Origin of the sequence: Sphingomicrobium sp. XHP0239 (assembly GCF_039555325.1) — a bacterium.
In the GTDB taxonomy this organism is placed as follows: Bacteria; Pseudomonadota; Alphaproteobacteria; order Sphingomonadales; family Sphingomonadaceae; genus Sphingomicrobium; species Sphingomicrobium maritimum.
Map to the genome: position 1 here is coordinate 1,232,040 of NZ_CP154608.1, position 57,454 is coordinate 1,289,493.

53 protein-coding genes and 1 pseudogene (2 of these 54 only partly in view) are annotated in these 57,454 nt (G+C 59.7%); 32 read left to right on the plus strand and 22 right to left on the minus strand.

Going from position 1 to position 57,454, the window contains the following annotated elements:
- On the plus strand, positions 1-2,600 hold the 3' portion of the coding sequence (locus WJT74_RS06220; RefSeq protein ID WP_343342835.1) for a PAS domain S-box protein. It extends 817 nt beyond the left edge of the window; only the last 2,600 of its 3,417 coding nucleotides appear in the window; its start codon lies beyond the left edge, outside the window; its stop codon occupies positions 2,598-2,600.
- 126 nt (positions 2,601-2,726) lie between these two features.
- On the opposite strand, the gene WJT74_RS06225 is transcribed toward WJT74_RS06220, so the two are convergent.
- The 4 genes from WJT74_RS06225 to WJT74_RS06240 all read right to left on the minus strand — a co-directional run bounded on the left by WJT74_RS06225 (position 2,727) and on the right by WJT74_RS06240 (position 6,066).
- Positions 2,727-3,323, minus strand: coding sequence for a phosphoribosyl-AMP cyclohydrolase (locus tag WJT74_RS06225; protein WP_343342836.1), 597 nt, complete (start codon positions 3,321-3,323; stop codon positions 2,727-2,729).
- Entirely contained in the window at positions 3,320-4,405 is a 1,086-nt protein-coding gene (locus WJT74_RS06230) for a TerC family protein (RefSeq protein ID WP_343342838.1), read from the minus strand. The genes WJT74_RS06225 and WJT74_RS06230 overlap by 4 nt, the downstream gene beginning before the upstream one ends.
- A gap of 175 nt (positions 4,406-4,580) precedes the next feature.
- The gene (locus WJT74_RS06235) at positions 4,581-4,760 is read right to left on the minus strand and encodes a DUF465 domain-containing protein (RefSeq protein WP_343342840.1); all 180 of its coding nucleotides are present in this window, start codon (positions 4,758-4,760) and stop codon (positions 4,581-4,583) included.
- 427 nt (positions 4,761-5,187) lie between these two features.
- Positions 5,188-6,066: a LysR family transcriptional regulator gene (locus tag WJT74_RS06240; RefSeq protein ID WP_343342842.1), complete on the minus strand. Its 879-nt coding sequence runs from the start codon at positions 6,064-6,066 to the stop codon at positions 5,188-5,190.
- Between the two features lie 210 nt (positions 6,067-6,276).
- Between WJT74_RS06240 and WJT74_RS06245 the strand changes: the two genes are divergently transcribed.
- The 9 genes from WJT74_RS06245 (at position 6,277) to ygiD (ending at position 13,435) form a co-directional block, all read left to right on the plus strand.
- Complete coding sequence (locus WJT74_RS06245; RefSeq protein WP_343342844.1) at positions 6,277-6,972, plus strand: type 1 glutamine amidotransferase domain-containing protein; 696 nt, start codon at positions 6,277-6,279, stop codon at positions 6,970-6,972.
- Between the two features lie 2 nt (positions 6,973-6,974).
- Positions 6,975-7,430, plus strand: coding sequence for a VOC family protein (locus tag WJT74_RS06250; protein ID WP_343342846.1), 456 nt, complete (start codon positions 6,975-6,977; stop codon positions 7,428-7,430).
- Positions 7,430-8,536, plus strand: coding sequence for an NADH:flavin oxidoreductase/NADH oxidase (locus tag WJT74_RS06255; protein WP_432215213.1), 1,107 nt, complete (start codon positions 7,430-7,432; stop codon positions 8,534-8,536). Before WJT74_RS06250 ends, WJT74_RS06255 begins: the two co-directional genes overlap by 1 nt.
- Positions 8,533-9,684, plus strand: coding sequence for an L-dopachrome tautomerase-related protein (locus tag WJT74_RS06260; protein ID WP_343342850.1), 1,152 nt, complete (start codon positions 8,533-8,535; stop codon positions 9,682-9,684). The genes WJT74_RS06255 and WJT74_RS06260 overlap by 4 nt, the downstream gene beginning before the upstream one ends.
- 76 nt (positions 9,685-9,760) lie before the next feature.
- A complete protein-coding gene (locus WJT74_RS06265; protein WP_343342852.1) occupies positions 9,761-10,501 on the plus strand; it encodes an SDR family oxidoreductase in 741 nt (246 codons plus the stop codon).
- 111 nt (positions 10,502-10,612) lie between these two features.
- A complete protein-coding gene (locus tag WJT74_RS06270; protein WP_343342854.1) occupies positions 10,613-10,906 on the plus strand; it encodes a putative quinol monooxygenase in 294 nt (97 codons plus the stop codon).
- Between the two features lie 102 nt (positions 10,907-11,008).
- Positions 11,009-11,428, plus strand: coding sequence for a GlcG/HbpS family heme-binding protein (locus WJT74_RS06275; RefSeq protein WP_343342856.1), 420 nt, complete (start codon positions 11,009-11,011; stop codon positions 11,426-11,428).
- Positions 11,429-11,570: 142 nt separating this feature from the next.
- Complete coding sequence (locus WJT74_RS06280) at positions 11,571-12,116, plus strand: type 1 glutamine amidotransferase domain-containing protein (RefSeq protein ID WP_343342858.1); 546 nt, start codon at positions 11,571-11,573, stop codon at positions 12,114-12,116.
- Positions 12,117-12,592: 476 nt separating this feature from the next.
- Positions 12,593-13,435 (plus strand): 4,5-DOPA dioxygenase extradiol, encoded by an 843-nt coding sequence (gene ygiD / locus WJT74_RS06285; RefSeq protein WP_343348120.1) that lies wholly within the window; start codon positions 12,593-12,595, stop codon positions 13,433-13,435.
- 339 nt (positions 13,436-13,774) lie between these two features.
- Here the strand turns inward: ygiD and WJT74_RS06290 are convergent.
- The 3 genes and pseudogenes from WJT74_RS06290 to WJT74_RS06300 form a co-directional block, all read right to left on the minus strand.
- Positions 13,775-14,910: pseudogene (locus tag WJT74_RS06290) on the minus strand (transposase); the annotation flags it as partial.
- A 621-nt stretch (positions 14,911-15,531) separates the two neighbouring features.
- Entirely contained in the window at positions 15,532-16,713 is a 1,182-nt protein-coding gene (locus WJT74_RS06295) for a zinc-dependent alcohol dehydrogenase (protein ID WP_343348122.1), read from the minus strand.
- A gap of 546 nt (positions 16,714-17,259) precedes the next feature.
- Positions 17,260-17,829, minus strand: coding sequence for an alpha/beta fold hydrolase (locus WJT74_RS06300; RefSeq protein WP_343342860.1), 570 nt, complete (start codon positions 17,827-17,829; stop codon positions 17,260-17,262).
- 170 nt (positions 17,830-17,999) lie between these two features.
- Between WJT74_RS06300 and WJT74_RS06305 the strand changes: the two genes are divergently transcribed.
- Positions 18,000-18,815, plus strand: a complete 816-nt coding sequence (locus WJT74_RS06305) for an AraC family transcriptional regulator (protein ID WP_343342862.1) — start codon at positions 18,000-18,002, stop codon at positions 18,813-18,815.
- Between the two features lie 31 nt (positions 18,816-18,846).
- Positions 18,847-19,791 carry a CPBP family intramembrane glutamic endopeptidase gene (locus WJT74_RS06310; protein ID WP_343342864.1) on the plus strand — a complete coding sequence of 315 codons (945 nt, stop codon included), beginning with the start codon at positions 18,847-18,849 and terminating at the stop codon, positions 19,789-19,791.
- Between the two features lie 1,138 nt (positions 19,792-20,929).
- Here WJT74_RS06310 and WJT74_RS06315 read toward each other — a convergent pair.
- Complete coding sequence (locus WJT74_RS06315; protein ID WP_343342866.1) at positions 20,930-22,837, minus strand: amidohydrolase family protein; 1,908 nt, start codon at positions 22,835-22,837, stop codon at positions 20,930-20,932.
- A gap of 132 nt (positions 22,838-22,969) precedes the next feature.
- Between WJT74_RS06315 and WJT74_RS06320 the strand changes: the two genes are divergently transcribed.
- On the plus strand, positions 22,970-23,884 hold the full coding sequence (locus tag WJT74_RS06320) for an AraC family transcriptional regulator (RefSeq protein ID WP_343342868.1): 915 nt from the start codon (positions 22,970-22,972) through the stop codon (positions 23,882-23,884).
- Between the two features lie 206 nt (positions 23,885-24,090).
- Here WJT74_RS06320 and WJT74_RS06325 read toward each other — a convergent pair whose 3' ends face one another.
- The 6 genes from WJT74_RS06325 to WJT74_RS06350 form a co-directional block, all read right to left on the minus strand.
- Positions 24,091-24,612 carry a hypothetical protein gene (locus tag WJT74_RS06325; protein WP_343342870.1) on the minus strand — a complete coding sequence of 174 codons (522 nt, stop codon included), beginning with the start codon at positions 24,610-24,612 and terminating at the stop codon, positions 24,091-24,093.
- Entirely contained in the window at positions 24,613-25,473 is an 861-nt protein-coding gene (locus WJT74_RS06330) for an META domain-containing protein (protein WP_343342872.1), read from the minus strand.
- A 262-nt stretch (positions 25,474-25,735) separates the two neighbouring features.
- Positions 25,736-28,924 carry an Eco57I restriction-modification methylase domain-containing protein gene (locus WJT74_RS06335; RefSeq protein ID WP_343342874.1) on the minus strand — a complete coding sequence of 1,063 codons (3,189 nt, stop codon included), beginning with the start codon at positions 28,922-28,924 and terminating at the stop codon, positions 25,736-25,738.
- A gap of 226 nt (positions 28,925-29,150) precedes the next feature.
- Complete coding sequence (locus tag WJT74_RS06340) at positions 29,151-30,605, minus strand: hypothetical protein (RefSeq protein ID WP_343342876.1); 1,455 nt, start codon at positions 30,603-30,605, stop codon at positions 29,151-29,153.
- A complete protein-coding gene (locus WJT74_RS06345; RefSeq protein ID WP_343342878.1) occupies positions 30,602-30,826 on the minus strand; it encodes a hypothetical protein in 225 nt (74 codons plus the stop codon). The genes WJT74_RS06340 and WJT74_RS06345 overlap by 4 nt, the downstream gene beginning before the upstream one ends.
- A complete protein-coding gene (locus tag WJT74_RS06350) occupies positions 30,823-31,467 on the minus strand; it encodes a hypothetical protein (RefSeq protein ID WP_343342880.1) in 645 nt (214 codons plus the stop codon). The genes WJT74_RS06345 and WJT74_RS06350 overlap by 4 nt, the downstream gene beginning before the upstream one ends.
- 219 nt (positions 31,468-31,686) lie before the next feature.
- Here WJT74_RS06350 and WJT74_RS06355 point away from each other — a divergent pair, with 219 nt between their 5' ends.
- The 11 genes from WJT74_RS06355 to WJT74_RS06405 all read left to right on the plus strand — a co-directional run bounded on the left by WJT74_RS06355 (position 31,687) and on the right by WJT74_RS06405 (position 44,065).
- On the plus strand, positions 31,687-33,915 hold the full coding sequence (locus WJT74_RS06355) for a hypothetical protein (RefSeq protein ID WP_343342881.1): 2,229 nt from the start codon (positions 31,687-31,689) through the stop codon (positions 33,913-33,915).
- Between the two features lie 102 nt (positions 33,916-34,017).
- On the plus strand, positions 34,018-34,524 hold the full coding sequence (locus tag WJT74_RS06360) for a hypothetical protein (protein ID WP_343342883.1): 507 nt from the start codon (positions 34,018-34,020) through the stop codon (positions 34,522-34,524).
- Positions 34,524-35,132, plus strand: a complete 609-nt coding sequence (locus tag WJT74_RS06365) for a hypothetical protein (protein ID WP_343342885.1) — start codon at positions 34,524-34,526, stop codon at positions 35,130-35,132. The genes WJT74_RS06360 and WJT74_RS06365 overlap by 1 nt, the downstream gene beginning before the upstream one ends.
- 273 nt (positions 35,133-35,405) lie before the next feature.
- Positions 35,406-37,046, plus strand: coding sequence for a recombinase family protein (locus tag WJT74_RS06370; RefSeq protein ID WP_343342887.1), 1,641 nt, complete (start codon positions 35,406-35,408; stop codon positions 37,044-37,046).
- Between the two features lie 134 nt (positions 37,047-37,180).
- Positions 37,181-38,338, plus strand: coding sequence for a tyrosine-type recombinase/integrase (locus WJT74_RS06375; protein WP_343342889.1), 1,158 nt, complete (start codon positions 37,181-37,183; stop codon positions 38,336-38,338).
- A gap of 1,159 nt (positions 38,339-39,497) precedes the next feature.
- A complete protein-coding gene (locus WJT74_RS06380; protein ID WP_343342891.1) occupies positions 39,498-39,740 on the plus strand; it encodes a helix-turn-helix domain-containing protein in 243 nt (80 codons plus the stop codon).
- A 1-nt stretch (position 39,741) separates the two neighbouring features.
- On the plus strand, positions 39,742-40,149 hold the full coding sequence (locus tag WJT74_RS06385; protein ID WP_343342893.1) for a hypothetical protein: 408 nt from the start codon (positions 39,742-39,744) through the stop codon (positions 40,147-40,149).
- 48 nt (positions 40,150-40,197) lie between these two features.
- Positions 40,198-40,965, plus strand: coding sequence for a hypothetical protein (locus tag WJT74_RS06390; RefSeq protein WP_343342895.1), 768 nt, complete (start codon positions 40,198-40,200; stop codon positions 40,963-40,965).
- Positions 40,962-41,636 (plus strand): hypothetical protein, encoded by a 675-nt coding sequence (locus WJT74_RS06395; RefSeq protein ID WP_343342897.1) that lies wholly within the window; start codon positions 40,962-40,964, stop codon positions 41,634-41,636. The genes WJT74_RS06390 and WJT74_RS06395 overlap by 4 nt, the downstream gene beginning before the upstream one ends.
- A 336-nt stretch (positions 41,637-41,972) precedes the next feature.
- On the plus strand, positions 41,973-42,251 hold the full coding sequence (locus WJT74_RS06400) for a hypothetical protein (protein WP_343342899.1): 279 nt from the start codon (positions 41,973-41,975) through the stop codon (positions 42,249-42,251).
- Positions 42,248-44,065 (plus strand): relaxase/mobilization nuclease domain-containing protein, encoded by a 1,818-nt coding sequence (locus tag WJT74_RS06405; RefSeq protein WP_343342901.1) that lies wholly within the window; start codon positions 42,248-42,250, stop codon positions 44,063-44,065. The genes WJT74_RS06400 and WJT74_RS06405 overlap by 4 nt, the downstream gene beginning before the upstream one ends.
- A gap of 1,058 nt (positions 44,066-45,123) precedes the next feature.
- Here WJT74_RS06405 and WJT74_RS06410 read toward each other — a convergent pair.
- The 8 genes from WJT74_RS06410 to WJT74_RS06445 form a co-directional block, all read right to left on the minus strand.
- Positions 45,124-45,795, minus strand: coding sequence for a DUF2231 domain-containing protein (locus WJT74_RS06410; protein WP_343342903.1), 672 nt, complete (start codon positions 45,793-45,795; stop codon positions 45,124-45,126).
- 230 nt (positions 45,796-46,025) lie between these two features.
- Positions 46,026-46,757: a PepSY domain-containing protein gene (locus WJT74_RS06415; protein ID WP_343342905.1), complete on the minus strand. Its 732-nt coding sequence runs from the start codon at positions 46,755-46,757 to the stop codon at positions 46,026-46,028.
- A gap of 27 nt (positions 46,758-46,784) precedes the next feature.
- Complete coding sequence (locus WJT74_RS06420; RefSeq protein WP_343342907.1) at positions 46,785-47,303, minus strand: YybH family protein; 519 nt, start codon at positions 47,301-47,303, stop codon at positions 46,785-46,787.
- A 24-nt stretch (positions 47,304-47,327) separates the two neighbouring features.
- Positions 47,328-48,641 carry a copper resistance protein B gene (locus WJT74_RS06425; RefSeq protein WP_066761575.1) on the minus strand — a complete coding sequence of 438 codons (1,314 nt, stop codon included), beginning with the start codon at positions 48,639-48,641 and terminating at the stop codon, positions 47,328-47,330.
- Positions 48,638-50,446 carry a copper resistance system multicopper oxidase gene (locus WJT74_RS06430; protein ID WP_054522842.1) on the minus strand — a complete coding sequence of 603 codons (1,809 nt, stop codon included), beginning with the start codon at positions 50,444-50,446 and terminating at the stop codon, positions 48,638-48,640. The genes WJT74_RS06425 and WJT74_RS06430 overlap by 4 nt, the downstream gene beginning before the upstream one ends.
- A gap of 55 nt (positions 50,447-50,501) precedes the next feature.
- Complete coding sequence (locus WJT74_RS06435) at positions 50,502-51,062, minus strand: RNA polymerase sigma factor (RefSeq protein WP_151884812.1); 561 nt, start codon at positions 51,060-51,062, stop codon at positions 50,502-50,504.
- Between the two features lie 6 nt (positions 51,063-51,068).
- The gene (locus WJT74_RS06440) at positions 51,069-51,503 is read right to left on the minus strand and encodes a Spy/CpxP family protein refolding chaperone (protein ID WP_009823993.1); all 435 of its coding nucleotides are present in this window, start codon (positions 51,501-51,503) and stop codon (positions 51,069-51,071) included.
- A 3-nt stretch (positions 51,504-51,506) separates the two neighbouring features.
- Positions 51,507-51,803: a hypothetical protein gene (locus WJT74_RS06445; RefSeq protein WP_009823994.1), complete on the minus strand. Its 297-nt coding sequence runs from the start codon at positions 51,801-51,803 to the stop codon at positions 51,507-51,509.
- Between the two features lie 133 nt (positions 51,804-51,936).
- Here WJT74_RS06445 and WJT74_RS06450 point away from each other — a divergent pair, with 133 nt between their 5' ends.
- From WJT74_RS06450 to WJT74_RS06485, 8 genes are all read left to right on the plus strand, one after another.
- On the plus strand, positions 51,937-52,641 hold the full coding sequence (locus tag WJT74_RS06450) for a class I SAM-dependent methyltransferase (protein ID WP_343342923.1): 705 nt from the start codon (positions 51,937-51,939) through the stop codon (positions 52,639-52,641).
- Positions 52,638-53,102: a DUF411 domain-containing protein gene (locus tag WJT74_RS06455; RefSeq protein WP_343342925.1), complete on the plus strand. Its 465-nt coding sequence runs from the start codon at positions 52,638-52,640 to the stop codon at positions 53,100-53,102. Before WJT74_RS06450 ends, WJT74_RS06455 begins: the two co-directional genes overlap by 4 nt.
- Before the next feature lie 286 nt (positions 53,103-53,388).
- Positions 53,389-54,741, plus strand: coding sequence for an APC family permease (locus WJT74_RS06460; RefSeq protein WP_009823996.1), 1,353 nt, complete (start codon positions 53,389-53,391; stop codon positions 54,739-54,741).
- A gap of 130 nt (positions 54,742-54,871) precedes the next feature.
- A complete protein-coding gene (locus WJT74_RS06465) occupies positions 54,872-55,603 on the plus strand; it encodes a glutaredoxin family protein (protein WP_343348124.1) in 732 nt (243 codons plus the stop codon).
- Complete coding sequence (locus WJT74_RS06470; protein WP_008603934.1) at positions 55,600-56,016, plus strand: potassium channel family protein; 417 nt, start codon at positions 55,600-55,602, stop codon at positions 56,014-56,016. Before WJT74_RS06465 ends, WJT74_RS06470 begins: the two co-directional genes overlap by 4 nt.
- 70 nt (positions 56,017-56,086) lie before the next feature.
- Positions 56,087-56,551: a DUF305 domain-containing protein gene (locus tag WJT74_RS06475; RefSeq protein ID WP_008603933.1), complete on the plus strand. Its 465-nt coding sequence runs from the start codon at positions 56,087-56,089 to the stop codon at positions 56,549-56,551.
- Positions 56,548-57,036, plus strand: a complete 489-nt coding sequence (locus WJT74_RS06480) for a DUF6692 family protein (RefSeq protein ID WP_343342931.1) — start codon at positions 56,548-56,550, stop codon at positions 57,034-57,036. Before WJT74_RS06475 ends, WJT74_RS06480 begins: the two co-directional genes overlap by 4 nt.
- A gap of 108 nt (positions 57,037-57,144) precedes the next feature.
- Positions 57,145-57,454, plus strand: partial view of an NAD(P)-dependent oxidoreductase gene (locus tag WJT74_RS06485; protein ID WP_343342933.1) — the 5' portion only. 395 nt of this gene lie beyond the right edge of the window; only the first 310 of its 705 coding nucleotides appear in the window; its start codon is at positions 57,145-57,147; the stop codon falls past the right edge of the window.

Sequence of the window (57,454 nt, forward strand, 5' to 3'; positions counted from 1 at the left end):
GGATCGATAAGGGATCGAACGACCGCGAGGGCACGTTCACCGGAGTCTTGCTCGACATGGAAGAGCGGCGCCGGACGGAGTTGGCGCTTCAGGAAAGCTCCCGCCGCCTCGACGCCATCCTCGACAACACGCGTGAAGCCGTCTTCCTGATGGATGAGAACCAGCAGTGCGTTTACGCCAACCGCGCTGCCGAGACGCTCACCGGCTATTCGCTGGAACAGATGGAGGGACGCCCGCTTCACGACGTCGTTCACCACACCCGCCCGGACGGCACCCCCTACCCGCTCGATGAATGTCCGATCGATCGCGCTTTCCCGACGAGGGCACAAATGCAGGGAGAAGAGCTCTTCGTGGCCCCGGACGGATCCTTTTATCCGGTCGCCTTCACGGCGAGTCCCGTACTCGACGATGACGGGTCGCCGATCGGTACGGTCATCGAAGCGAGGAACATCGCCGATGAAAAGGCCGCCGAACTGGCTTTGCGAGCGAGCGAAGAGCGCCTTCGATTCCTCAGCGGCCTCGACGAAGGGTTGCGGGATGCGCGTGACGCGGAATCGGCGATGATGACTGCCGCCGCGATCCTGGGGTCGCATCTCGGCGCTTCACGATGTGCCTACGCGACGGTCGACGACGATAATAACTCCTTCACGATCCTTGACGACTACACCGCTGCGGACGTGCCGAGCTCCGTCGGCCAATACAGCCTCGACCTCTTCGGATCGCGCGCTTCGTCGAGCATGCGGAACGGAGAGACGCTGATCGTTCGCGATGTCGGCGGCGAGATTGGCGAAGGCGACGGTGGCGGCAGTTTCGGGGAACTGGGCATTGCCGCGATCATCTGTTGCCCCCTCGTGCGAGACGGCCAGTTACGGGCGATGATGGCAGTCCATCAGGATCATCCGAGGAACTGGACTACGCAGGAAATCAGCCTCGTCGAAACGGCAGTCGAACGCTGCTGGGCTCATGTGGAGCGCGTCCATTCGCAAGCTCGGTTGCTGCAGGCCGAAGAGCGATATCGGCTGGCCGTGAAAGCGACCAACGACGCGGTGTGGGACTGGGACTTGTCCTTGGACTCCGTCCAGTGGAGCGACGCGCTACTGACCAACTTCGGCTATGGCGAGAGCGTTCTCTCCTCCACCGGCGGGTGGTGGCTCGACCGCATCCACCCGGAGGATCGTACGCGCGTGTCCGACAGCATCCATTCGGCCATCCGCGGCAATGCCAAGCACTGGCAAGCCGAGTATCGGTTCAGAAACGCCGAGGGCGAAGACGTTCACGTTATCGATCGCGGCTTCGTCATTCGCGACAGCAACGGCAAGGCCACACGCATGGTGGGGGCGTTGCAGGACCTGACCGAACGACGGCGTTCGGAACAGATGCTTCGCACGGTCAACGAAGAGCTCGAGCAACGGGTCGCTGAGGAGATGGCCGAGCGGTCAAAAGCCGAAGACGCGCTTCGCCAGGCGCAGAAAATGGAAGCGGTCGGACAGCTGACGGGCGGCATCGCCCATGATTTCAACAACCTCCTCACCATCATCACCGGCAACGTCGACATGGCGAGGCGCGCGCTTCAGGCCGACGAAAACCTCAATGAAAGAGCCGATCGCGCGCTAGGAAATGCGGCCAAGGGGGCCGAGCGCGCCGCCTCGCTCACTCAGCGTTTGCTGGCCTTTTCCCGACGCCAGCCGCTTTCGCCGCAGCTGCTTCGGGCGGATCGGCTCGTCAACGACATGTCGGATCTGGTCCGCCGCTCGATCGGTGAAACGATCGAGCTGCGCGTGGAGGCCGATCCCGATCTCTGGCAGATCAAGGCCGATCCCAACCAGCTGGAAGCTTCCATCCTCAATCTCGTAGTGAATGCGCGCGACGCCATGCCCCGGGGCGGCACCCTCACCATTGGAGCCGCAAACGCCCGGCCCGAACGCGATCACCCGGACGACCAGGACGAGCGCGGGCCGGGCGAGTATGTCGTCATTTTCATCACCGATAGCGGGGAGGGAATGGCGAAGGACGTTCTCGATCGCGCCTTCGAACCCTTTTTCACGACGAAGGAGGTCGGCAAGGGCACGGGGCTCGGTCTGTCCATGGTCTACGGTTTCACCAAACAATCGGGCGGCTACATGGAAATCGTGTCGGACGAAGGTGATGGAACCACCGTTCGCCTCTTCCTTCCGCGGGCGTTCGGTGCGGTCCGCTCGGCGAAAGACGAACCGAAGGCAGTGTCGGAAACGGCCGGCTCGAAACGATGCATCCTTGTCGTCGAGGATGACGACGACGTCCGAAACTACACTGCGGAAAGCCTGCGTGAGCTCGGATATATGGTACGCGAGGCCAATTCCGGCAGCGCAGCGGTCAAGGTCCTCGAAGCGGATGGCGACGAGGTTGATCTGGTGTTCAGCGACGTCGTCATGCCCGGGATGACTGGCCGGGAACTCGCCAGGATCGTCCAGCGCGACTTCCCCGAGATCCGCACGCTTCTGACGAGCGGATACACGCGTGATCTTGCCGGGACGGCATCGGAGGGTTCGGGGAACCGAATTCTCGCCAAGCCCTTCACGTTCGCAGAGCTCAGCCGCGAGGTTTCGGCGGTTCTGCAATGATAGCGAAAGAGCTTTTCTGATCGAATACTGACTGCCCTAACACCACGATGGGCGACACCGGGGCGCCATGAGGCTGCCCCGATGTCGAAGTTCGTTCGGTCAGCTGAAATCTCGTTTGTCCGAAGATTACTGGCCGCTGTAAGGGATGGTGGACTTGTGCACCGCCATTCGCAGGTCCCCTTCGCCGTCGCGGATGTAACCGATCGTGTATTCGACCTTCGTTTCCGCGCTGCCGTCGGCGGGCGTGAAATAGTAGTTCCCCATCGCAACGGCCATATGGCAGATGTTGTTGGTGATCCCGGCATTCTGCCAGCGGACATTGGTCCAAGGCTTGATCGCGAAGCCCTTGTCTTCAGGGTAGGATTCGTTGCCGCCCACGAAATAGGACAGCGCGCCGTCGAACGACGGCCGGAACTGCTCGACCGACGCGAGGGTCGGTTTGAACAGGACCAGGCTTTGGTCGTAGGCATAGAATTCGTTGATATGATCGGCGGCCGCCTTACGGTAGTCGCCGCCTGCCGAATAGACCTTGCCGATACTGACGATGCCCTCGCCCCAGGCTTCCTGCGCCGCGACGACTTCCTGCTCGGTGATGCAGCGAAGCTGCTGCTCGGTCGGCTGCAGGCTCTGTCCGCTGCCAATGGGAGCCGCATTCTGCGCATGAGCCGGCAGCGCTACCATCGAGGTCAGCGCAGACGCGATCAAAAACATCTTCATGGTCATTCTCCTTTATCTCCGGTGGGATGGGATTGGCGATGATCGGAAAGCGACATGCCGGAGTAACCCATGCCCCTTTCCTCGCGCGAAAGTGGTTCGTCGGGCCAGTCGGGCTCTGGCAATCCGCGGGTCTTCCACAAGGAATAGACGATCCCGGACGCGATCAGGCCGAAGGTGACGCCGAGGCTGATCGAGGCGGGAATCTTTCCGCCGTCCAACACGAAGTCGGCGATGAATATCTTGGAGCCGATAAAGACGAGAACGGCAGCCAGCGCATATTTGAGATAGTGGAAACGATGGATCATCGCTGCGAGCGCGAAATACAGCGCGCGCAAACCGAGGATCGCGAAGATGTTCGACGTGTAGACGATGAAGGTGTCGGTCGTGATCGCGAAGATCGCGGGCACGCTATCGAGCGCGAACACCAGGTCGGCAATATTGATGACGACGAGCGCAAGGAGCAGCGGTGTAGCCGCGCGGACGATCTTGCCGGTCTTCGGATCCTCGACCTTGACCAGAAACCGCTGTCCGTGAAGCTCCTTCGTCACCGGCATTTGGCTCGAGATGAACTTTACGACCGGGTTCTTGGAGATGTCGGGCGCCTCGTCGCCGGCAAAGAACATCTTGATGCCTGTGGCGATCAGGAAGGCCGCAAAGAGGTAGAGGACCCAATAGGCCTCAGCGAGCAGAGCGGCACCGCCCGCGATCATCAGGCCGCGAAGCACGATCACCGCCATGATCCCCCAGAGAAGCGCGCGATACTGGTATTTCCGCGGGATCGCGAAATAGGTGAAGATCAGGCTGATCACGAAGACATTGTCGATCGACAGCGCCTTCTCGATGAAGAAGCCGGTGAAGTATTCCATTCCGGACTGGGCCCCGCGCGCAGCCCAGACCCACGCCCCGAACAGGATGGCAACGCCGATATAGAAAGCGCTCAGCTTGAGGCTTTCGGCAATGCCGAGTTCGCGATCCTCCTTGTGAAGGACGCCGAGGTCGAAAGCAGTAAGAACGACGACGATGGCGAGAAAGGCTGCCCAGAACCAGACGGGCGTCCCGAGCCACTCGGCAAGCAAGAACTCTGGCACGAATATAATCCTCATGAGCTGGATCGGCAGCTTCGCCATCAGGCGCGAAACTGTCGGCGATGCCCGGACTTCCGTCAGGACTGACGGGCACGAGATTGCGTTCGACGTGAATTGGAGATGCGCTGAAGGCCGACTTTGTCGGGCGCTTCACGAAGCCTCCGGCACGACGATCCTCTTATCGCGACGCGCCGGATCGCCGCCAAGTCATGCGATAAAGCATGTCCTTCGCGCGCAGTTTGAGCTTCTTGAGCTTGGCGATGGCGAATTGATCGGGAAACTTGCGGCGCTGTTGCACTCGCAGTTGTGCGTCGATCTTCTGATGCAGTTCGGTCAGTCGAAATATGCGGGCCGTCATCATTCTCTCCGTAGACGAAGTTCATGGTGATCGGAGAACCGATGCGTTTCGATGCGACCTATCGAAGGGGAAACAGGGCCTCGGTTCGCATCGGTTCTTCCGATACGAACCGACATCACGTGGTTCGCTCAACCGTTGAGCGAAGCGCGCCAGAGGGGCCCGGTCCGTAGGTTTGAAACTAGCCGATCCCGTTTGGGTTCCAATATGACCCGAAGGACGTACCGAGTGGCGCGCCCGAAGTGAAAATGGTGGGCACTCTGATCATTGGATAATTTCGATTGGAAGGCCAGCGTAACGTCCGCTTTGCGCCCTACATCCCGCCGTTCGGCCTTGTCGCTGACGATCCCGAAAGCCGCCATTCGTTTCGCAAGCGCTCAACTGGTTCAGACCCGACATTGCGCTGCCGGCCCAACATGCGTGGCCAAAATTAAATTCGAAGTGCAGCAATCAGGGCGTCCCGAGCCATGGCCACGCGCGGGTGTCGCAGCGATGAGCGTGCCCAGACGAGGTAGTAAGCGTTGCGCGGCACCGTAATCGGCGCGGGTATCTCGATCAGCGTGCAGGCAGCGCGTTCGCTACGGGTGAGATAGCCGGGCAGTACCGTCCAGCCGAGGTCCGCGCACAATCCCGACCGTAGCACCCTCAGATCGGGTGCCGTCAAGGCGGGCTGGCTGGTCAGCTCGATTTGGTTTGCAAGGAGCCAGGTTCGCAGCAATGGCCGGTCGAGATCGTAGGCGAGATGGGCTGTTTGATTGAGCCCTTCGACCGACGGCAATTCGGCAATCCGCATGGCCACGGAGGGAGAGGCTACGGCGAGCAGGTGTTCCTCGCCCAGCGCATGGAAGGCCAACCGCGGATCTTCGGGTTGCGAGGCGGTGACAGCCAGATGTACTCTGTCTTCGAGGAGCATGGCATAAAGCGCCTCGCGCCCGCCGATATGCAGCCGCAGGTCCAGCCCTGCTTCCAGCAGCGGAGCCAGTCGAGGCGTGATCATTTCGCCCAGGAGGTCCGACGGCGCGGCGATGTGGACCGTGCCCGAGATGCGCGACGATCGGGCCCGCGCGCTGGCCAGTGCCGATTCCGCCGTGTCGAGGCTGCTTCCGATCGAAGCCGCGAGATCGTCGGCAATTATTGTTGGTCGAACACCCCGTGAATGGCGATCGAACAGGGGACGGCCCAATTGCGCCTCGAGCGATGCGATGTGCTGCGACGCGGCCGGTTGGGTGATGCCGATTGCCCGGGCCGCTTCGCTCAGTGAACGACGGCGGTAGACTTCGACGAAGGTGCGCAACTGCAGGAGGGACATTGCGGTTCCATATGCGGATTTATGGCCGTCCGCCATTCCCGTTGGATTTCATGATGCCGTTCTCTGCCCATCTAGGCCGCCGAAAGGAACGAGCGAGTGCAAAATCGCCGCCAACTGCTGAAAGCTTTCATCGCTGTCTTTGTGGCGGGTGTGGCTGCGCGGGTTGCGTTTGCTCGTGTCCCCAAGATCAACGGAAAAGGACAATTGACGATGAACCGTATTCTGATGGTAGCCACCTCCGCCGACCGCATGACCCCCGGCACCGAACCGACGGGTGTCTGGCTCGAGGAACTTACCACCCCGTATTATGCGTTCCGCGATGCGGGCGCCGACGTGACGCTGGCCTCGATTAAGGGTGGTGCCATCCCCGTAGACCAGCGCAGCGTCAACGCCGACGGCGAGAACGACGCTTCGGTCGAGCGTTATCTGAAGGACGACGACCTGAAGGCCGAGGTTGCCAGCACCCCTGTATTCACAAGCATCGATCCCGCCGGCTACGACGCGCTGTTCCTGCCCGGCGGTCACGGCACCATGTTCGATTACCCCGGCAGCGACGAACTGGCGCGCCTGGTCGAACGCTTCGACCGCGAAGGCAAGATCGTCGCCGCCGTCTGCCATGGACCGGCAGGGCTGGTCTCGGCGAAGAAGGCCGATGGCACGCCCTTCGTCGCCGGTCGCCGTGTCGCGGGCTTCACGGACAGCGAGGAGCGCGCGGTCGGCCTTGATCAGGCGGTGCCGTTCCTGCTCGAAACGCGTCTCAAGGAACTCGGCGGCAAGCACGAAGGCGGCCCCGATTTTGCCCCCTTCGCCTTGCGCGACGGCAATCTCGTGACCGGCCAGAACCCCGCCAGCGCTACCCGCACCGCGGAGCTCGTGATGGAAGCCCTCAAGGACAAGGTCGCCTGATCATGCGCTATCTCCACACCATGCTGCGCGTCGCCGATCCCGAGGCGGCGATCAGTTTCTTCACGCTGTTGGGTCTCAAGGAGACCCGGCGCATGGAGAACCAGGCCGGGCGTTACACGCTAATCTATCTTGCCGCCGACGAGGATTTCCGCGGCGACGGCCAGCAGGGCGAAGCCGAGGTCGAGCTGACGTACAACTGGCCGCCCGAGGACGGCAGCCCTGCCGAGACTTATACCGGGGGCCGCAACTTCGGCCATCTCGCCTACGGGGTCGACGACATCTACGAAACGTGCGCGCGGCTGCAGGCGGGCGGCGTGACGATCAATCGCCCCCCGCGTGACGGATACATGGCGTTCGTCCGCTCGCCGGACGGGATCTCGATCGAACTGCTGCAGAAGGGCGAACACAAGGCTCCTGCCGAACCCTGGGCCTCCATGTCCAACACGGGCGAATGGTGATGGCGAAATTGTTCGAACCGATTGAGGTTGGCGGGTTGCGGCTCGCCAACCGCATCGTCATCGCGCCGATGTGCCAGTATTCGGCCGAGGACGGCGCGATGACCGACTGGCACCAGATGCATCTCGGCCAGTTGGCGCTGTCGGGCGCGGGCGCGCTGACGATAGAGGCGACCGCGGTCAGCCCGGAAGGGCGCATCACCTACGGTGACGTCGGCCTGTACGATGACCGTACCGAAGCGGCGATGCGAAGCGTGCTCGAAAGTGTGCGCCGTTGGTCGGACATCCCGCTGATCATCCAGCTGGCCCATGCTGGCCGCAAGGCGAGCTGCGCCAAGCCGTGGCAAGGCGGAACGCAGATCGCCCCCGATGCGGAGAATGGCTGGCAGACCGTGGCACCCAGCGCCATTCCCTTCGCTCGGGACGACCATCCCCCTGTCGAACTGGACAAGTTAGGGCTTGCCCGCATCCGGGAGGCGTTCGCGGATGCCGCCCGGCGCGCCGGCAGGCTCGGCATCGAAGCCATCCAGATCCACGTCGCGCATGGCTATCTGCTCCACGAGTTTCTTTCGCCGATCTCCAACCGGCGCGGCGACGAATACGGCGGCAGCCTCGACAACCGGATGCGGTTCCCGCTCGAAGTGTTCGGTGCCGTGCGCGAAGCGTTTCCAGCCGACCGCCCGGTGACCGTCCGCGTTTCCGGGACCGACTGGGTCGAAGGCGGCTGGACAGCGGAGGAAACCGCATTGTTTGCACAGGAGCTGGAGCGGCGCGGTTGTTCGGCAATCCACGTCTCCGGCGGCGGCCTCGACAGGCGCCAGCAAATCCCGGTCGGCCCCGGCTATCAGGTGCCGCTGGCGAGGACGGTCAAGGACGCGGTCGCCATGCCTGTCGTGGCGGTCGGAATGATCACCGATCCGCACCAGGCGGAGCGCATCCTCGAAGACGGGCATGCCGACGCGATAGCGATAGCCCGCGCTGCGCTTTGGGATCCGCGCTGGCCCTGGCACGCCGCCGCCGCGCTTGGCGCATCGGTAAAGGCACCCCCGCAACATCTCCGGTCCGAGCCCCACGAAGCGGGCCGCATTCTCAAGGAAATGATCCCATGAAAATCTCCGTCAAACTGCTTCTTGCCGCTGGCGCTGCCCTCTCGCTTGCCGCCTGCTCGACGACCCGCGAGGGTGCATCCGCGCCCCAGATCGAACAGGTGGCGACCTTCGGTGGCGCGATGCCGACTGGCGTGACCGTCGCCCCCAACGGGCGCATTTTCGTCAACTTCCCGCAATGGGGCGACAACGCGCCGTTCACGGTTGCCGAGCTGGTCGACGGCAAGGCGGTGCCTTATCCCGACGCCGTGACCAACCAGCCCGATCCGGCCGACCCGGCTGGGCATTTTATCTCGGTGCAGAGCGTGGTGGCCGACGGCGCCAATCGCCTCTGGGTGCTCGACACGGCGGCGCCCAAATTCTCTCAACCGCAGGCCGGCGGGGCAAAGCTGGTGGCGATCGACCTTGCGACCGACCGGGTGGTGAAGACGATCGTCCTGCCGCCCAGCGTGGTGCTGCCCACGACCTACCTCAACGACGTGCGCTTCGATCTGCGTCAGGGCGCCGAGGGCGTCGCCTACATCACTGACAGCAGCAACGCGGGGATCGGCGGCATCATCGTCGTCGATATCGCCAGCGGGCGTGCGATCCGGCGCCTGTCGAACCATGTGACGACCAATCCGGAGCCCGGCTTCACCCCGGTTGTCGACGGCGCGGTGCTCATGAACCGCCCGGCCGACGGACCCGCGACGCCGCTAGCAATCGCGAGCGACGCAATCGGGCTTAGCGCCGACGGCAGCTTGCTCTACTACGGGCCACTATCCGGCCGCACGCTGCACGCGGTCCCCACGGCCATGCTGCGCGATCCTGCGGTGACCGAGGAGGAACTGGCCCGCGCGGTACGCAGCCTGGGGCGCAAAGGCGCTTCGGACGGGATTGCCGAAGACGACCGGGGCCGCGTGTTCGCCGGCGATTACGAGAACAACGCGATCCGCATGCTCGACCAGGGCCTCTGGACGACGGTGGTCAGCGACCCCCGCATCAGCTGGCCCGACACGCTGTCGATCGGCACCGACGGCTATCTCTACTTCACCGCCAACCAGCTCCATCGCCAACCAGGCTTCCACGGCGGGCGGGACTTGCGCCGCAAGCCTTACGAGCTGCTCCGCATCCGGGTGGGCGCCGGGCCCGTCCTTTTGCGCTCACAGTGATCCCATCAGGCCGGGCAGGCTCGAGCGGGACCGCGATCCGGCAAAAAATCAACAACTGACTTGAAGGAATACAGACATGACAAAAGGTATCGAAGGCAAGGTCGTTCTCATTACCGGCGGCAGCAGCGGCATCGGCGCGGAAACAGCGCGTCTTCTCGCGGAACGCGGCGCGAAGGTGGCCATCGCCGCGCGGCGCAAGGACAGGCTCGACGAGGTCGTCGCGGATATCGGCGCAAATGGCGGCACGGCACGTAGCTATGCGCTGGACGTGACCGACAAATCGGCAATCCAGTCCGTCGTTGCCGCAATCATCGCCGACTTCGGCCGCCTCGACGTGCTGATCAACAATGCCGGGCTGATGCCGATCCGTCCGATGGCCGAGGTCAACACCGACGAGTGGGACCAGATGATCGACGTCAATCTGAAGGGTACGCTCTACGGCATCGCGGCGGCCCTTCCCGGTTTTCTCGAGCAGGGCAGCGGTCACATCATCAACTTGAGCTCGGTTGCTGGCATCAAGGTCTTCGCACCGGGCGGCACGGTCTACTCCGGCACCAAGTTCGCCGTCAGCGCGATCAGTGAGGGCTTGCGCCACGAGGTGGGGGAAAAGGTCCGGGTCACGTCAATCGAGCCTGGAGCTGTCGAAAGCGATCTGAAGTTCACGACATCCGGCACGGCTGCCGAGACGGTGCTGGACTTCTACAAGCAGGCCATCCCGACGGCATCGGTGGCGCGTGCTATCGCGTTCGCTGTCGAACAACCTGATGACGTCGACATCAACGCGATCGTCATCCGGCCGACCGCACAGGAGTTCTGATTTCGACGAGGGGGCGGGGCCGCGTGTGCTCCGCCTCATGGGGAACGTGCCGGTCTGCTCGTCCGTTACTTTGCCGAATAATATCTGTCCGTTTCACTTGAGGAATAAATTATGCCCAAATTTGCCCTGTATGTACCGCTGAAGGCCAAGCCCGGAAAAGAGCGCGATGTCGCCGATTTCTTGACCTCGGCATTGCCGCTCGTTCAAGCTGAGCCGGGTACTCAGACATGGTATGCGATCGAGGAAGGTCCCGGTGAGTACGCGATCTTCGATACGTTCGACACGGAGGAGGATCGCCAGGCCCATCTTGACGGCAAGGTTGCCGCCGCCCTGATGGACAAGGCGGACGAACTGTTCTCTGAACCGCCGCAAATTCACAAGTACACCCTGCTGGCCGCCAAATAGCGGAGCGGTCGGCACCCTAGCACGTCGCTCTCGCCCGCGGGGGGACCCGCGCGCGGCGGCGTGCGCTGAACAGCTTTCCTGAACTGGCCAAGGAGACACAATATGCAGACGATCCAGTCACTCGACCTGAACGACGCGCGGACGATTATCGATGCGGGGATCGCTGAGGCCGAGCGGATCGGCAGCCCGTCGAACATCGCGGTGGTGGACGCGGGCGGCTGCCTCCTGGCGTTTGCGCGGATGGACGATGCGTGGCGCGGCAGCGTCGACATCGCGATCAGCAAGGCGTGGACAGCGCGCGCGTTCGACGTCGAGACCAAGGCGCTGGCGAAGCTCGCCCAGCCGGGTGCCGACTTCTACGGCATCCATGCCTCCAACGACGGCAAGGTGATGATCTTCGCCGGGGGCGTGCCGATCAAGGAGGGCGAGACCGTGATCGGCGCGGTGGGCGTGTCGGGCGGCACCGGCAAGCAGGATCAGAGCGTGGCCGAGGCAGCGGCGCAGGCGTTCGCGCGCGGCTGAGCCTTGGTGCGCGGCGGTGTCGGCTCACTCGGCGGCGGGCTCGGGCGCCTTCAAGCATTTCGACAGGCGTGATGCTGGTTGGACGGAGGTCGTGCTTAGGCCGGGCATCTGACCTTAATCTTGGACGGAATAGGAGATAATTATGACTTTAGAAGGCAAATCAGTCGCCATTCTGATCGCACCCCGCGGGACGGAAGAACCAGAATTCTCGAAGCCCAAGCAAGCTGTGGAGGACGCTGGTGGCAAAGTGACCGTGGTCAGTTTTGAACCGGGCAAGGCTCGCACAGTCAATGGCGATCTCGACGAGGGCGGCAGCTATACTATCGACAAGACGTTTTCCGAGGTGAAAGCCGACGATTTCGACGGACTTGTCGTGCCCGGAGGGACTGTCGGTGCCGACAAGCTGCGCGGCAGCGACGAGGCAATCGGTTTCATCCGGGCCTTCTTCGATCAGAAAAAACCTGTTGCGGCCATATGCCATGCACCCTGGACTTTGATCGAGGCGGGAGCGCTCAAGGGTCGCAACTTGACGTCCTACCCGACGCTAAAGGTCGATATCGAGAACGCCGGCGGTGCATGGACCGATGAGGAAGTCGTGGTCGACAACGGCCTTGTTACCAGCCGCGATCCCGATGATTTGCCCGCCTTCTGTGCCAAACTCGTCGAGGAAATCGCAGCAGGGAATTAAGACGGAGCGTTTCGACGAACCATGTGAAGTGCCCTCTCAATGGAGAAGGTCCGCAAAAAGCAAGCGTGGCGGATGGCCAGCGATTGGCCGTCCGCCACGCCGCGTATTAAACGAACAAAGCGCACCTGACGGGCACTCAAACCCTGAACTGCGTCAACCACGGGGATGTGCTGCCAGATTCGACCCATTCCAACATGGGGTTGAGATGCCCCTGATCGAACGTGCGTTCGATCAGATTTACGACCTTACGGCGCCGCCTTGAGATAGCGGGCGGTGAGACTACCTTCCGCTTCCGCAACGACGCCAGGGACGCCGCTGGCAACGATACGATATTATCGCTCGAAGGAACAGAACCCAAACCGGATCGGCGGTAGAAGCCGAATTTAAACTTGTTGAGCCTGCCACTGGCGCGTGAAGTATCCTTCGCAAGCCTTCGCGCAGCAAGGTGAATGACTAGGAGTCTTCTTATGGATCGGATGCCCGCACTCTTTATCGGCCACGGAAGCCCGATGAACACGCTCGAGAGCAATGGCTACACCTCGGCCTGGCGGGCATTCGGGCCTGAGTTGCCCCGCCCCAAGGCGATCCTCGTGGTTTCTGCACATTGGTATTTCGGTGCCACGGCGGTGACGGCCATGGCACGCCCTCGCACAATCCACGATTTCTACGGTTTCCCACAGGAGCTGTTCGACTTTGAATATCCGGCCAAGGGCGATCCGGACCTCGCGAAAGAGATCGTTGAGCTGGTGAAGCCAGAGTGGGTGGGTCTCGACCAGGATCAGTGGGGTCTCGATCACGGAACGTGGTCGGTGCTCGCGCACCTCTACCCTGAGGCCGACATCCCGGTGGTGCAGCTCTCGATCAACGCGCTCAAGCCGCTGAGCTATCATGTTGACCTTGGCGCAAGACTGGCAGCCTTGCAGGACCGCGGCGTCCTGGTGGTCGCTAGCGGAAATGTCGTTCACAACCTTCGAGCCGTGCGCTGGAACCAGCCCGATTTTGCGTTCGACTGGGCAGAGCGTTTCGACGAAGCAGCGGTTCGCCAACTGGCAGAAAACCCTGGCGATCTGCTGCGCCTTGTTAAGCATCCCGATTATGCCGCGGCGGTTCCAACGCCCGACCATTTCGTTCCACTGCTTTATCTTGCCGGAATGGCGGCTGCCCGCAACGAAACCCTTGATCCGCTGGTGCGCGGCTATTCGATGGGTTCAGTGTCCATGACCTGTTACGGTCTTGGCACTGAAGGTTTGGCATGCTCCGAAAAAATGGGCGCGGCAAACTTACCCAGTGATGTGCCGGCCGACCAGACAAATACATGATATCTCGACACAAGGGGGACAGGTATGATGAAGTCACGACGGAAGATGCGAAGCGTCTGAGATTGTCTTGATCCTTGAACACGGGAACATGTCGGAATTCTGGCTCTGCCCTCTCGGCTCGCGAAGTCGCGCCTAATGATCTTGCCTTCCTAAAAGGACGTGTTCGACCGAACTGACGAGGATCATGCCGCGGATTTTCTCGACCATCAGCTGTGGGCGCTGCGCACAAGCCTCGACCAAGACGCAGTAATCGTCCCCCTCTTTGTCGATGACGGCACGATAAACAGGTGCACCCTGTAGCGACATGAGGTCGAGCACACGCAAAGGCATGTCGAGCGAGACCGAGGGCATGATCTTGCGTGCCGCCAGCTTCGGTGTGCAGCGCTGCTTGAGCGGGCAGGCGCCGCAGTCCTTCTCGCGCGCCCGGTAGCGGATGAAGCCATCGGCGTTGTCGCGCGGAAGCGGGGTCCTGAAGTTGCGGTTCGATGGGCGCAGGCGATTGGCGCAGGTGCAGATGTAGCTGTCGTCGTCATGATCGAAGGTGAAGGCCGACCGCTCGAAGGTATCGTCGCGGCGGGCGGACTTGTCGAACACCGGGATATGCGGTTCGATGCCCTTGTCCTCGACCAGCCAGGCGAGGTTCGGCGCGAAGCCATAGGCGGTATCTGTCACCAGCTCCTCGGGCCACAGGCCGAAGCGTTCCTGCGTGCGCTCGATCATCCGGCGCTGCGCGAGCACCTCAGCCTGGCGGATCGCGGTCGTGGCTTCGACATCGACGATGACCCCATGGTCGAGGTCGATCAAGTAGTTGGTGGAGTAGGCATAGAAAGCCGATCCGCGCGCCGCCGCGGTCCAGCGCGCTGCGGGATCGGTGAGAGGTTGATGCGCTTGTATGTCACCGGCGTCGATCCGCCGAACGCAGCATCGTCCAAGACCTCGAGATACTCGGCAACGGCACGACCGCAGGCCTCGGACGGGAGACCTTCTTCTCCCGGCACTAAACGCTGGCGGTGGCCATCGCCACGGATTAGGCTGGCATCTACCGCGAAGCCCTCGGCACCAACCAACCCCTCAGCCATGCAGTGTTCCACGGTAAGCTCGAACAGCTTGCGTAGGAGGTCGCTGTCGCGGAAGCGACCGTGCCGGTTCTTCGACAAGGTCGAGTGATCGGGCACCGCGCCATCCAGATCGAGCCGGCAGAACCAGCGATAGGCGAGGTTGAGATGGACCTCGTCACACAGCCGCCGTTTCGACCGGATACCCATGCAATAGCACACGATCAGCATCCGGATCATCAACTCGGGATCGATCGAGGGTCGCCCCATCGCGCTGTAGAACGGCTTCAGGTGCTCGCGGATGCCGGACAGATCGACGAACCGGTCGATCGACCGCAGCAGGTGATCACCCGGCACATGATCCTCAATGCGGAAGCTGTAGAACAGCGCTTCCTGCATTACCGTCCGCTCGCCCATCATCGCCTGATCTTCGCTTGCCTGCGAAGACTGAATCAGGACTTCACGCCCATCCCAAGCGGGAGTTTTTCAACAGAATACGACCTCATTCCGGCCGTAGCGAACATCCTCATCGCAACCTAAACGCTGACGTTGAGTTCTTGGAGATTGAGTGCTGTCGCGTTCTTTTGATGGCCAACCCTCGGTATGGGAGAAATGCCACGGGCTACCCTCAACATGAGCAAGCGATTCAAGGTCGACAGCTTTTGAGGATTGAGCTTCGAGCACCGCCGCTGCTTGGTACCCGATTCATCCTTTTTCGATGCCGAAGGACCAAAGGACGCTAACGGCCGTATCTGGTTCGACCACCCAGATGGCGACGTACTCGTATGCGCCGGTAGCTAGCGCGACAGCGACGAATGGGGCGTAGCTATTCGATCACCATGACCGACGCTTTGAAAGAGGGCCTCACGCTGCCACAGCCAGAAGCCGATCATTCTCATACCCGCCGATCGCTGGCTTGATCACAACCGCACCGAGGCCGTGGCGGCCGCCGACCTAATTGAGACGAACTCATGATAGGTCGGACGTCCGCTTCTTGGCGCGAGGGTTAGCTCATTCAGTTTCAGATATCCGATAACTGAATCACAGTTCCTCCGGCTTCATCACGCATTTGATGCAGCCATCGTCCTTGTCGCGAAAGGTCTTGTAGAAATCGGGCCCGTCCTTGAGGTCGCCCCGATGGGTGATGATGCCCGAAAGGTCGATCTCACCAGCCTCCACCCGTTCGAGCAGCGGCGCAAGATAGCGCTGCATGTGTGTCTGTCCCGATTTCATGGTGAGCCCCTTGTTCATGAAAGGCCCGATCGGGAACGTTATCTTATCCGCATAGACGCCGGGGACGGACAGCGTCCCGCCCTTGCGCACCGACACGATCATTTCCTGCAGCGCAAACGGCTGATCTGACATGCCGGTGGTGTGCAGCTCGACTTTGTCCTTGATATCGCCGAGCACGCCGTGCCCGTGAGCTTCGGCGCCGACCGCGTCGATGCATGCATCCGGTCCCCGGCCACCAGTCATTTCGTCGAGCGCCTCCTTAACGTCGGTCTGGCTGTAATCGATGGTTTCGGCCTTGCCGTAGCTCGCGGCGAGTTCAAGCCGTTCAGGCACTCGGTCGATCACGATGACCCGCTTGGCACCCATCATCCACGCGCTGCGCACGGCAAACTGGCCTACCGGGCCCGCGCCCCACACGGCGACGGTCTTGCCCTTCTCGTCGCCGATCGCGTTTTCCGCCGCCATCCACCCTGTGGGGAAGATGTCCGACAGGAACAGCACCTTGTCGTCGGCGAGATCGTTGTTGACCTTGATCGGCCCGACATCAGCGTGCGGGACCCTGACATATTCGGCCTGCCCCCCCGAATAGCCGCCGGTGAGATGCGAGTAGCCGAACAGGCCGGCGGGCGCGTGGCCCATAGCTTGGCGGGCGTTTTCCGCGGTGCGGTTGGTGGTGTCGCAAAGTGAATAGAGCTCACGCTGGCAGAACCAGCACTCACCGCACGAGATCGTGAACGGGACGACCACGCGGTCGCCGACCTTGAGACGTTTGACATCTGCACCCACCTCGACGACCTCGCCCATGAACTCGTGGCCCAAGATGTCGCCTTCCTTCATCTTGGGGATCACGCCGTCCATCAGGTGAAGGTCCGAGCCGCAAATGGCCGTGGAGCTGACCTTGAGTATGCAGTCCTTCGGGTCCTCGATGCTGGGATCGTCGACCGTTTCGCAGCGGATGTCGTTCGTTCCGTTCCAGACTAATGCGCGCATATTTGGACCCTTTTCGATGATTTCGGTCATTCCTTCAAGCCTTTCAAACTCCAGAAGTTCCCAGTCTGACAGGTGTTAGACGGCCATTGGGTTGGGATCGACCGAGGCGTTTTTTTACGCTTTGCTTGATGCCATCGATCGAGTTGCCGAAATGGGAATGACAGCACCATCGCAATTGACTGTCCTCTCAGCCTGCAATGACACTAGTAGCTTGTTATCGCTTGCAAGTGCTTAGGCCGGTGCCAGGATGCTTCAATGGTAGCGTGCTTGACACACCTCGTGGCATCGGAAGAGATGGCCGACGCGGATCGCTTCCTCTGGCCGATCCCACATAGGGAAGTGTCCGCTGCGCTCGAACCAGCGCATTGTCGCTTGCGGGAAGGCAGCCTTCGCGCGCATGGCCTGTTGCGGCAGGCACAGGCGATCCTTCTGACCCCGGCCGATGACCATCTGGGCCGACCGGGGCGCAGGGCCTTCCCGCATCGGGCCAGTGGCAAGGTCCTTCACCAAGGAGTCGAACGTAGGCGTATCGGCAAACGACTGCAGTTAATTCAAGACGAAAGCGGGATCGAGCGCCCACGGTCTTTCGGAAAGCTGCAGCATGAATGCAGTCCGGCCGGTGACATTTCGAGTGAGGGCGGGAAGCGCTGGTCGCAAAGCCCTTACTAGAGCAGTCGATGTCGTTATGGTGGCCTGGAAGAACGTCCGCTCCCGCTCCCACCCTTGCCAGAAGCCGCCCGGGTCCAGGGCGACGACTGAGCCAGCGCGACTGCGCCGCGCCATCTCGAATACAAGAAGAGCGCCCAAGGAGCTGCCGACTATGTCGATCCCTGTAAGGTTCTCTTTGACGAGCGAATCGTCTAGGCTCCGCGCAAGCCCTTGGAACGTACCGCTGTCGTTCTGTGCGGGAGCCTGCCCGTGGCCAGGCAGTTCCAGGATAATCAACTCTCTCGCTTGGAAGAGGGCAGGCGAGATCGTATCCCAGGACCGACGGCTTCCCCCCCAAAGCCGTGGGCGCGGAGGATGGGTTTTCCGCAGCCTAGTCGCGGGTGGAGTATGCTCATGCAAAGGTAAGGGGTCGCAAGGACTTAGGCCCCCCGCCCCGAATGTCCACATCGCCAGTAAAGTCGCTAATAACGGACAGTCCGCTCTCGTGTCGGTAGCCGATCGGCTGCTTTGCCGAATTTCGACCCTATCAGCAGACAGTCTGGAAACGGCCCACAATTCGACACTGGCGCAACGTCGAGGCACTTGCGAACCCCCGGTTCCGGGGCAATGTCGCTTGGATGCAGTCCAAATCGGAAAATCAAGATGTCGGCCTGCATGGTTCCAGAGTTGAGCTGATTGACGCGCAGCTTCGCGTGGGTGCGTTTTCGCCGCACCGCCATGATACCTATACAATCGCGGTGACCACGTCTGGCGTCCAGTCGTTCAATTACCGCGGTAAGCGTTGGCAGTCGCTGCCCGGGCAAGTAGTGATCCTGCATCCTGACGAAGTGCACGACGGGTACTGCTGCAACCAGACGGGCTTTTCCTATCGGGCGGCCTATCTGAGGCATGCCCATGTCCAGACCGTGATCGGGGGCGCGGCGCTTCCATTTCTGGCCGAAGGGGTTTCAACCGACGCCGATCTGGTCGGCTCGGCGCTTCGCCTGATCGCGATGTGCTCTGCCGGGAATGAACTGTTCGGCTATCAGGACGCTCTCCACCAGTTCGTGTCTGCGATGCAGCGGTGCGAAGACGGCCCGCCGGCCAGGCGGAGTGTCAATCGCGAAGCCGTGATGCGGGTGCGAGAATTCCTCGACAGCGTTCCGGGCCCCGGGACGAACCTCGATCAACTCGAAGAACTCGCCGGCTATGACCGCTGGCAACTTTCGCGCGACTTCCGTGCGCTGCTTGGGACCAGTCCCTATCGCTATCTGCAATGCCGCAGACTTGAGCTAGCTGGACAGCTTCTGCGCAGCGGGCTTGGCATGGCCGCAGCTGCTCACGAGGCCGGGTTCGCGGATCAGAGCCACTTTGGCCGGGTCTTCAAGCGCACTTTCGGGACCACGCCATTGGCCTGGCACCGGCCCGGGCAGCCGCGCACAATCATTCTATAAGCCTGACCAGCCCCCGGGCTAAAAAGCCGGAATGATACCTACAATCTTTTCGCCCGAACCGCATCGCGGCTGGCTGCCCTGGGCCTGGATTTCGCCAGTGGTCTGCATCCTGATTGTCGCCTTCTCCAGTGTCCCGATCGATATTGGCCTTGAATGGATCGGCGTGGTCGATGCCGAGGGAAAGCCAGGGTCTGCATTCGAGTTTTGCGTGTTCCTGCTGTTGCCATTCGCGGCGATGGGCGCTGCTGTCTGGGCCTGGTCGCGGTTTGTCGAGCGCCGCAGCCTTGCGACCTTGGGCCTCACCGGCGGGCAAAGGCTGCGCAAGTATCTGGCCGGATTAGCGATAGGAGTCGGCATGATCGTCCTGGCGGTCGGCTCGATCTGGCTCGCCGGTGGCTATGTCAGCGGAGATATCCTTCCCGCCCTTTCCTCGCCAGCATCGCTGTTGTGGATTGCGATCCTGCTGCCCTGCTTCGCCTTCCAGTCAGGCGTGGAGGAGTTCATCTTTCGCGGCTGGCTGCTATCGGCGGCCACGCGCCGCTTGAACCTGGCAGCCGGGTTCATCGCCAGTTCGATTGCTTTTACATTTCTTCACTTTTCACCGCACCAGCAGCCGGTCCGTGAAATTGTCATGACGTTCACCTTCGGGATGTTTGCCTGCGCCTGGGCATGGCGTGCCGGCAGCATCTGGGGCGTGATGGGCTGGCATGCGGGCTGGAACTGGTTCACCGGCGTCGGCTTCGCCGTGCCGATCACCGAGCTCGATCTGCAGTTGCCGGCCTTGCTTGTGCAACTGACGCCTTCCGGCCCGGACGTCCTGACCGGCGGGCCCGCCGGGCCGGAGAGCAGTGTGCTGACGATCGGCCTGCTGGCTGCGGCCACGCTGCTCCTGTTGTTATGGCCCAGAGACTCCATGGCCGCTGCGCAGGGTACACCACCTGGAGGCAGCGACACGACAACACGGGAATCCACATGAAGCCTCCAGTGAATGACGGCTTTGTCGGCGGTACCGACTAACGCAACCAACCGACCATACGGCAGCCGAGCCCGTCGTCACGCCTCACGCCCGGAAGCGGGCGGTCCGCTTCCGGCCCAATGACAGTCAGCTAAGATCGACGCTTATCGAACACATCCGCCAACCGCTGCGGTTTTGAACTTCTCGTGTGAGCTGATCGACCTGAATTTCTCAATGACCGCCACCATGTCTTTCTGCTGCAGTGCCGTCTCGGCTGCCCTTCTGTAAAGCTGCGCCGTCGTCGACGATAGCGGAAGATCGAGGTTCAGCTCGTGGGTGGCGGCGAGGATGAGGTTTGCTCGCGCGCGAAACGGACGACGAATGCCGCCCTAGCCATCGTTGCCCTACGGCGTCCGGTCATAAAGCCGGCGACAGGCTCGTCGCGCTGCTTGGCGCTCCTCGCGGCCGCCTACCCGTGGTTCGGGCGCCGACGATGTCGTGCCGATCGACTGGTTCGGTGGGCGGCAATCGTACGGGCGCGTGGTGAATTACCAGCGAGGGAGTGGACCTATCGTACGCGATGGTCGCGCCTAGCGCGGCATTGCGCCGGTCGCGGCATTGAGGGGATCATCACTGTCGTTAGATTGGGCGATAAGACATCCTATGCCGAACCGCATCGCAACACTGCTTCGGATCAGCTATCTAATCTACTCGTGCGCTGTCGCATCAGCCAGACCAGCCCTCCGATCCAGACGATAAGAATAGCGCTTCTCTCTGCCGTCCCGTTGGGTTCAAGCGGACCGTGGCGAACGACGATCGTAAGGACGATGCACACGGTGACTGCCGCGAAAAGTTGTTTCAGCATAACTTCCTCCTGCAGAAGTGATGGTCCCATCCGGCGCGAATGGCATGAGTGCGGGGTGATAATTTGATGATTGCACGAAAAAGCCCGACCCCTGGAGTAGGGCCGGGCTTACGCTATACGCGGTCTCGAATGCGGCGCGTATCGACAAAGTTCCAAGCGGTTGCTCTTCCGCTCCACGAATTAGGCCCGACCTCCACCGCAAGACATACCGGGTGACTTCGAGGTGCAGCAAATCGAGCCGGCCAGATTAGTTTCGCGAACGGTCAGAGAGAGCACTTCTGACGGAATTTGAATTTATGGTGATGCAATCGCCGGCTCCAAACTTACTCGCTCGATACCACCGGGCGAGATCGAGAAGACGACCCCATATTTCGCCAGCTCGTCGACCTGTGTGTCGGGGACGCCAACCATGCGAGCCAATTGTGGCGCGGTATTGGAATGGGCGACGATCAAGGCCGGAACGCCGTCGCCCATGACCGCTTGGAGCAGTGCATCTGGGCGGCCCGGGTCATAGGTGATGAGAGTTAGCCCCAGGGCTTCGGCGAGCGGCGCTGCCGACTGCCGGGCCCTCGCCGTGTCGGTCACGTAGATCGCGGCGACGTTGCGGGTACCCAACACTTCGGCGAGACGACGGGCCTGCGCCCGCCCCACGGCCGTCAGTGGGTGCTCTCCATTTTCCTCGGCTTCGAAATGACGCGTGAGAAAGATCGCTGCGCCGACCTTGGGCGCCTGTGCAGTCAAATTCTTAGCGGCTCGCGATGCCTCGTCGAGAAGCACGTCTAGCGCCGCCCGATCGTAGAAGCGCCCGTCCGCCATCACCGCCAGCGGTCGTTGCAGCGCCGATAGATCGGAAAGGGGGTTGGCAGAAAGGAGCAAAAGATCGGCCCGCGTGCCCACTGCGATTGTACCGAAGTCCGCTTGCTGTCCCGTCGCCGACCCCTGATCCGGTAGCGACCTGAAATAGGCTGCCGGCAGGACTGTCGCAGCACGGAGCGCTTTCTCGGCCCCGACGACGGCTGCGAGGGTCTCGATCTCCTCGTGCAGTGCCAGACCCCACACATGGAACGCCTGCGCGGTGTCCGAGCCAGCCATCAAGGCAACGCCCCGGGCATCCAGCTGCCGCACGATCTCGCGACGCAATTGTATGAGATCGGCCCCATGCTCGGGGGAAATCTGCGCTACCAGCTGGGCACGCTGCTCCGACCATTGCTCGATCGCCGCATCGGGGACATACCGCATGGCGGTACTAGCTCGTAGATCCGAAATACTCCGCTCCGTATCGAGAAGCTTTTCGAATAGAGAGAGCGTGGGCACCTGATAGGACTGCGCGCGCGCTGCCAAATCGAACACCGCGCTATCGGCGAGGCGCGCGCGGTCCACTTTCGAAAGAACTGGTGAAGGAGGGATCTGGCCGAATTCGACGGCCCGCTCCGGAGCGTCGGTCGGTAATAGTGCCTGGATGAAGCCGTCGAGATGCTCGATCTGCTGGTTCCCGGCAATTGCCCGTTCGAGCCCAACCGCGTTGGAAACATGACCCGCCGTACCAAGGCTGTGTCGGTCCGCTTCCGTCTTTACCGCTTGCCAGACCTGCGGATCGGAAATCAAATGCGACTTGATGAAATCGTAACCGGCAGCGTCGATTTCGCGCACGGCTTCCTCTGCCGCTTTGACCGTCGTGAGCTTCTGATCTGACAGCGCGGGGGACCCGGCATAGATCCGAGGACCGACAATCGCGCCAGAGGCAAGACGCTCCCGCAGTGTGAGGTGTTCGGGAGCACCAGCCATGCTGCGGGCGGTTGTCACACCATACGCTAGCATCACCGCTGCGGCTCGCTGCGCGGGGTCTCCGGGTTCGCCCTCCGCAGGTGCAAAATGAACATGCATGTCGACGAGGCCGGGCATTAGAAATTGTCCGCGCGCATCGATCACTCGGCCCGCGCGTGAGAGATCGTCAGGCACGAAAGGTCGCACCTCGAGGATCCGGTTTCCAGCGACCACAACCGTCTGGCGCTGAGCGATTGCCTCCCCGGTCATGGGCAAGACGTCCGCGCCAGCGAAGATCGTCGCTCCTGCCGACACCGCGTCCGAAACGGACTGGGTCTCATCCACCGCCGCACAGGCGCCCAGGGCGAGATGCAGTCCGAATAAAATAAGGGGGAGTCGGGTGAGGCGCTGTGCGCGCCATGCGATAAGTCGGATCATGTCTTGCTTCTAGCAACATCAGCGTCCGCGGGAATTGACCGCTCTTGCGAATTTCACGTCGGATTGCCGAAGCGAATGGATCGTTCGTCGATCCTTCGATCTGCATCAGCAGCCGGCGCTTAGGCTTTGGCCATGACCGTTACTCCCAGGCAGAATGCAGATTGCGCGACATCGCGACCGACCGCGCGCTTCGCCAGGATCGAGGGAACGCTCGCACCGGAGCGGCTCGGCGTTCCGTCGGGCGACGGTAAGCTGATCCTTTCGCAAATTCGCAAAGGGGTGGTCGCAAGCCCGCCGCGCCGTTCGATCGGCCTGAAATATGTTGCATCCGGCACCGAATATTATTGCTTGGACAATCGGTCCTACGTTGTGGAAGGCGGCAATTTTCTGTTCGTACCCGAAGGATTTCATGGCGAAGCCGGGCGAGCGACTGTCGGGGAAACCGCGTTCGGTCTTTGCGTACATCTGCGCGACCGCGACGCTGTATCTCTCGCAGCCGAGCGTCTCGAAGAGCCGATCATTTTCCCCGTATTATGTTCGCCCCTTGGCCGCATGTTGGAGCGAACTCATCGTTCTCTGCATGCGCGGCCCGAGCGCGGTGCCGCACTAGCCGGTCCGATGTTGGATAGGATCGACGCGGGAATTGAGACCTTTTTGGGGGATGCGCTGCGCGGCATTGACTCTATGACGGCGGTAAAGCGTGCGACACGATACGAGAATTTTCGCCGCCTCAACGCAGCGCAAGCGTATCTGCACGACATTAATGATCGACCGGTAGAGTTGGCCGAACTCGCACGAGTTGCCCGGATGTCGAGGTTCCAGCTTGCGCGCCTCTTTGCAGATCGTTTCGGCTTGCCGCCGTCGGCCTACCACCGCCGCCTCCGCCTGGTCCGAGCCCAGGCGATGATAGCGGCAGGAAAGATCAATTGTACCGAAGCGGCGTTCCGTTACGGGTTCGGTGGGAGCGCCCAGTTCAGCCGCGCGTACAGCCGCACCTTCGGCATCCCGCCATCTCGATCGAAGACGCAACTCATCAATGAGATATGATAGTCTTGAATAGCGATGCTGACGATGAGGCTGCATTCGCAAGCCGACGGCAGCTTTTCGCACTTCGGGGTCAGAATCGGACGGTCCCCTTCCGGCCCAGTTACAGACCTAGACGGCGACATCGCAGCCACGACTGCTTTGAGTTTCCTGACTTGGCGGGGCGACCGGCCGCAATGGGGTGGGGAGCGGACGTTCGCTCCCTCTGTCTATTTGAGGCGTGCGCGTACTTCAGTAAGCGTGGCGGGCCACTCATCCGTCACACCCACCCTCACGATCTGCTCGCCTTGCACTAGCGCGTAGCTCAGGCCGGTGCCAGTACTGCCAATGACAGCGCATCCTCCACGGGCGTCGGATCGTCGCGCGTAAACCTCATCCGACAAGAAGAGAAGGTAGGTTTCGTTCGGGTAAATAAGTGTGCCGCTGCCTCCGACAGCGCCTTCGACCCAGCCGCGAACATCACGTAGGAACCTGACATTGGGGATGTCCTCTTGACCGCCCTTAAGCGGCTCGATCAGTTTCCACTCGCTGTCCAATTCGAAACGGTCCGCGCGCGCACGAGGCGTGGCTGAGATAAGTCTTTCCACTACGATCCGATCTGCGAATTTGGCAGACCCCGCAAACCCTGTTTGGAAGTCTCGAAAGTTTCGCGCTGCAAAACATTGGTCGTCGAGCACGGGCGTAGAGCATGCCGAGATCGCAAGCAGCATCAACAACGCAAGCCTGCTCATTCAAGGTTGCCTTACCAGCTCGAGAGTATAGTCGCCGCTGGTGAGGACGAGACTGCCGTCGGCGGCCAGTTCCGCGCTGGGATCGCCGTGGAGGATATCGAGCAGGCGCACACCCGTTAGCGGATCGAGACCAGCATCTGCGATGGTCGCGAGCGGGCAGTGTTCACGCTGGTCCGCTTTTATCTTCGATCCGCTCACGAGCCGTCTGTCATCCGCGTACACGTAATCGATCGCGAGGTTGGGACATGCTGTGAACCATGCGCGACTAGGTTCGATACGCAGGACGATCGACTCGTCGGTCAGGCTCGACCCTGAACTGCCGCCTCCTGCATGCGTGCGGGTTCGAAAGCGGAATGTCCAGCGACCTTCGAGCTGGCTTTGCGTCGGCGCAAAATCGAGCCGACGGATGGCGGGGTCCTGCAACACAAGCTCAGTCGTACCCGCGCGAAGCAGCAGACGGCCTTTGTCGAGCGCTGTGATCGTGGGCGATTGTAGGAAGAAGTCGAAGAAGCGCTCGTCCTGAGCATGACGGTCCGGCGAACATCCCATTTCGGTGGTCGGGAGCGGGAGGCCGTCAATAGGCGCTAGACGACCCTCTTCCAAGACGACATTGGCGCTCGAGTAGTTGCAGCGAAGGCGCATCGCGACGCTGCGGTCGAAAATGTCGACATAAGCGCCCCCGCGCGTGTCGAGTGTGTCTTTCTCGAACCGCAGGACATCCCATCGACCGAGATAAGGATTGCTGCTCTGCGCGGTTCGTGGCGCCTCGGAGGCGATCGGTGGGGGCGGCAGCGGTTCGGTTTTCTCTATCGGGTTGTTACAGGCCGCCAGCCCGAAAATCGCTACGATGAGGATACGCATCACAAGCTCTCCGGTCGAAAGACCTGAAACAGGCAATTGGTCTGCGAAGTTCCCGAAACGAAAGTCTTCGGCGATGGTGGCAATGTATTGGCTTCAACTGCGACAAAAGTCGATAGCTCTAAGCCCAAGATTTGAGTCTGACTGTCCGGCCATCATCATCGTGTTGAAAGTTCGCAATTAGGGTCGGAAACCGAACGGCAGCTTTCCGCGCCTGACGGCCGGAACCGGACGGTCCGTAGACGGCCCAGAAGCCGTCACTCATTTATATGGATTGCTCCAAAAGGATGATTTCATCGGCGCTCAGATCAAATAGGGCGTAGACCTTGGCATTGATCTCCCGCTCGCAAGTGCGGATGCGGTCGGTCAGTCGCTCGATTTCGCCACGATTTTCGCTAAGCCAGTCGTCCCAGTCGTTGCGTTCTTTCAGCGGAATGTCGGCCTTCAGCGCCTTCTTCACCTCCCTCTGGAAAGCCGCGAAACTGGGCAGCGTCCACCATTCCTTGAGCTTGTTGGTCAGCTTGGCCGACTCTGGATCAGCGGCAAGGTCGGGAATGCGGCGCGTGACTTCCTGCTGGAGGCAATAGCGTTCCTCTGCCGCGGCTTGCGCGGTTTCGGCCAGGCTGGCCAGTTCGGCCTTTTGATCGTCGGTGGCGATGGGGATTGGAATCGTTTCCATATGCTGAGCCGTTGCTTCGAAGAAACCGCCCCGGACAGCGGTCGTCCTACTCGTAAAATGAAACCATCCCACGGCAGAATTCAGTATTGCCAGAAGCCAACCATCCCGCGTCGGAACGAAATAAGTCTTATTGTTGGAAAAGATTCCAGGTCCTACTAGGCTGCTAATCGGTTCATCCTGAAAGTGCCCATAAACGATCTTCGGATTTTCGAGGGCGGGGACATAAGCCTCCTGTGCCTGCTGCAATTCGAACCACTCCTGCTTTGTCGCGCGCTTCTCCAGCCGCTCCCTGAACGGCAGCAGCCAATCACGGATAGCGGGATAGTCGTCGATGGCGATGCGGTTTTTGGGAATGTATATAATCCATAGGCCGCGGGGCTCGGCCCGCCAGCGTTTGAGATCTTTGCCCTCCAGCCAGGGCTTCAGCAATTCCGCGGATCTTGCATCCTCGCGGCACAGCCGTTCCTTGGTCGGCGTGTCGATAACGAAGGCCTCGTTCAGCCCGGTCTTGATGCCATAGAGCGGTGAGCCGCCAACGTCCTTCAGCGTCGGCCGTCCGGCGACGATCTTTTCCCGCAGGCGGCGCAACGCCGGACTTTCCAGTTTCCACGAACCATCGCCCAGCGCGCCCTGCGGATAGGGCTCGCGCGCATCTTCGAACGCACCTGCGAAATCAGCTTCGGGCAGCGCGTCCACGTTCCAAAAATCCAGCGCATGGTCCCTGTTCGGTGCCCCTGCGCGCAGGGTCATGATGACCGGATAGGTCGTGACGCCTTCGAAGATCTGGATGTCGCCGAAATCGACCACGTTCTCGATCGCGGCCTTTGTGCGCAGGAAATGGCGCAAGGGCTTCCCAGAGCCGGTCTTGAAGAAGGTCGAGCTGCTGATGTAGCCAAGCCTGCCGCCGGCTTTGAGCAGAGTGACCCCGCGCTCGAAGAAATAGGCGTAGAGATCGGCCCGGTCGGACACAACCTCATACCGCTTCTCCAGCCACGGCTTCATCGGTTTGAGCAATTCCATCCGTACATAGGGCGGATTGCCTAGAACCACGTCGAACCCACCCTCGGCGAACACCTGCGGGAATGCCTCCTTCCAGGCGAAGCCGTGTTCGCGATAGGCGTAGCTGGAGTCCTCAATCAAGCTATCGCCGACCTTCAGATTTTTATCGAGCGTGTCGAGAACCTTCCCGCGCCGCGCGGTCTTGATCCACAGGCTGAGCTTGGCGATTTCCACGCTCTCGCTGTTCACGTCCACTCCGAACAGATTGTTCGTCAGAATTTCGCTGTCGGGATCGTAGAGGTCGCCCATATGGCCGGTGCCGGAGAGTTCCGCGATCCGGGTATTGGCGCGTTCCAGCGCGGCCTTAAGCCAGTCGAATGCCATGATCAGAAACACGCCCGAACCGCAGGCAGGATCGACGATCCGAAGGGAGGTCAATCGGTCGCGATACTCCTCCCAAGCTGTTCGCTCCGCTTTGGCGGATTTCCACTTGATCGGATCGTCGTCGGCTTGCGCACCGGGTTTGGCGTGGCGAGCGAGCATGTCGGCGAAAATCTCACGTTCATGCGCGCCCAGCGTCTGGTCGACGATGAAGCGGGCGACGTAATCGGGCGTATAGACCACGCCGTCGCGTTTTCGCCTTCCACTGGTGCCACTGGCTTTGGTTTCGACCGGTTCCTCGCCCAACGCCTGCGCCTGCAGCGCTTCAACATCGGCAATTGATTGCTCGAAAATATGTCCGAGGACGGTGACCGAGACTTCGCTGGCGAAGTCATATTCGGCAAGGCGCTTGAACCCTTCGCAGATGCTGTCGGGCAGGTTGAGGTCGGGGATAACCGGATCGCGCGAGAACAGGCCGCCATTGTAGCGCGGGATGTTGAGGTGGGTATTACCCTCGTCGATGGCGCGGAACAGGCCGAGGAAGTTCTGCCAGACGGGACGCGGGTTATACGGGTCGGCGTGTTCGAACGCGCGCAGCAGACTGTCGTCGGGCAGCAGGCCGTTGTCTTCGGCAAAGGCGATAAACAGAACCCGGTCGAGAATTGTCTGCGCCGCGCTGATCGCTTTCAAAGGATCGAGCTCTGCTCGGTCGACACGCACGGCCTCGACTAGCTTGCCGCGCAACTCTTTGTAGAGCCGGTAAAGCTTCGTGGTGATGTCTCGGTCTTCGCGGCGGCTTTGGGCGAGTATTTCCGAAGTCCGTCCTCCGAGAAGATTTTTTGCGGAAAGCAATAACAGCATACGGCTCGCCAGCGCCGATGCATCGCCTTGTGCAAGGTCGAAAGGCTCGAAAAATTGCCGGCCATCGGCGTAGCTGTAGAGGCGGATTTCGAGATAATTCGAAACAAGAATCCATTTGGTGCCAACGTTGTCCGATGCATACTCCCATGCCTGTTGAACCGGGCTTTTCGCCCGTCCTGGCATAATTGCATCAAGATCGTGAGTTTTGGCGCCCTTCAATTCAAACGGAGCTACGATCGATCTCGATTTTGGCGTGAAGTGTCCGAGCGCCAAATCGACAGCACCTGCTCCTATCGAAGCTTTGGATGCGACCGTCCATTCACCAGTCTCATTGAAAGGGCGATAACCGAGGAGCCTGGTGACGATCCGCTCTTTGAATTGATCTTCGATTTCGGTTTCAGATTGGGAGAAGATGCTGCCATCATGAATGGTCGAAGCCCACGATTGCAAATTTGATATTTGATCTGGGCTCGCCATCGAGGCCGTGGCCAAGTGGCGACCTAGCGTTTTGCGATTGAAAAGGATCTCGGCCATTCAGAATCCTTACGTTTCATTGCACGGATCGCAAGCGCGCTCGCCAACTTACCTTTTTCGATCGGTTCATCCCATTAGCCTGACAACGGTCTGCTCAACCTGAATCAAATCAGGCGCCGGATTCAGAGGGACTGCACGATGAAGGTCGCCAGCATCGAATTCGATTTGAAAGATGCGATTGGAAACAGGGCGGCCGAACGGGCCGAGATTCAGTACCAAAGTCTGGTCATGGGACACTCTCAACGGGATCGCCGACTTTGAGACACAGCCTTTCATACACGTGGACGTTGGCCCTTTTTAATCGCCTTCTCATCTCCTGCTCCTCGGGCGTCCGATCCTTATCGCGCTGGAGCCTGCGAATTGCATTTCTGCGCGTCTGGTCCCCGGCGTTAAGAGACGCGCCTCGTCCATTATGATTCATTCCCGACGCCACGTGGCACCGATACAAGTTCATCAGACTTAAACATCTCTGCACGCTCCCCCGCCCCAAGCTCTTGGCCGAAAAAGGTTTGATTTCGAACGCGCACGAACCTCTCTTTATCAATGTCCGCAAGTTTGGACGCAGATCACGCTCCATCTGCATGAAGCGAAGCAAGCAAACGAAAGCGGCTTCCAGCGCAGGACAACCAAACCACTTTTGCGAGAAATTTGGCGCGAAATTATCCTCTGAGAAGGGGGCAAGGGCAATCGACAATGGCGAGGTCGGGCATGAAATCAATCGCTGGATTTCGCCCTTCCATCTCTCGACATCGTTTTCGGTTTTATAGGGTTCGTAGAACTTGCCTGTTTGGATAACGCCAGGGAGCTTGCTTTCTAAATTAGCCTCAAGTTCTGCGAGCGCTATTTCCTTTTCCCTTTCGTCGCTCATCTCGTTAATCGCTTGAAGGCGGTTAAAAAGTTCGAATTGAGCAGAAAAGGTTCCGAGCATTGATGCAGGAGGTAGAAGCTTCATATCGTTTTTCTCAAAGACGGAGAAAGCTGGAGATTCGCTGAAGAAAGCAAAAAAGATGAACACCTGCAGATCATGCGCCCCCCAAAGAAGTGAATGGCGATGCAGCGTTTCTTCTACGACATCACTCCGGAGGCCATCTAGGGCCTCGCCCTTGTGCAGCGCCTCAAGGACTCGATCCAGCCGACCCGCGACAAGGTCTTGATATAGATCAGGACGATATTTCGACATTTGAACGAGATTATCGACATGGCGTTTCAGCCGCTCTGCGCTGTCCTCATTTAAGGTGCCCGACCATCCCATAATGACTTCATGAATAAGGTCTTCTGCCTCCCCACGATGGATCATTTGCCTACAAAGCTTCGTCAATTGTGCTTCGATGTCTCTACCTTTTGGAATGTAGTCGTCCGGGATCGTGAGCGTCCATCTATTCAAATAGCCTAAAGGCAGGTCTCGAAAATCCGTGAACTCAGGATGAAACAGCCTCCTCGAAGCTGCTAGATTGTCCGTTTCGCCATAAAAGTTTCCCTCATAGACGTCCCAAAAATAGGCCTCCATGCCCTCAGGCCCCGGGAGGCCATATGTGTCAGGAATAAACGCGAAATCCGATGCAACGCACTCTCGTTCTAGGCTCGCCAGACGATGCCTTTCACGCGTTTCACGAGCCTGCTCCGAAAGCGCCGATCTATTCTTCTTTCGTTCACTTGGATGCCCCGATATCTGCTTATTCACGAGATTGCCGCTTTCGCCTCATCGATTTTTGCGAGTAACCCTGACGCCATAATCTGAAGATCTTTTGAAAGTTTTTGCGCCTCCAACACGGACGCATACCCCGTACGGCCTTCTTGTTGCTCCGAATTGGCCTTGTTCAACGCAGCTTCGAGTTCGCGTTCCTTTTCCTGGAAGCTAGCGAAAGTAGCGTCGATATCATCGGGTAGCTCGATGGGCATCATGCTTGCTCCGAAGGAAAATCAGGCGCGGTCCAATAATTCGGATTCCCGCCGATTGCCCTTATCCAGTCGAAGGCCTCACCGCGATTGCAGAAAACGCGCCTCGGCAAATCCAAGAGTTCACATATTTCATCGATGAGGTAATCTTGATCGACGGTGACGGTGCGCTTCCTCCACGGCTCATCTTCTCCGCACCTCCCGCTTTCGAGGAATGACCGCACCGCCGCGTCATACAATCGCTTCCTCCATCGCCATGCGATTGCGGCACCCGTTCGCCTGCAATAATCTGACCTCACATCGGAGTTCTGGATAGTTTGAAGTAGCGATACAATCCGCGCATCGGGATGTTGGAGAAGTGCTTCGCCCATCCATTTTACCATCAGGCGAGGGCGGGCAAGAAGACCAGTAAGGAACCGAACATCTAGATCCTCCAATCCCATCAATACCAGCGCAGAACCCAAGCGGTATTTATTGGCATCCATTGAATGCGGGCCTCCGCGTCGATGCGGAGCAACGTTTGCCAGTCGACGCAGTTCGGTGAGCGGAGCTTCGGTGGACACGAGGTCGGCATTGAGAGCTGCGCTCATTCCATCAAGCTGCTCTAGAAGTTCCGTCAGAACGGGATCGGTTCGATTGGTCGTCATGAGATCATCATAGCGGATTCGCCACAACCAAATCCCAACCTATCCGCAACTACCCCACCGCTCGGCCGACACCGGACAGGTTGGGATAGGAAATACCAGCTCGCTTTACGAAGAGTGGAAGTGAGAGGGGGGTGGTGCGCGATAAAGTGTTTCTCGTTTGCGAAGCGACCCGAGCAACACCAACCCACCCCCCCCCTCGAGAAGCAGAATAGGTCGAAGATGCAGCTTGAGTCACAGTCGTTGAAATCACGAAATGCGGCATTCGCAGACGTGCTCAAGGCTGCCCGATCGGCTCGCTACCGCGATACGATGGCGAGTCGGGCTGCCGCCCGGGACGACGCTAAACGGGATCGGCTCCATCGACGGCGTATCCGGCAGGATGAGCAGGAGCTGGAACGGCTTCGCCGACATGGCATCAGGATCAAGGTGCCTGAGAACCATCGACCTAGGCTCGGACATCGGACGGCGAAGAAGCTCTATCATCGCACGAAAGGTATTTGCGAAGGATCAATCGGAACGAGCATCGCGCGCGGACCAGACGGAAAGTTCTCGCTGCACTTCAGCTTTGTCGCCAGAGGCCTCGCCTCACGCGGCAAAAGGGTCTGGCGATCAGGTGAGGCCGTTCGTGCATCTCGCTACATTACCCGCGAGGATGCGTTGGAAGATGAGGAGCGCGGCTGGTGGTCGAACATTGCCGACGACCGTAGCGAATTGGTCGCCTTTCTCCGTACGCTGGAGGATGTCGAGCGTCACGATCGCAGGAATGCGAACGTCTACTGTACGGAAATCATCTCGCTTCCCTACGAGATGACCGCGCAGCAGCGGCGCGAAACGGTCGATGCGATCTGCGGCTTCTTTCGCGAGCGCGGGCTTCCGTTTGTTGCCGCGCTACACAAGCCCGATCGAGGTGGCGACCAGCGAAATTACCATTGCCACCTTATCTACTCATTGCGACCGGCGAGACGCCTCGAACCGTTCGAATGGTCGTTTGGCCTCGCCAAGAACACCGATATTAATTGCCCCGAAGGCATTCGCTGTCGACGTCAGGCGGTGGTGGCGACGATCAACGATCATCTGCACCGCGCTCAGATTGCGAAGATTTACACGCCGCTCAGTAACCAAGCCCGAGGGATGCCGCCCCCGCCGCCAAAGAATGGCCAAATCAAAACCTGGGCGATGCGTCGCCTCAAAGCCAATGAAACCCGATTGGCGCGCCTGAATCGGTTCCGATCACTTGTAGCGGACATACGAGCTAGCCTGCAGAGGCATCCACCGCGCATCGAAGCCATATCGCGAACATTACATGATCGCTTAGCGCTCATAGCCACGACGGAAGACCGATCAACCAGCGCGGCACATGCCAGATTGAACTCGTGCCAAGAGCATCTATCGAACAATTTGGCGGGATTAAAGCGATCGATCCGCTCCTTGGAGCTCGGACGACTTCTAGGCGTAGCGTCGGCAAAGACACTCTCCCGCCTTTCGAAAATGAAGGACGAGGTCCGATCGGAGAATGCGCACCCCTTCGGTCCTGAGGGTCGCCTGACGACACGCCGGGTTAGGGTCGAAGCCCTCCACGAACATCTTTCAGCACGATTTACGTCTTTCGAAGATCGAATGCGAAGTGTTTCATCGGCTCCATTTCGGCGCAGCGGAGGCCTGAGTATCTCCATAGACACCGCTCATTCCAGGCTGAAGGTGCGTCTGGATGCTATTCAAGGACGAGTGAGATCCTCGATAGCAGACGCCATAGGACGGCTGGAGCTCGCCCAATCGCGAAGTCGGGAAATTCTAGACCTCTATTCCTCTTCAGTCGCAGCAAGCCGCCAGAGGCCGGTCCGATCGACGGTCACAGCCAAGATGCTCGACGAGGTCCAGGACCTTCCATCGACGCTTTCGGAGAATTTCACCTCGCCAAGGCCCGCTTCGACGATAGAACCGGCCGGAGCCGCTCGGCCTGTCGACCTCCACATGCGAGCTCGACAAGAGCGCCTTCGCGCACATTTGCGAGCCAGGTCCGCTGGTTCGTCAGATCCTGACGCCACGGCACCGGCTGCACCCAGCAAGAATCAAACGAAGAGGGCACGTCCGAGACCGACGGGCGGTGTCGACGTGCGATCAAATCCCATGGGAGAAATTGATCGTTTCGCGTCAGTCACCAGACAGGTGGAAAACGCAGCTCCGAAATCGAAAGAGCAGCCTGAAAAATCGCCAGCGACGCCACCGCAGCCTGACGCTGAGCTGAAAAATGCCGGGCAGGCGACTGGCGAGGCCGATCTCGGCCAAGAATTCGCAAGAGAACCTGAACGTCGCCGGACCGAGATATCCGAGCAGACCAAGGAAACACCCCCGATCCCAACGTCGAGCGAGCCTTCATCGTCGGCTGATGAGGATTTTGAGAGGCTGCGCCGGCTACAGGAGATGATGAACCAGCAAAGAGGAAGGTGAAGGATGCGCGCCGCTGGCGCGGAAATGGAATGGAAGGGAGGGAGCAAGCTTCCTTCGGAATGAAAAATAGAGGGAAGCGGCCAACGAAAACGGAGCTTCCCAATGAACAACAATCCCCTCTTCAAACCATCAATCGTCAGCGAGCGCATGAGCTCTTTGATGCTTTGCCTGACCGAGCAGGCTCGAGGCTACAAGATCGGGCACGGCCTTCCCGCCGGAGCCCTCTATCTTCCCGACATTCACTTGGTGATTGCGACGACGCCGTGCCTTCCGCCGGCCTTCGATCGAGCCATGCAATTTGTTGGTTCGAAAGGCGGCGTCGACGTCCTTCTCGCGCATCACGGCTTCTTCCCCGAGGTGCTCGATGACGTCATCTTCAGCTTCTTCTCGACGGCTAGGAACGCAACTACGCGCCACCGGCTCTTTATCGACGGCAAAAACCGCACCTGGCTCGTCGGCCCCCATCCGGGCCGTCATTTTCTTTTGAACCGCACAGGGCTGCAAGCCTTGGACATCCCTCCATTTGCGTCGGAGGACGAGCGGAGCGATGGCCTTTGCCGTGCAGCGAAGCTGATCGCCAATCTGACCTTCGGGCGAGAGGTCGCCTGATGGCCCGGAAAATGAAAGCGCCGCCAGGATTGGACTACGATCCCGTAGTGGGCGCGCACCCCAATCTGTCGTTCGGAGTCGCAAAAGCCGAAGGCACGAATGGCCTCAACGCCACGAGGTTTGTCGCGAAGCGCCTCTTCCCGGTGTCGGCACCAAAAGACTGGGCAGCACCGTGGCCCTTGCCTTCATGCTATCGGCATGACGTCCTGCTGCCGGTTGGGGCGAGTGACGATTTTGATACGGCGCGGCGCCTCGTCGAAGCCTACGACGACCAGAGCTTCGGGGAGGTCAAGGATCTCGCCATCATCGTGACCTTGCGGTTCCCGGAAGTCGACGAGCCAGGCGATCCCATCCAACTTCATAGCGCATGGGAGACAGGACGCGCATTCGGGATGACACTCGTGAGAACATATGGCGCACCGGCGATTGCTGTTATGCACGTGCCGGCTCGGGCCTCGCGCCCGGGCGTACCTCATGTTCACCTCATGTTGCTCGCACGGCAACTCCTGCCGTCAGGCTTCGGGAAGTTCCTTCGATCTCTCCTTGCCGATGAAGGAAGGGACTTGGTCGATAGCCATTGGTCGGAACAACTGAACCAATCGACTTGACGAAGCTATCAAGTCTAGGTCGTGGCGTAGCGCGCGAAATTCGCACCATTCCAAGAGGTTGAACCCTTTCGGGGATAGGTTGGAATTTGGTCTCCCCGATTCGTGCGACAAAGTCAGCATGAACAATCGGGACGGAGAAACGAAAGGAGATTGTGGCGGCCGGTGCGTGGTCGACCTGCTTCCCGAAAGCTTTGCCTGCAGCGACGCTGAATTAGAGCTCGTCGACAAACTTCTGGGAGGAGAATTGCATGAACTGTTCGAGAGGAAAAGAGAATGAGTGGTGATGCCCGGCCGAGAGTCTGCGTCTACGCGCGCGTATCGACGGGACGACAGGCCACGAACGACCTGTCGATCCCGGATCAGATCGCGCGCGCGGAAAAGTGGTGTGAGGCGAACAATGCCGAACTCGTAGCAACGAGGATCGATGCGGGTGCGTCGGCGACCGACGACAATCGTCCCGAATTCCAGCGGATGATCGACGCGGCTACGTCCGATGACAAGCCCTACGATATCATTGTCGTGCATTCGCTGTCGCGGATATTTCGCAACGCCGTTCACTTCATGCAGTATCGAGCGCAGCTTCGCCGCGCGAAGGTAAGGATCGTCTCGATCACGCAGGAGTTTGGCGATGACGAAGCGTCGGATCTCGCGATGGGGATGCTCGCTCTGTTTGACGAATATCAGTCGGGCGAGACGGCCAAGCATACGCAACGGGCAATGCAAAAAAATGCCGAACTGGGCTTCTGGAACGGTCAGACGCCGCCGCTTGGTTACCGAACCTATGAGGCGGAGAAGCGGGGCAGCAAGATCAAGAAGAAGCTTGAGTTGTTCGACGATGAGGCATTCGTGGTGCGGAAGATCTTCAGCCTCTATCTCAACGGACCGCCGGGCGAACTCCCGCTGGGCATCACGCGTCTCGCTGGGTGGCTCAATAAGAATGGCTACAAGAATCGCGGCAAGAAATTTCACGTTTCCAACGTGCAGAAGATTCTTCGCAATACGGCCTATGTCGGCGTCGCCTTCTACAACAAGCGAGATACCAAGCTGGGCGTGACACGACCGGAGGAAGAATGGATTCCGATCCCGGTTCCACCGATCGTATCGGAAGAAGACTTCCAAGCGGTCCAAGCGCGCTTGGTCCAAAAACGACCGACAATGACCCCAGCTCGGGTCACAACGACCAGCAATCTTCTGATCGGACTTGCGAAGTGCGGGTGTGACGGCGACGGCTGTGGCGGTGGCATGACCTTATCGACCGGCAAAGGTGGTCGGTATCGATATTACGCCTGTTCAAACAAAGCCCGCGCTGGCCAAACGGCATGCAAAGGCAACCGCATAACGATGACCAAACTGGATGAGGCGGTTCTCGACGCGATCGAGGCTCGACTTCTCGATCCAGAACGCTTGAAGGCCCTTCTGGCGGGATGGCTCGACCATTCCGATCAAGCCATCTCCGAACGACGCGAATCCTTGAAGTCGCTGCGCGGTCGCAAAACCCACCTCGAAGCTGGCCTCGAGCGGTTGCTCGATCTTGTGGCTGACGGTCATTTTTCATCAAGCGACGCCATTTTCTCGAAGAAGCATGGCGATCTCTCGTCCCAACTCGCTCAAGTGAAGACAGACATCGTGTTGCTGGAAAGGCAACTGGCCAGTTCGGACCGAAGGATCACTCGTGAACGGATTGAGCAATTCGCCGAGCTGCTTCGGGACAAGTTGCGTGGTGACGACCCTGCTATGCGACAAGCCTATGCAAGAATGATCGTCGAACGCGTCGAAGTGGGCTCGGACATCATAAGGATTACAGGAGGCACGAACGATATCGCCCGTGGCGTTGGTCGGGTGGGCACCATGCAAAAAGGCACAGTACCCACCTTCGAACGTAAATGGCGCACCCGACAGGATTCGAACCTGTGACCTCTGCCTTCGGAGGGCAGAGGTCTGGGCAATCCTGAGGCAAGAATCCTCCTAAACCCATGTTTTAAAGTCTAAGCTTGTCCTAGTGTGTCCCTAGTTGTATTCCATACTCATTACATACAGATTGGACGGCAATGACAGACCTGAGCAGAGTTGGTGACCGGAATAGGCTGAAGGCCGAGCGCGAGCCGCATTGGCAGCGGTTGCGAGCAGGGTGCTTTATCGGTTTTCGGCCTTCCAAACGTGGAGGCAAAGGCACATGGATTGCGCGGATATATGACGACGACAAGGGCCGTTATCAGGTCAAATCACTGGGGGACTACGGAACGCTTCTTGGGAATGAGATGTTTGCCGCCGCCAAAAGAGACACTGAGGTTCTCGCTGATCTCGTCGAAAGTGGCGGCAACGTAAAAATCAAGTTTGAAACCGTAGCGGATGTCTGCGGCGAATATGCCAAGACGAGGCCCGATGCGGCTGGCCGTTTCAGGCGGCACATCTACAGCGATCCTATCGCTAAGATAAAGCTGGGAAAGCTTCGCCGTCGCCATCTGCAAGACTGGCGGAAGCGCTTGGAAGCCAAGCCCGCATTGGTTTCTCGTCGTAAGAGTGGGGAAAACATCTACCGGGAGCGCGCAGCCTCTTCCGTTAATCGCGATATGGCTGCCGTTCGTGCGGCTCTAGCGACAGTTTTGTCTCCTGGAGACCCTAAAACAGATGCAGCTTGGCAAGAAGCATTGAAACCTACTCCCGGTGCTGATGGTCGTCGAACGCTCTACCTTGATCATTCTGAGCGCAAAAAGCTTCTTGAAAACCTCGACAAGGAAGCCGCGCCCTTCTTTCGCGCTTTATGCTTATTGCCGCTTCGGCCTGGAGCCTTGGCATCATTGCGTGTCCGCAATTTTGAAAAGCGGACAAGCGAACTGACCATTGGCAAGGACAAGAAAGGCAAACCGCGACGGATCAAGATACCGTCAGACGCCGCGAAACTTATGGAAGAACAAGTTCAGAACAAGATGCTCAATGCACCTTTGTTCATGCGAGCCAATGGCAAACAGTGGGACAAGAATACTTGGAAAGTACCAATCAAGGCAGCTGCAAAAAAAGCAGGCCTTAGCAATGAAACTACAGCGTATTCGCTCCGACATAGCACGATTACGGATCTCGTAACGGCCGGCTTGCCGCTCCTCACCATTGCGCAGATTTCGGGAACGTCTGCCGAAATGATCGAAAAACACTACGGTCACTTAATCAGCGAAGCAGCATTAAAGGCTTTGGCCACATTGGCCCTTTGAATGAGTTGCGACCGAGTGCCCGAGATTAGTGAAACGGGTCAGCGTTTATAAGCATCACACTTCATGCCGCGACGTTTCGAGGCCCTCGAAGTAGCGGTCACTAAATCCTAATGGTTGGGGTGCACGGGCGGCGTCCGGGAAGCTGGGCGCCCGTCTTCGGCTCAGGAACCATAAAGGAAAATCATTGAATTCTCAGATTAAAGCCGAGCCGGCCAGCGAGCTGGAACCATCGAGGAAGCTCTTTTCTAGAGCAGCTTGCGAAGCGCTAGATCGCGTTGCCAGGTGGGGCCAACCGGAGACTTTCGAGCCACTGGATGCCGATGCGCTGTATCGCCTCCAGAACAGACTGGATTCGATCGCATCACTTTACGAGGCTCAAAAGTCCGTATCTACGATCGCGACCTCGTCACAACGATTGGACCACTACTGCAAAGTTCGGTCGAACGCACTTCGGCTATTGAACTGTTTTGACTTGAACGCAGGCAGCAGGGTTCGCGATCTCAACATCGGTCACCTCTCTATCGGGGGCGTTTTCGAGTCAGACAATCTTGACTCAAATGAAACACTCAGATCGCTTTTGAAGCTGGTGAAGGAATGCGATCGCCTAATCAGCCTTGAAGACGGTGGCGAAGAACGGGGACGCAAGCCTTCGGTAAACCTCCAACTCCTCTTCGCTCGGCTTGGCAACCTTTATGAGGAGACTTGGGTCGGTGGAAATGTGGGCATTAGCGTTGATGATGCTGGTAGAGGCGGCCCTGCAGTCCGCTTTATGAGAGACGCAGCATTTCCTATTGTTGGCCGAAAGTTGGGCGCCAACACAATCGCAGGTGCGTACAGAGAATCGAAACGCATCCCCTCTGATTTTATCATATTCTGACGCTTCAATCTGGATAGGTCGCCCACGAGCCAAAGCTACCGGGCGACCTAACTCCATAGCCACTCGTCTTGGCAAGCCATCGGATTTCGAAGGGTGCACGATTATGAACCCCGGCATGAACGCAGCGCCTCAATCTCCCCGGATTGATTATTGCCGAGTGGTCAGATTTCGGTCTCCCATGAAGACTGTGTAGGAAATGCCGAAAAATTCCTGAATTCTTGCACTCTAGGCCATTGGCCGACGCAGGTACGTTTGTCCGCATCCACAAAGAAGGAAACGGACATGAAATACCCAATCAAGAACCCAGACCCGAACGGAAACGGATCTGAGCCATTTGCCTACACCGTCGAGGAAGCGGCCCGTATTGCCTGCCTTTCGAGATCGACGCTCTACCTCGCCTTGCAGGACGGAACTCTCGTCGGCCGGAAGGCTGGTCGTCGGACGCTCATTCGCCCGGACGATCTTTGGGTATTCGTGAAGAACCTGCCTCTTTTCGGCGGCGACCAATCCGACGGGGGCGAATGATATGCGCAAGTCCGTCAGCAAGGTGTGTCAGGCAAAAGATACGCGCGGTGCGGCTGAGGCGATTGTAAATCGCGCCAATGCAATCAAAAAAGTCCCGGCCAAGGTGCGGGCTCTCGAAATTGCCAGGATCGTACTCAAAGGGGCGCCCCATTTCAGCTCATCTGAACTCGATGATGCGGAGATCCAGAGCATTCTTGAGAGCGAAGATATCGGCCTTGCCACCTTCAAGAAGGGGCTTAGCGACGCTCGCAAGGAACTGGCGAAAAAGCCGAAGCCATCGTCGCCACGGAGCGCGCGCGCAGCCAAGGAACCTTCACCCGCCTCTCGGCCAGCGAAGCCCTACCCGCCCCGCACTCCTCCCGAAGGCGAACCAGCCTACGTCGAAAATGTAGACTCCAAGCTTCTTTGATGCGGCCGGCATCGCGCCAACGCGCGAGCATGAGCAAAGGTAAATCTAATGCAAATTAAATCTCAAGGATGCGGGGTCAATTCTCCGCCGGAACTTCCCACGCCTGCCCTCCCGATCCACCGCCCCTTTCCCGTGCTGACGTTCGAGGGTACGAAGGGCGGCATATCGAAGAGCTTTACGGCGAATTCTTTCGCAGCCGCTCTTGAGCGCCGAGCCATAGGGTGGGCGGGCTTCGATGGCGATTTCGACAACGCCCACCTCGCCCGGTTCAATGCTGACGCCGATGTCACGAGGTTCCACTCTAACGCCGAAATTGGCTGGGACCGGTTGTTCGAAGCGATTTTGGACGTCGATCCAGCTAAGGCAGTACTTCTTGACCTGCCGTCTCAGGTTGGAGAGGTTTTCCAAAGGGAGTTACCGCGGCTGGAGGCAACCCTGCGCTACGTTGAACGACCGCACCTGCGGCTGTGGGTTTGTGCGCCGGGATATGACAGCGTCAACTTGCTGCGGGGCTATGGCCGGCAAGTCAGCTTCGACCGCAGTTTTGCAGTATTGAGCCTTCGCAAAGCAAAGCGCGAGGACTTCAGCCTGTGGGATAATAGCAAGACGCGCAGGGATTTCCTGGATGGTGGCGGGCAGGAAATTGTCCTTCCCAACATGCCTGATGGCCTCCGCAAGGTGATTGATGAAAAAGGGCTCTCTCTCAATTCTGCAGCTGCGCAACTGTGGCAGTATCCTTGGCTCGTCGAAGATCTTGAGGCTTTTCTCGCGCAAATCGATGAGACGTTCGCTCCAGTTATCCGGAGGTTCGCATGAGCGTCACCAGTCTGAACATCCACGAGCGCTTCAAAGCTCTGAGTGGTCGTGAGATGACCGCCGATGAGAATTCTCAGTTGCGCGACATACTAGCACAGGCTCCAGATGGCATGGCGCAAAGCCCATCCTTCATTTTTCGTCTGCTCGTCGATTTGTTGGCGGTCAACAGACTGGATAATACAATCCAGGGTGCGCGCAAGACAATCAATGATTCCGTCGAAATCGATTCTGGTCCAGCACTCGATAGGCTCCTGCAGAAGGCCATCAAGAAGGTGCACGAATCGTCGCCCTCTACCCAACAGGCATATTACAAGGCCTGTTTGTCAGGCGCAGCCATCTTTCTCACTGCGTTCGCATTTGCGTGGATCGGTCTCCTTATCTTCCACGCTACAGGCGTTGTTCGGCCGCTGTGGTTCTCAGAGGAATCTTTCGCGAAAATTCATTTCGCTGAAGAGGTCGAACAGGCCGTGGGCGGCAGCGTGGACTGGAGTCGTCGCCAAGCCCCCTTGGACGAGTCGCTCGTCGCTGTCGTAAATTTCGCCAGCGCGCGAGGCACAAACGCGGACCCCTATCACCTGCTTAGGCTCTACGAGTCATGCAAGTATCCTGGGCAGGAGTCGTATCGGTCCCGTGGCGAACTTATGTGCCGGTACGATGCGATGAGCGATTAGTATCCGATATGCGGATTTCTGCATTCTTCGGATACCCAACGAGTGAATCATTCTGGCTCGCCTCGTTCTCGCAAACGCGCTCAAGAACGGTTCTCGATGCGGTCAGCATTTTCATGCAGCGAGGATAAGGCAATCTCGCTTTATCCTAGAATTTGCTGAGCCCAGTCTCCCGGGCTCTTCCAAGAAATCTCAAACGCGAGCCGACAGGGCCCGCGGAAGTCTCAACAAAGGCGTCCTCCTTTCCCAATCAGGGAGGAAAATTCAAGGCAGGTTGGAACGTGTTTACACGTTCAGATCTGTGCTCGGCGGGCGCCTTCTCGCACAGGGAAATTTAGAATGACAAAGACAGTATCGTTGCGCCTGAAGCCGCACCAGATCGAGGAAATCAAGGTTGCAGCATTGGCTGCCAACCTTCCTGTTGCTACATATCTATACAGGCGAGTCACTGACACGCCGATCCTGTCGACGCCAGCGCTGGCGGCATTGGCGAAGCTCGTCGGTCTGTTACACAAACTTGAGATCAATGGGCGCTGCGATCTGCATGCTCTGGACGAACTTCGCGCATTGGTTCGCGAGCTTTCCCAAACGCCAATCGGGCCGGATGCCTCCAAATGATCGTCAAACGCATCCGCAAAAAAGCTCCCCGCAAGCGGCGCTCGCTCGACGAAATCCGAACGATCGTGAATGTGCTCTCAACCTACGTGCTGAACGCCAGCGCGGGCCGAGTACTGGACGCCGACGGCGAGAATGCGCTTGCGAGTTATGTGCTTGATACGCAAGTTCTCGCCGGCCATGTCATTGAGCCCGGGGAGAAGGTCGATCTGCACGGCACTCGTTGTTTAGAAGGGAGCGCGCTCGTCGGGCTTCAGCGCCAGATGCTCGCCGCCAATTTGCTCACGCCTGGCGCAGTCGATCCGATCGAGCATTACGTCATGAGCTGGAAATCGCACGAACGACCTGCCTTGAAAGAGATCGAGGACGCAGTAGACATCTTCGCGCAGGAGATGGGTTACCAAGATTGCCAGATCGTCTGGGCCACTCATTCAAACACAAAAAATTATCACCTTCATCTCGTGGTCAACAGGATCGACCTTGCGAAGCAAAAGGTGGTCAGCCCCGGCAATGGTTGGGAAATTGATCGACTTCACCAGGTCGCCGCGCTCATTGAAGATGCGCAAGGCTGGTCGCCCGAGCGGAACGCGATCTACGCCGCGTGCTGTGGCGAGGTCCGCGAACGCCTGACGGGAAAGGTCATGCGGCGCGCGGATGGGTCGCGCGATGGATGCGCCACCCGCAAAAAGACCGCTCCCGAGAAGTCGCGCAATCCAGAATTTGAGACGATTGCCGAAGCCTTGAGAAAAGCGCGAAGTTGGCAGGATCTGCACAATCGCCTCAACAAAGTGAATGCGGCATACCGCGAGAAAGGTTCGGGTGCAGAGATTGTCATCGGTAAGGTGCGGATGAAAGCGAGCGACTTCGGTCGGGAATTTTCTTACGGCGAGATGACGAAAAAGTTGGGAGAATTTACGCCCGATCCATTACGCGAAAAGGACCCGTACGAGGATTATCTGGCCGCGCTTCGCGAAGAACGTTCCCGCGTACGGGAAGCCCTGAACGAGGCGTTGGAGCAGATCAAAGCGAGACGCAAATTTTTAGAGAAAAAGGCCCGGGTCGAAAAAGAGACCTATGAAGCTGTGATTGCAGAAGCACGTCTCAAGTTATGCTTCGATTTGGCAGAGGCTGAGGTGAAAAAGGCCTTTGATCGCTCTCGCGCCACCATCGCCGCTAACAAGCTACGCCGCGAGGCGTGGTACGAGGCCAATTGCCCCGACCCCATCAAGGTCGGCCTTCCAGAGATGGTCTTCAGTCCGAACATCTTGCGAGACGAGGCGATCGCGAGTGACTACGGCCTGATTAGCCGCCATCGCGATCACACCGTGGAGTATCGCGATGCTGACGGCAGTCTCGCGGTCACCGATGTCGGTGTTGTTTTGATCATCCATCGGATCGAAAGGAATGCGGTCGCGGCCAGCCTGGCCATGGCAAACGCCCGCGGTGACCGCATTCTCGTCGCAGGCTCGAAGGAGTTCCTCGATATCTGTAAGGAAGTCGCGAAAGCAAAAGGATACGCCCTCGTGCGGGAAAACGGAGAGATGCTCCACGATCCAGCGGTCGTTGACAGAAAGGTTATTTCGTCAAAGGCAGCGAACAAAGGCAAGAGCAGATCCGCTGCGCCGGCCCAGGAGAAGCGCGGCAAGGCAGAACCGAAGAAGCTGGAAGAGAACCAGCCGGAAAGGTCCGTTCCAAGAAAGAAGTCGACCCATTTCTCGCGCTTTCCAGCGCCAGCCCGCGACGATGAGAACGATGAATTGAGCGATGCCGTGCGCTTGGCGGTTATGAATGGGCGAGGAAAAGGATCCGGCTTGTAAGAACGTCTGGAGAGGGGCCGCTAGCGGTCAGTCGGCTATTAGTGTTGTTCTCAAGCAGACAAGCCGTTCGGCCAAACTCTCAATCCACGGCAAAAAGCGATCAATCACCAATCGCTAGCAGTTTAGGTCTCCGCTTACGGATCTGCGATTGGCAGCGACTAGCAGCCCTTTTTGGCGGATATCCGTCTATTTCCGCGCTGGTTTTGCGTCTGAGATCGAATGAAATACTCTGCTCGTCGATTGGACGAATGCGGCCGTTCTACTTCGGGCTCAATCCATAGACGCTAAGTGAACCGCTTACCTTCGTCCTCCCAAGCCGACAACGCTCCGGCTTTTCCCGATTCCGACAGATGCGGTTGCTTTCATAATCATCGAGGCGATTTTCTGCGCGCTGCTCACATAGCACAATGCCATGCCGGCAAGCGCCTGGCACGGGGACAGCAAAGCCGGGCAAGCGGAACCCCGCGAGTCGGGTTGGGCTTCACGCGGGGTTCCTGGACGGCCCCTTGGGGGCACCTGCGACCCGCAGGGCTTCGGGGGGAGGCGGGGCCGTCCTTTCCTGATCTTGCGATGTTCGTTGCGGTTTCCTGCCCAAGGTATCTCCTGAATAGCCGTGTCACCGGGGAACGCGCCCGATCACATGCTGTCCATGTCGTGATCGGCCATCGAGGACATGTCATGGCCCGCATGGGGATCGGCGGGCGGGGTCGCCTCGCTCGCGGGTTGCGTGCGCGTTGCTGGCGCTGCGGGTGTGGCAGTTGCGCGTGATGCGGGCGGGACAGCGCGCCGTGACGCAGGCGTGGCGGCGCCAATTGTCGAAAGAGCGTCCTGACGTGCGGCCGCTGCCTCATTTTCGGAGGGAGAGGTTGCCGGGTCTGCAAGACCCGCCTCGGGTGCCGTGCCAGGCATCACCGCAGTTCCGCCCATAGGCGAAACCTCAGCAGCCGGTGTGCTCTCCTGCGCTTGGTCACAAGCGGCGAGAGCGAACGTCAATGGCGCGGTCGCGAGAAATGCTATCGCGGTGTTCGATTTCAGAATTCGCATGTTATTCAACTCCTTCAGAGCCACGAAACGCCAAGATGGTCCGGTCCGTGCGCGAGCTCGCCGCCAAGGAACCCCTGGATGAGAACGAGTGCCGCCATGGAGAAGATCGACGCGCGCAACCATGCGCGGCTCTGGCTCGGCCTGCTCGCGAGGTATGCCATCGCAATACCGAGAACCGCGATCAGCATACCGGTCCATCGATGGACTTGCATGACAGTATCGCCGCCGAACCACAGACCGGTGTGAATCCATCCGAACAGAACTGCGACGACTGCGCCGATTGCTCCGCCGTAGACGAGTACGCGCACCGCACTTTCCAGGCCCGCTCCTTTCCGGCGCATCACGAACAATTCGGTGGCCGCAGCCATGAAAAACAAGGCGATCGGGAAGTGGATCGTTGCCGGATGCAGCTTTTTCAGTACGGCCATGACGCCGGTTTCGCTCTCATCCGCATGGCCACCGGCCTCGTCATGGGCTGCGCCCGCTTCATCGTGCGCGCCGGAGGACTCGCCAGCATCCGCAGTCTCGCCCATCTGCGCCATGGCCGCCTGGTCGTGCACATCGCCATTGGTGGCAGCAGGCGCGGCGCTCGCCTCTTCGCCGTGCTTTTCGTCGCCATGAGCCTGAACGGGTCCGACGAAGAGCAGGCTTGCGGCGAGCAGCGCCAGAAATGAGGGGGATTTCATGTCTCGTATGTCTCCCGACCCTGCAGTTAAAGTGCGACCTATGTGCCTGATACGCACGGCAGCCGCGTGCCCCTCGCATTAATTTGATAGTTCAGCGCGACTGAAGTGCGCCCGGGTGGTCACGCTTGCTGGCGGCATCATCGCGATCGTCGAACGCATTCGGCTCCTGGCCGCGTTCGGCCTGGCGAACGAGGGTAAGGCGTTCGCCCACGCGAATAAGCCCCATGGGCTCAGGCGAGCTTGCTCTTCTTTGCGCGGCGGCGCAGCCTCGGCATCCGGTTCGCCAGCAGGACGAAACCCGACAGGGCTATGATCGTGCCGCCAATGCCGAACAGCAGCAGCCACCAACTGTTGATGCGGTCGCGCTCGGTCCAGTCCATGATGTGGAGGCCCCAGATGAAATCGAACAGGCGCCATGTATCGCTGCGCGCCGCCCCGAGCGTGCTGCTGGCGGCATCGATGTAGATGCGCGTCGAAGCCTCGTCAGCATAGGTGACCTGCCAGGCCGGAAAAGGGCCGCGAAACTCGGTTCCGATGGGGTCATCGACGATCCGTGCGGCCTCGATGGTCGTGCGCGGCCCGGTCCATGCGCGCAAGGCGATGGATTTTGCCGTTGCCGCCGAGATGGGGGAGAGTTTACGCCCAGTCACCGGATCGTGGAGGCTCACGCTACCGTCAACCTTGCGGACCTCGGTCACGGCATCGCCGTCGAGCGAACGTGTCGTTACCGCTGCAAGAGTACCGTCGTTTGCGACCCAGGCCGGGAGCGGGGCATCGGCGGGCAGCGCCTCTTGTTCACGCGAAACGACATGTTCGGAGCGAACTTCTTCCAGGTCGAGAAACGACATGAGGGCGCCGGTTCCCATCCACAAGAGAACCTGGACACCGACGAAAATCGCCAGCCATTTGTGGATCTTGCTGCCGAGCACATGCAGGCGCAGCTTCAGCGACGGCGTTGCCAACCGGTGCTACCTCTTCGAAAGCCGTAATCAGTTGCGCGGCGCGCGCGACGAGGAATGGTACTGGACGATTCTCCACCCGTCCGCATCGTGAGCAAGCACCGATGTCGCCACGCCGTCGCGCTCGATCACCCGGCCATCGCTAAGTTCGATGCGATAGCCATACGTCTCATAGGCATGGGCCATGTGCCCCATCCGGGTGACGGTCAGCGTGGGGTCGGTAAAGGTGAAGCTCACAATCGCGTCGAGCTCGGAGCCCAAATGGTGCTCCATGTAATTGGCAAAGCTTCCTTCGGCCTTGCCATTCTCGAAGATCGCCGAGTCCTCGGCGAAGAGCGCGCGCATTGCCTGCGCGTCGCGCGCTTCAAGAGCGGTGCGATAGGCCTTGAGGGTTTCTTCAGCGCCCGCAACATCGTCCGCCGAAGGGTCCATCGCGTGCATCTGATGGTTCGCATGGGAAGAGTGGTCCATCTGCTGCGCGAAGGCTGGCAGCGGTATCAGCGTGGCAACAAGCGCAGTCGCCGCGATGCGTGTCAAAGTCTTGGTCATGGAAGTTCTATCCTTTTTGAGATTTCAGAACCAGAATCGCACACCGACGACATAATTGGTGACGCTCGGATCCTCTCCGGCGGCCCGCGCAAAATCCGCGCTGTCGCCGATGCGCCATTCCTGGGAAACGCCGACATAGGGCGCGAATTCGCGTGCGAACTCGTAGCGAAGACGCAGACCTGCCTCGATCCGGTCGAGGCCAGCGCCAATGCCGAGTTCGGGAATATCCTGAGCGGAAAGTGCGATTTCGGCACGCGGTTGAAGGATCAGCCGCTGCGTGATGCGCTGATCAAGTTCGCCCTCAAAACGCGCCGTCACATCGCCCTTGGTGGAGACGAAGGCCGCGGCATCGACCTCGAACTGGTAAGGCGCGATCCCTTGGATACCGATAACCGCGTGCGTGCGTTCCGGACCGGTCAGGTCCTGGCGAACACCCGCCTGGAAATCGAAGAAGGGCGCAATGGCGCGGCTCCAGAGCGCCTGGACCTCGGCGCCTTCTATGGGTTCGCCGAAGCTGCCCTCACCCTCGGACTTGAACCAGAATTTGTCGATGTCGCCGCCATAATATCCCTGGATGTCCCACAGATATCCATCCTTCCCCTCGCGGGCGCGGTACTCGAGCCGGTCGCCCTGAAACCAGAAGCGCATTCCTCCGTCGGTCTCGCGGACAAGCTCGCGGCGCGCTTCGTTCATGGCTTCCTCGCCCCAGATGGCGACCGCCGCGCGCGCTGGGCCGCTCCCTGCTTCTGGAGGAGGCGGCAGCAGCGGGATATCATCGTCCGAGCCCATCTGCATCGCCGAATGGTCCATGCCCTGCCTGTCCTGCGAAGGCGTCTCCCCATGGTTCATCTGGCTGTGATCCATCTGCCCATGGTCCATCGACGAACTGGCCTCCGCCTGACCCATCTCGCCGTGATTCATCTGCGAATGATCCATCGCGCCTTCGGCGGGCTTGCCCTGCGGCATCGAGCCGTGATCCATTCCTTCATGACTTTCGGGCGATGCCTGTGGACGGGCAGCGTCCACAGGCATTGTCATGCCAGAATGGCCATCCTGAGCGGTCATCGCACCATGATCCATGGTTGAGTGATCCATCTGCGAGCGGTCCATGGCCGCTTCAGGTTGAGCAGCCGGTTCGCATGCTCCATCTGCAACCGGATGCCCCATCGCGCGATGGCGCTCGGCTTCTTCCTCGCACTTCGTCTTCGCGTCAGCCTGCGCCTCGGCGCTTTGCTGCGGCTCCGCCGGCGAATGACCGGCATGCTGCGCCGCCGCGGGGGAGGCGAGAACTGAGCCGGCTGCGACCGATGCGAGCAGGCTGACAATACGAATTTTCATGCTTCGCTCCCGTCGGGATTGGCGACCGTGACGATCTGAAACATCCCGGCATGCATGTGGTAGAGAAGGTGACAGTGGAAGGCCCAGTCGCCCGGCTCGTCCGCCGTCAGGTCGAACTGCGCGCTGCCACCCGGCTGCAGGATTACCGTGTGCTTGAGCGGTTGACGATCGGCCGGCGCGCCATTGACCAGCTCGAAGAAATGACCGTGCAAGTGAATGGGGTGCGCCATCATCGTGTCGTTGACGAGCTTCACGCGCACGCGCTCGTTATAGGCGAAACGGATCGGCTCGTCTGAGACGGCGGAGAACTTCTTGCCGTCGAACGACCACATGTAGCGCTCCATATTGCCGGTCAGATGAATTTCCATTCGCCGGGACGGCGTGCGGCCCTCGCGGTGTGGAGTCAGAGCGCGCAGCTTGCGATAGTCGAGCGTACGATGCGGCACATCGGCGAGACCGATGCCGGGATCGCCCATGCGGTCGACCGGGTTCATCGAGACCATGTCGAGACCGGGCCCGACCTTCACATCGGGCGGCAGAAGTGACGTGTCGCGCATCTGCATCCCCGACATGCCGGCCATGCCTGCCATCTCGGATTGGCCGGACGAACCATGATCCATCCCCGCCATGTCGCCGCCACTTCCGTGGTCCATGCCCGACATGCCGGCATCGCCAGACGAGCCGTGGTCCATGCCGCTCATGCCCATGTCGGCCATGGTCAGAAGCGGCGGATCGCGCAGCGGCGGAATGGCGGCGCGAGCGCCGGGTGCGCTCGCGAGTGTGGCAATACCCATGCCCGAGCGGTCCATCGACTCCGCGACCAGCGTGTAGGCTTGTTGCGCGCCCGGCGTCACGACGACGTCGTATGTCTCGGCCACACCGATCTGGAACTCGTCGACCTCCACCGGCTCGACGTTCTGCCCGTCCGCCTGAACGATGGTCATCGGCAGGCCGGGAATGCGAATATTGAAGAAGGTCATGGCGCCGGCATTGATGAAGCGCAGCCGCACGCGTTCGCCCGGGCGGAAGAGGTATTCCAGATTGTCGAGCGGGCCATGGCCGTTCAGAAGATAGGTATAAGCCGCGCTCGACACGTCGAGGATGTCCGTCGGCATCATGCGCATTTTCGCCCACATCCGGCGATCCTCGCCCGAAAGCGGGTAATCGTCGGTCCAGGTGTTCTGGTTGTAGTTGAAGTAGCCTTCGCCCTTCTTGAGCTTGTCGAAAATCGTGTGGGGCGACATTTCGCTGAATTCGCTCAGCACCACGATATATTCGCGGTCGGCCTGGACCGGATCGGGTCCGGCGGGGTCGACCACGATCGCGCCGTAATGCCCGGCCTGTTCCTGCAGGCCGCTATGCGAGTGCCACCAGTAGGTACCCGACTGGCGAACCGGAAATTCGGCGGTGAAGGTCTCTCCCGGTTTGACGCCGGGAAAGCTCACGCCAGGCACTCCATCGAGCTGAAACGGCACGAGCAGACCGTGCCAGTGGATCGAGGTATCTTCCTCGAGCTGGTTATGGACATTGAGCCGGACGGTCGTGCCTTCCTGCAATCGCAACAGCGGACCGGGGATCGTGCCATTGACGGCGATCGCGCCGCCGCGCCTGTTGCCGGTCGCGAAGGCCGATCGGGCAACGGTGAGGTCGATATTGGGGCCGGATATCTCGTCCAGCCCCTTGCGGGCGTTACCTGCGAGGATGTCCGCGCCCCGTGCCCAGGCAGGCATCGCCCCGGCAAGGCCGAGCAGACCCATTCCTCCTGCTCCGGCTCCGAGAAACTTGCGTCGATTGACGGCGATCATAAAGGGCTCCTGACTTGGCGTTTACCGATACTTACGCGCGCGCCCAGCCAACCCCTCAAAGTTTTTCGAAGCGCTCCTTCAGCCTGTTGCGCGCGCGATATACGCGGGTTTCGATCGCCTTTTCGGTCGTTCCGAGAAGATCGGCCGCCTCGGCCTGGCTACGCCCCTCGATGGTCACGAGCACAAGCGCTTCGCGCAGCCTTACAGGCATTCGCGCGATCTCGGCCTGAACGAGATTGAGCTCTTCCCTGGAAACGGCCAACGCTTCAGGACCCGGCAAATCGTCGGCGATGGAATGGAGTTCGTCATCACCCGACAGTCCGAAAAAGCCCGCGACCTTGCGCCTGCGCAAACGGTCCCGGCAGCGGTTGAGGACGACGGTTGTCAGATAGGGTCCGATCGGCTTGTCCGGATCAAGCCGATGGCGCGTCAGCCACACCGAAGCGAGGCTGTCCTGAACAACGTCCTCGGCCTGAGAAGGAGAGGAAAGCATGCGTGTCCCGAGCGCGAGAAGCCGACCAGTTTCATGCTCGACGAGTTGGCTGAAAGCCCGCTTGTTTCCAGCCCTCGCCTGCGAAACAAGGGCCTCATCCGGATTGTCGCCCGCCCCCGACATGGCGCTTCAGTCGCGAGGGTCGCGGGTCAAGGCGTCGGAGACCTTGCGGTCGAACTGGCGTTGCTGCTCGGGTTCGAGAATTTCGCGCATGTCGAAGACATGGCGCACCGTTGCTTTCTGCAGATCGCCCATGCGTGCATGCACCTCGTCGATCGCGGCCGAGACCTCGGGACCGTACTCATGCTCGGTTTCCATCGCCTGGGCGAGCCGGGCATTGGCTGCACGCGCCGATCCTTCGAGCCGTGCCCTTTCGACAGCGAAACGAGCCTCGAGCGCATCGAGACGCTGCTCCTGGTCGGCCGTCAGGGTGAGTTCGTCGTGCACGAAATCGTGGAGGCCGGAGCCAGCCTCGTGATTGGCCCAGCGGTCCGCGGCAATCGCGCCGAGGCATCCTGCAAGTGCTGCGAGAAGCACCGCGAGAACGATATGCGTCGTCTTCAAACCCTATTGCTCCACATGGAGGAGCGCCGATGGGGACAGCTGTTCGCCGAGGATAAGACTCTCGCCAAATGACGCGGAAGACGTGCCATAGCCGCCGGGCCAACCGCTCGTTCCGGCGCCAGCTCCAAGCCCGACGACGAACAGACCGACGAACAGAGCCGTCCGGCGGCGTCGGTCGGCGATTTCGCCAAGCTGTCCGGCGCGCTGCCAAACGCCATCCATGAAGTCGGCGGGGACCTCGCTGGTGCCGGTGGCGGAAAGGGTTCCGAGCACCGCATCAAGAGAGTGATTGTCACGCATCCGAAAAACTCCTGTGGGTTGCACGTGTCCTATACGCGCTCGCCTGCACAATCCCTTAAACTTCTTTTTTTGAGGGAATGTCCACCACCATACGTAATCGAGACGGGTCTGTCAGAATCGGGTCGAACCCGGGATGAATGGAAACCAACTCGTGAGCAATATCACCGCACCTGAAGATCACGGCGAATTTACGCCTCTTCTTGGCAAGAGCTTTCTGACGCCGCTTTACGACCGGGCGATCGGTCTGTTCACCCGCGAACATCTCTGGCGCCAAAGGATTGTCGAAGAGCTGCACCTTGTCCCCGGCGACCGGGTGATCGATGTTGGCAGCGGAACCGGCACTCTTCTCAAGGCCTTGATGACGGATTGTCCGGAAGCGGGTCTGATCGGTGTCGAACCCGACCCGGATGCGCTCGCGCTTGCGCGGCGCAAGTTTGGCGCGGGAGCCGATCTCGTGAAATGGCACAATGGCTTTCTCGAAAGCCTCAAGCTACCCGCAGGGTGGCAGCCGAACAAGATCGTCAGCAGCCTCGTCCTGCACCAGGTCCCCTTGCGCAAGAAGCAGACAATTCTGGAAACCATCGAAAGCTTGCTCGTGCCAGGCGGAACCGTGTTGATCTCCGATTATATGAAGCAAGATAACCCACTCATGCGGAGCCTCTTCCGGGCGACCGTCCAGTCTCTTGACGACATAAGCGACACGCAGCCCAGCGCCGACGGCGAAGTCGAAAAACTGTTCGCCGAAATCTTCACCGAGCCATGCCTGCTCCAACGGTTCCCGACGGCAACCGGGACGATCTCGCTATGGCGCGGATACAAGAAAGGAATTGCACAATGAATTTGAAAAAGCCTTCGCTGCTCCGGCGATCGATTAGCGGCGCGGCCTTGCTCGTGCTGGCAGCCTGTTCGAACGTGGCTCAGGCAGCGACCTATACGATGTTCCGGGATCCAGGATGTGGGTGCTGTCTCAACTGGGCAGGCCATGTCGAAGACGGGAGGAACACGAAGGTGGCATCGGTCGACAGCAACGACATGGCGGCGATCAAGACCGCGCGGGGCGTACCCCAAGAGTTATGGTCATGCCATACGATGGAGGTCGATGGATACATCATCGAAGGTCACGTGCCTGCAGAAGCCGTCGCCAAGCTTTTGCGCGAACGGCCCGCCGGCGTTGCCGGCATCGCGGTTCCGGGAATGCCTCTGGGATCGCCCGGCATGGAGGCCGGAAACCGGATCCAGCCTTACGACGTCATCGCCTTTGGCCCAACCGGACAGAGCGTCTTCGCGTCCTTTCCGTAAGGGGGTGAAGCCACTCCATGCGTCGGCATGAAAGGTTGCAGGCGATGAGGACTAATTGCGGGAAGCGACACAGAAGCCTGTCGAACTTCTCGCCGGGTCCGGGCTGGCTGCCCCCACAGTCCCGGACCCTTCCAATTTGTATGATTGCAGCACGCACGAAATAGGAGAAATGCGATAGTCAAAAGCTCGGTCAGAAATGCTGGATCTTTTTAAGGGGTGAACCTCTGCCCAACGTACTGCTTGTCGTGATGCTTCTCGGACGGGATGACATAGACAGGGGAAAGACTTGCAGACAGATGGCGACGATCAACATAGCGAGAATGCGGGCTCGATAACGTTGCTGGGCGGTGTCGCGATGGGGACCGGCGTCATGATTGGCGCAGGTATCTTCGCACTGACCGGCCAGATTGCCGAACTGGCTGGACCGTTATTTCCGCTTTCTTTCATAGTCGGCGCGCTGGTTACCTCGCTTGCCGCCTACAGCTACATCAAGATGTCGAACCGCTGGCCCTCCTCTGGCGGCATCGCGATGATCCTTCAGAAGGCTTACGGACCGGGCGTCGTTGCAGCATCGGCATCGCTCCTGATGGCGCTGTCGATGGTCATCAACGAAAGCCTGGTCGCTCGGACCTTCGCGACCTATGCCTTACGGCCCTTTGGGCTCGAAAGCAGCGGCATTCTGGTCTCCGTCGCGGCACTGGCCCTCATCGTTTTCGCCTATTTCGTGAATGCTGCCGGCAACAAATCGGTCAGCGGGTTTTCGCTCATTATGTCGGCAATCAAGATCGGCGGCATCGCCCTGTTCGCAATTGCGGCGATCTGGGCCACCGGATTTTCAGGCGGTGCCTTCGCAGAGCCGGTCGCGCTTTCGGGCCTCGACGCGTTGCTCGCTTCGGTCGCTTTCTCGATCCTCGCTTTCAAGGGTTTCACCACCATCACCAACAGCGGCGGCGAAATCATCGATCCGCATCGGAATGTCGGCAGAACCATTATCATTTCGATCGCAGTATGCGTGGTCGTCTACCTTCTCGTCGCGGTGGCGGTCGGCGCCAGCCTCAGCACTTCAGAAATAGCCGAGGCGCGCGATTACTCTCTTGCGGCAGCTGCGCGCCCCGCGCTCGGAGAGCTTGGCTTCTATTTCACAGTCGCAATCGCGATCGCAGCCACGACCTCGGGTGTCATCGCCAGTGTTTTCGCCGTTTCGCGAATGCTGACGATGCTGACCGAGATGAAGATGATCCCGCATAGCCATTTCGGCATGAGCGGACCGATCCGCAGTCACATGCTGGTCTATACCGTAGTGATTGCCGGCACGCTCGCGGTCCTGTTCGATCTGTCGCGGATCGCTTCGCTCGGAGCATTTTTCTATCTCGTAATGGACATGCTTGTGCATTGGGGCGTGCTGCGCGGTTTGCGGGAAGAGATCGGTGCGCGTGCCTGGGTGCTATGGTCGGCACTCGTGGCGGACAGCGTAGTCCTGACAGCTTTTGCCTTCGCCAAGCTCAAAACCGACCCTGCGGTCGTCGCCTATGCGGTCGCAGGCATTGCCGCCGTTTTCATCGCCGAATGGTTCTATTTGTCCAGGCGTTCGCAAGCGATGGACTCCGCTTCAGAAAGACCGGCGGAAGAGAGGCGGTGACCCCGTTAGTAGAACACGAGCGCAAAGGCAGCGACCAAAAGCCGACGAGGATCGAGGCGCCAAGTTCGCGGATCAAAAGAAATTCAAGACGGAGCATATCGTGACGACTAAAACTGCCACCGTTTACCGAATGGTCATGCCGGACCACGTTTGTCCGTATGGATTGAAAACGGTTGATTTGCTCAAACGCGAAGGTTTCGAGGTGGACGACCACCATTTGAAAACGCGCGAGGAGACCGATGCGTTCAAAGAGCACCATGGGGTAGAAACCACCCCCCAAACCTTCATCGGCGGGAAGCGCATCGGAGGTTACGACGATGTCCGTGAGCATGTCGGCAAGAAAAGAACGCAAGCCGGTGATGACGAGACCAGCTACCAGCCCGTCATTGCCATTTTCGGCGTCGCTTTCCTCCTGGGTCTGGCAATTAGCTGGTACGTTTTCGACACGATTTTCACGGTGGAAGCGGTCGAATGGTTTGTCAGCCTATCGATGGCCTTGCTCGCGATCCAGAAGTTGCAGGACGTGCGCAGCTTCTCGACCATGTTCCTCAACTACGATCTGCTGGCGCGACGCTGGGTACGATATGGATTTCTATATCCGTTCGGTGAGGGTTTGGCTGGAATATTAATGGTCGCGCACGCGCTTCCGATCGTCTCGGTTCCGGTATCGCTGTTCATAGGGACGGTCGGCGCGGTCAGCGTGTTCAAGGCGGTCTACATCGACAAGCGCGAGTTGAAATGCGCTTGCGTCGGCGGAAGCAGCAACGTGCCGCTCGGCTTCGTATCGTTGACCGAGAACCTATTCATGATCGGTATGGGTCTTTGGATGGGTGCCAAGGCCCTGGGTTGGGTCTCGCTATGATTTGGGCACTGCTTCTCGGTTTCGCGCTGTTCGCGATCTCTCTCTACTTCCACATGTTGATGCTGCGCGGGGCGAAAGCCGTTTCTCCGCCAGGCAAGGACCCACGCCATTTCCGGCTGCTTGCAGGCTCCAGCCTCGTTCTTCTCAGCCATCTGGTCATCGCCGGCATATTCGCGGGCGGAATGTATCTCGCTTCCGTCTGGGGCCTTGGCGGGCTCGAGAAGGACGTCATCAACAGCTGGATGGATTATTACTACTTCGCGCTGATCACGATCTCGACGGTCGGTCTCGGCGATATTCTGCCCGCCGGGCACATGCGCGCCATTTCCGGCATCGCCGCCCTTACCGGGTTCCTGATGATCAGTTGCACCGCCCAATATGTCTATCAAACCATGAGCGAAAAGGAGAATTGATATGGCTGAAGCTAGGCACGATGCACACGAAAAAGGTGGAGGGGGCGGCAACTACTGGCGGTTCATGGCAATGGTATCGACCTCGACCGTGATCATGTTCTTCCTGATGTATGCCAACAGCTTCGACATGGACGACGTTTTCTGGAGCGAGACGCGCTTCTGGATGATGTTCGTCATGGGCGCGATGATGATGGTGGTCATGCTTCTCTTCATGTGGGGCATGTACAAGGACCGGACCAAGAACTTCATCATCTTGGGTGTCGGAGCCGTCGTCTTCGCGCTCGCGCTATGGCTCGTACGCAGCCAGACCACGGTGGACGATACCGAATACATGGCCGCGATGATCCCGCACCACTCGATCGCGATCATGACTAGCGAGAGGGCGAGCCTGAAGGATCCGCGGGTTCGCGAACTCGCGCAGGCCATCATCGTCGCGCAGCGGCGCGAGATCGCCGAGATGAAATATCTCATCCAGGACATCGAGGAAAACGGTCCGCGCACCGAAGAACGCCTGCCCGAGGAGATGCAGCAATGAACAAGATCGCAATCCTGACGCTTGCAGCCCTCCCTCTGGCGGCCTGCAACACCAATTCCGCGGTCGGCAATGATCGCGAAGCACAGCTCGATCCCCCGGCAACTGCGGCGCCGATAGAGAGTGCTGCGAGCGCTCTTGCCAACCTCAGCCCGGGCCTCATGCTGCCCGAGACCATGAGCGACGCGGACCTCGCCACGCTGGGAGTGGAGAACACGTGTCAGTTTCGCCTGACTGAGGTCGCGTTTCCGTCGTTCGTCTACGACAACAGCGGTGGCGGCGCGATCAAGATCAACGGCAAGCTGATCCCTGTCACAGCAAGCGCCTCGGGTGAGTATGCGAATGGTGAGCTTCGTATCCGCACGCGCCTTCTCGATGACGAAGGAGACGCGGGCCTGCAGATGCAGGAACTCATCGTCGCCGGACCTCGGATGAAGGACGAGTTCGGGTTCTGGGGGTACACGACCTGCGGCAACAGCGAGGCGTGAACACGAGCGAGCGGGCGCCAGCGTGCGTCGGCGCCCGCTCCATGATCACGACGGGCCCGGCACGCGCGGCCAGATTCATAATGAGGTACGACAGTGGCAGCTGAGCCTGTGACCGATGCAGCACCCATTGCGGTCTTCGGTGCCGGAGGAAAGACCGGTACGGAAATACTGCGCCATGCGGTTCGCAAGGGCATCGCGGTTCGAGCGTTCGAGCACACCTTGCCCGAACCATCGGACCGGGTCGATAACGTCGAGTACTTCCAATGCGATGTACTCAATGACGACTTCAGCAGCGAGCTCGAAGGTTGCCGTGCTGTTATTTCCGCACTCGGTATAGGGTTTAGTCCATCGACGGCGATCGATCCGCCTCCGCTTTACACGGAGGGAACCCGCAGGCTGGTGGAAGCGATGTCGGCAA

Excerpts from the sequence above, each read along its gene's own strand:
- WJT74_RS06225 (WP_343342836.1), bottom strand. The coding sequence starts at position 3,323 with ATGACCATGAAGATGTTTTTGATCGCGTCTGCGCTGACCTCGATGGTA.
- WJT74_RS06235 (WP_343342840.1), bottom strand. The coding sequence starts at position 4,760 with ATGACGGCCCGCATATTTCGACTGACCGAACTGCATCAGAAGATCGAC.
- WJT74_RS06240 (WP_343342842.1), bottom strand. The coding sequence starts at position 6,066 with ATGTCCCTCCTGCAGTTGCGCACCTTCGTCGAAGTCTACCGCCGTCGT.
- WJT74_RS06245 (WP_343342844.1), top strand. The coding sequence starts at position 6,277 with ATGAACCGTATTCTGATGGTAGCCACCTCCGCCGACCGCATGACCCCC.
- WJT74_RS06250 (WP_343342846.1), top strand. The coding sequence starts at position 6,975 with ATGCGCTATCTCCACACCATGCTGCGCGTCGCCGATCCCGAGGCGGCG.
- WJT74_RS06255 (WP_432215213.1), top strand. The coding sequence starts at position 7,430 with ATGGCGAAATTGTTCGAACCGATTGAGGTTGGCGGGTTGCGGCTCGCC.
- WJT74_RS06260 (WP_343342850.1), top strand. The coding sequence starts at position 8,533 with ATGAAAATCTCCGTCAAACTGCTTCTTGCCGCTGGCGCTGCCCTCTCG.
- WJT74_RS06265 (WP_343342852.1), top strand. The coding sequence starts at position 9,761 with ATGACAAAAGGTATCGAAGGCAAGGTCGTTCTCATTACCGGCGGCAGC.
- WJT74_RS06270 (WP_343342854.1), top strand. The coding sequence starts at position 10,613 with ATGCCCAAATTTGCCCTGTATGTACCGCTGAAGGCCAAGCCCGGAAAA.
- WJT74_RS06275 (WP_343342856.1), top strand. The coding sequence starts at position 11,009 with ATGCAGACGATCCAGTCACTCGACCTGAACGACGCGCGGACGATTATC.
- WJT74_RS06280 (WP_343342858.1), top strand. The coding sequence starts at position 11,571 with ATGACTTTAGAAGGCAAATCAGTCGCCATTCTGATCGCACCCCGCGGG.
- ygiD (WP_343348120.1), top strand. The coding sequence starts at position 12,593 with ATGCCCGCACTCTTTATCGGCCACGGAAGCCCGATGAACACGCTCGAG.
- WJT74_RS06295 (WP_343348122.1), bottom strand. The coding sequence starts at position 16,713 with ATGCGCGCATTAGTCTGGAACGGAACGAACGACATCCGCTGCGAAACG.
- WJT74_RS06300 (WP_343342860.1), bottom strand. The coding sequence starts at position 17,829 with ATGTGGACATTCGGGGCGGGGGGCCTAAGTCCTTGCGACCCCTTACCT.
- WJT74_RS06305 (WP_343342862.1), top strand. The coding sequence starts at position 18,000 with ATGCAGTCCAAATCGGAAAATCAAGATGTCGGCCTGCATGGTTCCAGA.
- WJT74_RS06310 (WP_343342864.1), top strand. The coding sequence starts at position 18,847 with ATGATACCTACAATCTTTTCGCCCGAACCGCATCGCGGCTGGCTGCCC.
- WJT74_RS06315 (WP_343342866.1), bottom strand. The coding sequence starts at position 22,837 with ATGATCCGACTTATCGCATGGCGCGCACAGCGCCTCACCCGACTCCCC.
- WJT74_RS06320 (WP_343342868.1), top strand. The coding sequence starts at position 22,970 with ATGACCGTTACTCCCAGGCAGAATGCAGATTGCGCGACATCGCGACCG.
- WJT74_RS06325 (WP_343342870.1), bottom strand. The coding sequence starts at position 24,612 with ATGAGCAGGCTTGCGTTGTTGATGCTGCTTGCGATCTCGGCATGCTCT.
- WJT74_RS06330 (WP_343342872.1), bottom strand. The coding sequence starts at position 25,473 with ATGCGTATCCTCATCGTAGCGATTTTCGGGCTGGCGGCCTGTAACAAC.
- WJT74_RS06335 (WP_343342874.1), bottom strand. The coding sequence starts at position 28,924 with ATGGCCGAGATCCTTTTCAATCGCAAAACGCTAGGTCGCCACTTGGCC.
- WJT74_RS06345 (WP_343342878.1), bottom strand. The coding sequence starts at position 30,826 with ATGATGCCCATCGAGCTACCCGATGATATCGACGCTACTTTCGCTAGC.
- WJT74_RS06350 (WP_343342880.1), bottom strand. The coding sequence starts at position 31,467 with ATGACGACCAATCGAACCGATCCCGTTCTGACGGAACTTCTAGAGCAG.
- WJT74_RS06355 (WP_343342881.1), top strand. The coding sequence starts at position 31,687 with ATGCAGCTTGAGTCACAGTCGTTGAAATCACGAAATGCGGCATTCGCA.
- WJT74_RS06360 (WP_343342883.1), top strand. The coding sequence starts at position 34,018 with ATGAACAACAATCCCCTCTTCAAACCATCAATCGTCAGCGAGCGCATG.
- WJT74_RS06365 (WP_343342885.1), top strand. The coding sequence starts at position 34,524 with ATGGCCCGGAAAATGAAAGCGCCGCCAGGATTGGACTACGATCCCGTA.
- WJT74_RS06370 (WP_343342887.1), top strand. The coding sequence starts at position 35,406 with ATGAGTGGTGATGCCCGGCCGAGAGTCTGCGTCTACGCGCGCGTATCG.
- WJT74_RS06375 (WP_343342889.1), top strand. The coding sequence starts at position 37,181 with ATGACAGACCTGAGCAGAGTTGGTGACCGGAATAGGCTGAAGGCCGAG.
- WJT74_RS06380 (WP_343342891.1), top strand. The coding sequence starts at position 39,498 with ATGAAATACCCAATCAAGAACCCAGACCCGAACGGAAACGGATCTGAG.
- WJT74_RS06385 (WP_343342893.1), top strand. The coding sequence starts at position 39,742 with ATGCGCAAGTCCGTCAGCAAGGTGTGTCAGGCAAAAGATACGCGCGGT.
- WJT74_RS06390 (WP_343342895.1), top strand. The coding sequence starts at position 40,198 with ATGCAAATTAAATCTCAAGGATGCGGGGTCAATTCTCCGCCGGAACTT.
- WJT74_RS06395 (WP_343342897.1), top strand. The coding sequence starts at position 40,962 with ATGAGCGTCACCAGTCTGAACATCCACGAGCGCTTCAAAGCTCTGAGT.
- WJT74_RS06400 (WP_343342899.1), top strand. The coding sequence starts at position 41,973 with ATGACAAAGACAGTATCGTTGCGCCTGAAGCCGCACCAGATCGAGGAA.
- WJT74_RS06405 (WP_343342901.1), top strand. The coding sequence starts at position 42,248 with ATGATCGTCAAACGCATCCGCAAAAAAGCTCCCCGCAAGCGGCGCTCG.
- WJT74_RS06410 (WP_343342903.1), bottom strand. The coding sequence starts at position 45,795 with ATGAAATCCCCCTCATTTCTGGCGCTGCTCGCCGCAAGCCTGCTCTTC.
- WJT74_RS06420 (WP_343342907.1), bottom strand. The coding sequence starts at position 47,303 with ATGACCAAGACTTTGACACGCATCGCGGCGACTGCGCTTGTTGCCACG.
- WJT74_RS06425 (WP_066761575.1), bottom strand. The coding sequence starts at position 48,641 with ATGAAAATTCGTATTGTCAGCCTGCTCGCATCGGTCGCAGCCGGCTCA.
- WJT74_RS06430 (WP_054522842.1), bottom strand. The coding sequence starts at position 50,446 with ATGATCGCCGTCAATCGACGCAAGTTTCTCGGAGCCGGAGCAGGAGGA.
- WJT74_RS06435 (WP_151884812.1), bottom strand. The coding sequence starts at position 51,062 with ATGTCGGGGGCGGGCGACAATCCGGATGAGGCCCTTGTTTCGCAGGCG.
- WJT74_RS06445 (WP_009823994.1), bottom strand. The coding sequence starts at position 51,803 with ATGCGTGACAATCACTCTCTTGATGCGGTGCTCGGAACCCTTTCCGCC.
- WJT74_RS06450 (WP_343342923.1), top strand. The coding sequence starts at position 51,937 with ATGAATGGAAACCAACTCGTGAGCAATATCACCGCACCTGAAGATCAC.
- WJT74_RS06455 (WP_343342925.1), top strand. The coding sequence starts at position 52,638 with ATGAATTTGAAAAAGCCTTCGCTGCTCCGGCGATCGATTAGCGGCGCG.
- WJT74_RS06465 (WP_343348124.1), top strand. The coding sequence starts at position 54,872 with ATGGTCATGCCGGACCACGTTTGTCCGTATGGATTGAAAACGGTTGAT.
- WJT74_RS06470 (WP_008603934.1), top strand. The coding sequence starts at position 55,600 with ATGATTTGGGCACTGCTTCTCGGTTTCGCGCTGTTCGCGATCTCTCTC.
- WJT74_RS06475 (WP_008603933.1), top strand. The coding sequence starts at position 56,087 with ATGGTATCGACCTCGACCGTGATCATGTTCTTCCTGATGTATGCCAAC.
- WJT74_RS06480 (WP_343342931.1), top strand. The coding sequence starts at position 56,548 with ATGAACAAGATCGCAATCCTGACGCTTGCAGCCCTCCCTCTGGCGGCC.